Consider the following 56,189-nt stretch of genomic DNA (forward strand, 5'->3'; position numbering starts at 1 on the left):
GGCCGTACCCCCGCCCGCCGTCTCCCGGCCGCGACCAGTACGTCGGCCAGCGCCCGCGACCAGTACGTCCACAAGCGTTCGCGACCAGCACGTCCCCAAGGAGGCCGCCCATGTCTACGTCCCGTCCCGCCGGCGTGTGGCTCATCGGCGCCCGAGGCTCGGTGGCGACCACCGTCGTCGCGGGCTGCGCCGCGATGTCCGCCGGCCTGCACCCACCCACGGGCATGCTCACGGAGACCGCGTCGTTCGCCGACTGCGGCCTGCCGGGGCTGTCCTCCCTGGTCTTCGGCGGGCACGACACACTGGACTGCCCCCTGCCGAAGCGGGCCGAGGAACTCGCCGCCGGCGGCGTCCTCCCGCACGGCCTGCCCACGGCAGTGGCCGCCGAACTCACCGCCGCCGACGAGGAGATCATGCCCGGCGGCCCCCTTCCGGGCGACGGCCGTGACGAGGAGGAGCTGATCGAGGCGTTCGCGGCCGACATCCGTGACTTCACCGCGCGCCGCGCCCCGGCCGGGACCGTGGTCGTCAACGTGGCCTCCACGGAGCCCGCCCCCGCCGGCGACGCCCTTCCCCCCAGCTCGCTGTACGCGGCGGCGGCGCTGCGGGCCGGCTGCCCCTACGTCAACTTCACCCCGTCCACCGGCCTGCACCACCCGGCCCTGGCCGCCGCCTCGGCCCAAAGCGGGCTGCCGTACGCGGGCCGGGACGGCAAGACCGGCCAGACCCTCCTGCGCTCGGTGCTTGGCCCCATGTTCGCCCAGCGCGCCCTGACGGTACGGGCCTGGTCGGGAACCAACCTGCTCGGCGGCGGTGACGGTGCCGCGCTGGCCGACCCGGCCGCCGCCGCCGCGAAGAACGCGGGCAAGGAACGGGTCCTGGCCGACACCCTCGGCACCCGGGTCGAGGGCGGGGTGCACATCGACGACGTACCCGCGCTCGGCGACTGGAAGACGGCGTGGGACCACATCGCCTTCGACGGCTTCCTCGGCACCCGCATGATCCTCCAGACCATCTGGCAGGGCTGCGACTCGGCCCTGGCCGCCCCGCTGGTCCTCGACCTGGCCCGCCTGACCCTCCGCGCCCGCGCGGCGGGCCTGTCCGGACCACTGACCGACCTCGGGTTCTACTTCAAGGACCCGGTGGGCGAGGGACCGTCCTCCCTGAGCGAGCAGTACACGGCCCTGGCCGCACTGGCGGGCCGCCTCCGCGACGCCCCGGTGGAGGAGGCGCGGTGAGGGGGTCCGCTCTCCGGGGAGCGGCTGCGCCCGACGGACCCACGCACTCCGGCCGACCCGGCGGGAGCCGGTCCTCGGCCTGGGCCGAACTCCTGCGGTTGCCTGCCCTGTTCACCGTCCCCGGTGACGTCCTGGCCGGCGCCGCCACCACTCCCGGCCACCCCGGCCCGCGCACCCTGTGGGCCATCGGCTCCTCGCTCTGCCTGTACGAGGCCGGTATGGCCCTCAACGACTGGGCCGACCGCGCCGAGGACGCCGTCGAACGCCCCCACCGCCCACTGCCCTCCGGCCGCGTCCGTCCCGCCGCCGCGCTCACCGCGGCCTGCGCCCTGACCGCCACCGGCCTGGCGCTCGCCGCCCGCGCCGGCCGTCCCGCGCTCGGCGTCGCCGCACCCCTGGCCGTCGCGGTCTGGGCGTACGACCTCGGCCTCAAACGCACCCCGGCGGGTCCCGCCGCGATGGCGGCCGCCCGCGCACTGGACCTCCTGCTCGGCGCCGCAACCACGTCCGGCGGAGTGCGGCCCGCCCTCTCCTCCGCCGCCCTCCTCGGTACGCACACCCTGGCCCTCACCACGGTCTCCCGCCACGAGACCCAGGGGGGCTCCCCGCTCACCACGCTGTCGGCACTCGCCACCACCGGCGCCCTGGCACTCGCCCTGGCCGGCCGGGCCTCCAGCAGAAGTCCGCTCAGCACCGAGTGGTCGCTCCCCGCCCGACCAAGAGCCTCCGCACCGGCCCGGCCGCCGATCACCCCGGCCGGCCACCCCCTCCGCGCGGCCCTCGCCCTCGCCTACGCGGCGACCGCCGCCCGCCCCTACTTCCACGCCGCCCTCAACCCCTCACCCCCGCTCACCCAGAAGGCCGTCGGCGGCGGCATCCGCGCCACCATCCCGCTCCAGGCCGCGCTCTCCGCCCGCTCCGGAGCCCCGCTCAGCGCACTGCTCACGGCGGCTCTGTCCCCGCTGGCCACACGGTTCGCCAGGAAGGTGAGCGTGACATGACGCCCGCGCCCCGAGCCCTCCGAGCAGCCGCGCACACCGGCCCGACCTCCCTGCGTTTCGGCTACGGCACCAACGGCCTCACCGACCTCCGCCTGGACGACGCCCTCACCCTCCTCGCCGACCTCGGCTACGACGGCGTGGGCCTCACCCTCGACCACATGCACCTCGACCCGCTCGCCCCCGGCCTCGCCGCCCGCACCCGGCAGGTGGGCCGCCGCCTGGCCGCGCTCGGCCTGGAGGTCACCGTGGAGACCGGCGCCCGCTACGTCCTCGACCCGCGCCGCAAACACGGACCCTCCCTCCTGGACCCCGACCCCGCCCACCGGGCCCGCCGCGCCGACCTGCTGATCCGGGCCGTACGGGTCGCCGCCGAACTCGGCGCCCACGCCGTGCACTGCTTCAGCGGCACCCTCCCGCCCGGCACGGACGAGGACACGGCCTGGGACCGGCTTGCCGAGGCGCTCACCCCGGTCCTGGAAGCCGCCACCGCCGCGGGCGTCCCCCTCGCCGTCGAACCCGAACCCGGTCACCTCCTGGCCACCCTCGCCGACTTCCATCGCCTCCGCCACGCCCTCGGCGACCCCGCCCACCTCGGCCTCACCCTCGACCTCGGCCACTGCCAGTGCCTCGAACCCCTCCCGCCCGCCGACTGCGTCCGCGCGGCCGCGCCCTGGCTGCGGCACGTACAGATCGAGGACATGCGCCGCGGCCGACACGAACACCTGCCGCTCGGAGACGGCGAGATCGACTTCCCCGCCACCCTCGCGGCCCTGGCCGCCACCGGCTACCAGGGCCTCACCGTGGTCGAACTGCCCCGCCACTCCCACGCCGGCCCCCACTTCGCCGAGACCTCCCTGCCCTTCCTCCGGGCGGCGGCACCCGTCACCTCCACGGAAGGGAGCGGCGCATGACCCGCCCGTACGGCACCGCACCACTGGACGACAACCCCCCACCCGCACCGGCCGACCTCCGGCCCCACCTCACACCCGCCGCCCGGGACTGGCTGGACGACGCCCTCACCGAAGCCGCCACCGACCCCCAAGGCGACCACCCCACCTGGGAGTCACGCCTGTCCGAGGCCCGCCGCCACTGCGGCCCCGCACACGCCGACGCCGTCCGCCTCCTCATCCTGCGTGCCGCCCGCCCCGCCCCGGCCGGCCTCGCCCGCGTCTACCACCGGGGCACCGCCGACGAACGCCGAGCCGTACTGCACGCCCTGCCGCACCTCGTACCGGGTCCCGAAGCCCTCCCCCTCGTGGAGGACGCGCTGCGCGCCAACGACACCCGGCTCCTCGAAGCCGCCGTCGGCCCCTACGCCGCACGCCACCTGACGCCGCACCTGTGGCGCCACGCGATCCTGAAATGCCTGTTCACCGGCGTGCCCGTCGCCCGGGTCGCCCAGCTGGCCACCCGCGCCCACGGCGACACCGAACTCGCCCGCATGCTGGCCGACTTCGCCGCCGAACGCACCGCCGCAGGCCGCCCCGTCCCCGGAGACCTGCACCACGTCCTGGCCCTGACCGACCCCGCCGTCCCGCCACACGCCCCCCACGAGGGCGCCGCCCCCCACGGCAAGGAGTCCTGATGCGCCTGTTCGACCCCCACATCCACATGACCTCACGCACCACCGACGACTACGAGGCTCTGCGCGCCGCCGGTGTCCGCGCCGTGGTGGAGCCCGCCTTCTGGCTCGGCCAGCCCCGCACCTCCACCGCCTCCTTCCTCGACTACTTCGACTCCCTCCTGGGCTGGGAACCCTTCCGCGCCGCCCAGTACGGCATCGCCCACCACTGCACCATCGCCCTCAACCCCAAGGAGGCCAACGACCCTCGCTGCACCCCGGTCCTGGACGAACTGCCCCGCTATCTCGTCAAGGACCGCGTGGTCGCCGTTGGCGAGATCGGCTACGACTCGATGACCCCGGCGGAGGACACCGCGCTCGCCGCCCAGCTCCAGCTCGCCGCCGACCACGGCCTGCCCGCCCTCGTCCACACCCCTCACCGGGACAAGGCCGCCGGCCTGCGCCGCACCCTGGACGCCGTCCGGGCATCCGCGCTCGCCCCGGAACGCGTCCTGCTCGACCACCTCAACGAGACCACCGTGAAGGAGGCCAAGGACAGCGGCTGCTGGCTCGGCTTCTCCGTCTACCCCGACACCAAGATGGACGAGGAACGCATGGTCGCCGTCCTGCGCTCCTACGGCCCCGAACAGGTCCTGGTCAACTCCGCCGCCGACTGGGGCAGAAGCGACCCGCTCAAGACCCGCAAGGTGGCCGACCTGATGCTGGCGAAGGGCTTCACCGAGGACGACGTCGACCGCGTCCTGTGGCGCAACCCCGTCGCCTTCTACGGCCTCAGCGGACGCCTCGACCTGGACGTCGCCACGACCGACGCCACCCACGAGGGCAACACCATCCTCCGCGGCGCCCCCAAGGACACCGCGCCCGACGACACCCCTGCCGCCGTGCCCGCCGGAGGAGAGTGACCCGTGCGCTTCCGCCATCCCGACGGCTCCCTCGTCCACCTCGCCTACTGCACCAACGTCCACCCCGCCGAAACCCTGGACGCCGTCGTCGCCCAGCTGCGCGACCACTGCGAACCCGTCCGGCGCCGCCTGGGCCGCGACCGCCTCGGCATCGGACTCTGGCTCGCCAAGGACGCCGCCCTCGCCCTCGAGAACGACCCCTGCGCGGTCGCCGCTCTCCGCGCCGAACTCGACCGGCGCGGCCTGGAGGTCGTCACCCTCAACGGCTTCCCCTACGAGGGCTTCGGCTCCCAGCAGGTCAAGTACCGCGTCTACCAGCCCGACTGGGCCGACCCGGAGCGCCTGCGCCACACCACCGCCCTCGCCCGCATCCTCGCCGGCCTCCTCCCCGACGACATCTCCGAGGGCAGCATCTCCACCCTGCCGCTCGCCTGGCGCACCGCCGCCACGCCCGACCGTATGCAGACGGCCCGCACCGCCCTGCGCACCCTCGGCCGGCGCCTCGACGCCCTCGCGGAACTCACCGGCCGCTCGCTGCGCGTCGGCCTCGAACCCGAACCCGGCTGCGTCATCGAGACCACCACCGACGCCCTCACCCCCCTCACCGACATCGCCCACCCGCGCATCGGCATCTGTGTCGACACCTGTCACCTCGCCACCTCCTTCGAAGACCCCCGCACCGCCCTGGACGCCCTCGCCCACGCCGGTGTCCCCGTCGTCAAGTCCCAGCTCTCCGCCGCCCTGCACGCCGAACACCCCCATCGCCCCGAGGTCCGCCGAGCCCTCGCCGCGTTCGCGGAGCCCCGCTTCCTGCACCAGACCCGCACCCTGACCGCCACCGGACGGCACGGCACCGACGACCTCGGCCAAGCCCTCCAGGACGGCGCCCTGCCCGAGAACACCCCCTGGCGCACCCACGTCCACGTCCCCCTGCACGCGGCCCCCGCCGCGCCCCTCACCTCTACCCTCCCCGTCCTTGCCACCGCCCTGACCCACCTCGTCGGCGGACCACACCCCCTCACCCGCCACCTGGAGGTCGAGACCTACACCTGGCACGCCCTCCCCGCCGAGCTGAGACCTCGCACCCGCGCCCAGCTCACCGACGGCATCGCCGCCGAACTCGCCCTCGCCCGCGACCTCCTCACCGACCTCGGCCTGAAGGAGCTGCCATGACCGGCCGCCCGGCGGTCCCACCCCAGCCCGCGCCACAGCCCGCGCCGGACCACCCCACCCCCCTGCTCGTCCTGGACGTCGTCGGCCTCACCCCCCGCCTCCTCCAGCACATGCCCCGCCTGCGCGCACTCGCCGACCAGGGCTCCCACGCCCCGCTCGGCACCGTCCTGCCCGCCGTCACCTGCGCCGCCCAGTCCACCTTCCTCACCGGCACCACGCCCGCCGAACACGGCATCGTCGGCAACGGCTGGTACTTCCGCGAGCTGGGCGAGGTCCTGCTGTGGCGCCAGCACAGCGGCCTCGTCGCCGGAGACAGACTCTGGGACGCCGCCCGCCGCGCCCACCCCGGCTACACCGTGGCGAACATCTGCTGGTGGTACGCCATGGGCGCCGACACCGATTACACCGTCACCCCCCGTCCCGTCTACTACGCGGACGGCCGCAAGGAACCCGACTGCTACACCCGGCCTCCCGAGCTGCACGACGAACTCACCGCGAAGTTCGGCACCTTCCCCCTCTTCCAGTTCTGGGGTCCGGGCGCCGGCCTCGCCTCCAGCCGCTGGATCATCGACGCGACCCGCCACATCCAGCGCACCCGCCACCCCGACCTGACCCTCTGCTACCTCCCGCACCTCGACTACGATCTCCAGCGCTACGGCCCCAACGACCCCCGCTCCCTCTCCGCGGCCACCGCCCTGGACACCGCGCTCGCACCGCTTCTGGACGACGCCCACGCCGAAGGACGCACCGTCGTCGCCCTGTCCGAGTACGGCATCACCCGCGCCGACCGCCCCGTCGACATCAACCGCGCCCTGCGCCGCGCCGGGCTGCTGGAGGTGCACGAGCAGGACGGCATGGAGTACCTGGACCCGATGGCCTCACGAGCCTTCGCGGTCGCCGACCACCAGATCGCCCACGTCTACGTGCGCCGCCCCGAAGACCTCGACGCCACCCGGAACGCCCTCACCGCCCTCCCCGGCATCGCCCAACTCCTGGACGACCAGGGCAAGAAGGAATACCACCTCGACCACCCGCGCTCGGGCGAGCTGGTCGCCGTGGCGGAACCGGACGCCTGGTTCACGTACTACTACTGGCTCGACGACGCCCGCGCACCCGACTTCGCGCGGCTCGTGGAGATCCACCGCAAACCCGGCTACGACCCGGTCGAACTCTTCATGGACCCCCTCGACCCCTACGTCAAGGTCAAGGCGGCGGCCGCACTGGCCCGCAAGAAGCTCGGCCTGCGCTACCGCATGGCGGTCGTGCCCCTGGACCCGTCACCTATTCGGGGCAGCCACGGCCGCCTTCCCGCGAGCGACGACGACGGTCCGCTCCTCATCTGCTCCACCCCCCGTGCCGTCGGTGACCGTGTCGCGGCCACCGATGTGAAATCACTCCTGCTCCGACTGGCCGGCCTCACCTGACGAGCCCTCACCATGCCCGCTCTGTGTGCCTGGTCCCCAGTGAAGCACTCACCACTGACAAAGCCCTCCCACACCCCGGAGTTCCCACATGAGCCGCATGTCGCACAATGACCCCGAACTCTCCCACCGTCTGACCAGAAGGGGCATGCTGGGCGTCGCGGCGGGCGCCACGGCAGCCGCGCTGCTCGGCGCCGCCACCCCCGCCTCCGCCGCTCCGGCCGCCGCTGCCGGCCGGGGCCGTCCCGTCCTGCCCCCCGGCCGCCTGGGCATCCAGCTCTACAGCCTGCGCGACAAGGTCTCCACCCTCGGCTTCGCCCCCGTCTTCGCCGAGCTGGAGAAGTACGGCTACGACGAGATCGAGTTCGCCGGCTACACCCAGGGCTCGGCCGGTCCCATCACCCTCGCCGCCCTCCGCGGCCTGGCGAGGGACCACGGTCTGACCCCGATAGGCAGCCACGTCGGCTACTACTCCGACGACCCGAAGGCCTACACGTTCGCCCAGAACCTCGACCGGGTCCTCGACGACGCCCAGGCCCTCGGCCTCAGGCACATCGGCACCGCGTCGGCCCCGTTCCGCTACGGCTCCACCGTCGACGCCTGGAAGCGGGCGGCGGAGGAGTTCAACACCTACGGCGCGGCGGCCAAGGCGCGCGGCATCAAGTTCTACCAGCACAACCACTCCGAAGAGTTCTCCTTCGCCTCCGACGACCCCGAGGTCCGCCTCTACGACGTCCTGCTGGCGGAGACGGACCCCGACCTCGTCTACCTGGAGATGGACATCTACTGGGCCTACGTGGGCCAGTTCCGTTTCTCCGAGCGCCCCGACGGCACCCCCGCCCCCTTCGAGCCCCTCGACTACGTCCTGGCCCACCCCCACCGCTACCCCCTCTTCCACGTCAAGGACGGAGTGAGCGATCCCACGAACGAGTTCGGCTACCGCATGACGGACGTCGGCGACGGTGACATCGACTACCAGCGCTTCATCTCCACCGTGACCCACCTGCGCGGCCAACGCCTGGCCCACCACTGGCAGGCCGAACACGACAACCCGGCGGACTCCCTCAGCTTCGCCCGCCGCTCCAGCGCGTACCTGCACTCACTGCGGGAGAAGTGCTGACCAACTGCCGTCACCACACGACGACTCGCCCCGGCGGAGCCTTCCGCTTCCGCCGGGGCGAGTCCTCAGGTGTCTCCGTGCCGAGCGAGGATCAGCGGGTGTACGTGACCCGCTTCTCCTTCAGGGAGGCGCAGTTGGAGGCGGAGATCTGGACGTACACGTTCTTGATCTGGCCGCCCCAGTCGACGCAGTGTCCCTTGCCGTAGACGTAGGTGGGGCCGGCGTAGGAGGTGTAGCGGCCGTAGTCGTCGTCGCCCTGGTCGGTGTCGGTGATGTAGAGCCAGGCGGACATGTCGACTGCGGTGCCGGGGGTGTTGCGGATGGTGGTCACACAGTTCGTGCCGTTGGACGCGTTGTAGGTGAGGTAGACGGTCCCGAGCGAACCGACGGCCGCGGAGTTGACGGTGCGGTAGCTGCTTCCGCAGACCTTCTGCGGGGTGGTGCCGGGCGCGGCGGACGCGGGCGCGGCGAGCGCGGTGGTGGCGCCTAGCGTGAGTGCGGCGAGAACGCCGAGGGCGAGGGCAGGACGGTTTGATCGCATGATTCCCCCTGTTTTGTGACGGTTGGAGTTTGTTGCTCCTGTCTTGTGTGACTGGCGAAGCATGCGGATGGTTGCACTGCTCTTCCAGAAAAGCCCGACCGGCGTACGGCGAGGTGGGCGCGCGCGAGGTCGGGTGTCAGCGGATGCGGTGGGTCTCCCAGAACGCGTCGAGGTTCTGGTCGGTCATCGACTGGGCGAGCCTCTTGAAGTCGCCGGTGGTGGAGAGGCCGTACCAGTGGGCGCGGGCGTAGCGCTTGAGGAGCCGGGCCATGGTGCCGGCACCGAGGGTGCGTTCCAGGTCGGCGAGAGCGCAGGGGCCGGCGGTGTAGACGAGGTGGTACTCACCACGGTGCCGGGACCAGTAGGCCATGGAGTTGGTCAGTGCGGTGCTGTCGTCCGGCCAGTAGACATCGGACCAGCAGTTCTCCGTGCTCCAGCCGTAGAAGCGGGCGTTGTCGTACTGCGCGAAGCTCTCGTCCAGCCAGGGCGAGGCGTACTCGTCGTTGCCGACGATGCCGTACCACCACTGGTGCGCCACCTCATGGACCACGGCGCTGCCTTCCTCGGTGGTGCCGAGCAGGACGAGACCGGGGTATTCCATGCCGCCCCCGAACCCGCTGCTCATCACGAGGTCGATCTCGCCGTACGGGTAGCGGCCCCGTTCCCTGCCGAACCGGTCGATCGCTGCGGCGCCGTCGGTGCGGTTGAGGCGTACGCCCGCGGCGGGGGTGTCCGGCGTCCAGTACGACTTCACCCGGATGCCGCCGGGTGTGATGTCGGTGGCCGTGCGGAATGGGCCGGCCGCCCAGGCGAAGTCCCGTACCTGGTCGGCGACGCTGGTCGTGATGGTGCGCCCCGGGCCGCCGGGGCGGGTGCGGGTGCGGCCGGTGGCGGGGACCCGCAGCGCGGACGGGTGGTCGAGACGTACGCGGAAGTCACTCGCCAGCGAGTAGAAGCTCTCGCCGACCGCGACGTACGGGTCGAGATGCCACCCCCGCGCGTCGTGCACGGCGAGTACGGGCAGGGCGTTGCCGAGGAAACGGTAGGCGTTCTCGCGGCCGAAGCGGGCATTGCGGTAGGGCACGGAGATGGACACGCCGAAGGAGACGGACGCCCGCTTGCCCCGCCGGAGCGGATCGGTCAGCGCGACGCGTACAGCCGTGCAGTCCACGGACGGACGGGCCGGCGTACCACCGCGCACGTCGGACACGACGACGGGGGAGGGCGCTCCGGGCGCGCCGCACTTGTCCTCGCCGTTGCCCCACAGGCGCAGGTACACCTCGCGCAAGGGCTGGTCGGACGTGTTGCGGAACGACACCCGCTGCCGTCCGGTCCAGTGGCTGCCGTCGGCGTCGGAGCGCAGCCTCACTTCGTAGCGGGCGTGACCGGGCGTGGCGGTGACGCTGGGCGCCCGTGGCCCGGCGGCCGCTTCGGCATGTGCTTCACCGGTGCTGACCACCGCGAGCAGCATCGTCAGAACGAGGAACAGGCGACGGATGGAGCGGGGCGACGGATCGGTTGACTCGATTGACCGTGACATGACGGCGCATACTGCCACGCCGCGCTGCGGTTCGACCCCGGTCGGACGCTCCCTGTCCGGCCTTACCACCAGATCGTCGGGTGCCAATTCCCGTCCGCGGTGCGTGGCTGAAGGCGGGACCGGTCTTCCTCCAGGCCGGTTACGCCTTCGGGCTGGTCTTCGACATCGGCAAGTTCACCGCCATCGGCGCCCGTTGGAGCGGACGGGACCTCGACTGGCTGTCCACGCAGGTTGCTCCGCCGTTCGCGATCCTCGACGCCACCCCGGTCGCCGTCGGCTTCATCCTTCCCCGGGCCGGGCCGTTCCTGCAGAAGTGGACCCGCGACCGGACGGGTTTCCGGCGACTGCGCCCGCCGGAACGGTCTCTGCGCGAGGTCGGGCCCGCCGCCGCCCCTGCCCGTGTCCACACCTTCGCGCCGCTGGACCTGCGCCTCCTGCAGCGTCAGCAGCGCATCCAGGACGGCCTGCTGCGCCTCGCCCCGGTCCTGGACGCCGCCCTGTGGCAGCGCGCGTTCGACGCCGCCCGCGCTGCTGGCCACGCACGAGCGAGCGGCCCGGGACATCGCAGGCGCGACGGTGCGGAGGAGCACCTTGCGGCTGACCTCGTCGTCGACACCACCGGCCGGGGCTCGCGCGCAGCGGCGTGGCCTACGCCACCCGCGCCTACCGGGCCCCCGTCCCGGATTTCCCGATGGTCAACGTGCAGGCCAACCCCGCCGCGCCGCCGGGCCGGGAAGGGATCATCCTGCCCGTGGAGGACGGCCGCTGGATCGTCACTCTGTCCGGCACCCGCGGCGGCGAACCTACCGGCGACCCCGAGGCGTTCACCGACTTCGCCCTTGGCCTGGGCGACCCGGTCATAGGCGAGCTGATACGGGATGCCGAGCCCCTCACCGGCGTCGTCACCAACCGCAGCACCGCCCACCGCCGCCGCTGCTTCGAGAAGCTGCGGCACTGGCCGGACGGCTTCACCGTCATAGGTGACGCCGTCGCCGGCTGCAACCCGGTCTACGGCCATGGCATCACGGTGGCGCGCAGAGCGCACTCGCCCTGCGCGCCCACGCGGCCGGGACGGGCCTCGTCCGGCCGGGCAGTGCCCGCCGCCTGGGACCTGGCCATCGGCCAGGACATCCGCTCCGATGCGTCGGTGACGGGGTGCGGCCGTGCCGGTCCTGGAAGGTGATCGTCACGGTGAACTGGCCCTCGCGTCTGTTCGGGTTCGTGACGTCGACGGTGGCGTACGGGGCGTTCGTGCTCGCGCGGTGGAGAAGCACGGCGGTGCCGTCCTCCGGGGAGCGGGCGGTGCTGCCGGGGGACGCGGTCGGTGGGTTGGTGGTCTGGCCGGTCTGGTGTCGAGTGGTTCTGTTCTGGCTGGGGGTGGGGAGGCTGCCTATGGTGGTGTTCTTGTATGCGTGTTGTGCTGTGTGCTCTTGTGGCGTGGTTCGCGGGATGGCGTGGGGGTGGCCGGGGTGTTGTCGGGGGCTGGCGGGGCAGGGCGGTTGTTGGCGGTGAGTGATCTTCATGTGGGTTATGAGGAGAACCGCGCGCTGGTGGAGGGGATGCGTCCGGGGAGTGACGAGGACTGGCTGATCGTTGCGGGGGACGTCGCGGAGACCGTGGCCGACATCCGCTGGGCTCTGGAGACGCTGGCGGGTCGTTTCCGGCGGGTGGTGTGGGTGCCGGGTAACCACGAACTGTGGACCCATCCGCGTGATGCTCTCACGTTGCGTGGTGCCGCCCGCTATGCGCATCTGGTGCAGCTGTGCCGGGAGTTGGGTGTGGTCACGCCCGAGGACCCTTATCCGGTGTGGGAGGGGCCGGGCGGTCCGGTCGTCGTGGCGCCGCTGTTCGTGTCGTACGACTACAGTTTCCTGCCCGCCGGCTGTGCCGGGAAGGACGAGGGGCTGGCCTACGCGCACCGTACCGGTGTGGTGTGCACTGACGAGTTTCTGCTTCATCCCGACCCGTACCCGAGCCGTGAGGCCTGGTGCCGGGCCCGGGTCGCCGAGACCGAACGCAGGCTCGCTGAGCTGCCGGAGGAGCTGCCCACGGTCCTCGTCAACCACTACCCGCTGGACCGGCACCCCACCGATGTCCTGCGGTACCCGGAGTTCGCCATGTGGTGCGGGACACGGCTGACCGCCGACTGGCACCGCAGGTTCCGCGCGACCGCCGTGGTCTACGGTCATCTCCACATCCCGCGAACCACGTACCACGAGGGCGTCCGTTTCGAGGAGGTGTCCGTGGGATACCCCCGCGAGTGGCGAGGACGCCATGAGGCGCCGGGCCGGCTGCGCCGCATCCTGCCGCAGGAGACCGGGACGCGGTGACCGGGGAACCGCCCCGGGCGGTTCACGGGGCAGTGTGCGCAGCCAGCCGATCACTGATGATGAGGTGTGCTGGCGGCACAGGCGCATGAGGCTGTAGGCCAGTTCGAGCAGGCCCTGATGGAGATCGCCGCGTCGCTCGTAGCGGGTGCGGAGCCGCTGGTGTTCTGCCGCGTGGGGCGCTGGGGTTGGATGTGCTGTGCGGGGTTGAATTGGCCGTCGTTCTCCGGTGGGGTTGAGTAGGGTGCGGCGCGTGAGTCTTTCTTTAGTCATAGGTTATGGGCCTGCTGGGGCGGCTACCGCGCGGTTGCTGGCTGGGACAGGGCGTTCCGTGCGGGTGGTGAGCAGATCGGGGCGAAGTCCGGAGCCGGGTGTCGAGCATGTCGCGTTGGACGCGAGGGACCCGGAGGCGCTGGCCGGGGCGGCGCGGGGTGTGGGTGTGATCTACGTCTGCGCCGCGCCGTCTTATCACCGGTGGGCGCAGGAGTGGCCGTCGCTCGCGTCCTCGCTCTACGCGGCTGCCGAGGCGAGCGGAGCGGTCGTGGTGATGCTGGGCAATCTCTACGGATACGGCCCGGTGGACGGCCCGCTGCGCGAGGAGTTGCCGTTGGCGGCCACCGGTCCCAAGGGCCGGGTGAGAGCCGGGGTGTGGGAACAGGCGCTTGCCTTGCACGAGCAAGGCCGTATCAGGGCGGTGGAGTTACGGGCCTCGGACTTCTTCGGGCCGGGTGTCACCGATGGCGGGCATCTGGCGGCGCGGGTCGTGCCGCGGCTGTTGCGCGGCAAGTCTGTCTCGACGCTTGGTGATCCGGACACCCCGCACAGTTGGACCTATGTCCCCGATGTGGCCAGGGCTCTGGTGGAGGTCGCGGGTGAGGAGCGTGCCTGGGGGCGGGCCTGGCACATCCCGACGCAGCCGCCGGTGTCCACCCGGGACATGGCCGACCGGCTCGCCGCCGCGGCGGGCCGGAGTCCTGTGGCGGTGCGCAGGGTGCCGCCCCCGGTGCTCGGCGCCGCGTCGCTGTTCTCTCCCCTGCTGCGTGAACTGAGGGAAGTCCGCTACCAGTTCGACCGGCCCTTCGTCATCGACGCGAGTGCCTACGAAGCCGAGTTCGAGGTACGGGCCACACCCGTCGACGAGCAGGTCGAGGCGACGCTGGAGTGGTGGCGCGAGCGACTGGCGGCCACCAGGTGACCCCCGTGACCGCCAGGACTCCTCTCCCGGATGAGACCGCCACGGCCCCCCTCCAGGAGGGGATGGCCACGGACCCGCCTGTGGATGTGACCGCCAAGGCCCCCTTCGCGGATATGGCAGCCGGGTTCCGCCCGGCGGGTGTGACCGCGGGGGCTTCCGCGGTCGGGCCGGCGGGTCTGCGGCGTGATGATGTCGCGATCGTGGGGATGGCCTGTCGTTTTCCGGGTGCTCGTGATGTCAACGAGTACTGGCGGCTTCTGCTGGACCCCCGGCCTCAGTTCTCCACCGTTCCTGACGCGCGCTGGGCTTCGGCGGCGTTCGTCAGTGATGACGTGCGTGACGCGGCCTCGGCCTATACCGACACGATGGCTCTGCTGCCGGACGTGGGTCACTTCGACGCCGCGCACTACGGCATTCCGCCCCGGCGGGCGGTGGCGATGGACCCTCAGCACCGGCTGCTGATCGATCTCGCGCGTGAGGCGATCCAGGACGCGGGCTGGGAGAGCGAGGGCTTCGACCGTGAGGAGACGTCGGTGATCACCGCGCTCACCGACGGCGGCTACCGTGCGCTGAGCACCATGCCGGTCCGAGTGCGTCAGCTGGCCGGGGGCGAGTTCGGGGTGCCAGCGGTCGATCCCCGGCTGGCGGAGACGGTTCGTGCGGTCGGCGACCTGCATGGCAGCTCGGTTGCCGGGCTTCTGCTCAACATGGGTCCGAACACGATCAGTTCGGTTTTCGGGCTGCATGGTGAGAGTTATGCACTGGACTCGGCCTGCTCCGGTGGACTGATGGCCGTGGCCAACGCCGTTCACGCGCTGCGTGCGGGCCGGTGCGGTATCGCGCTGGCGGGCGGTGCCCAGTTGGTCCTCACTCCCGATCTGCTGGTGGGACTGTGCCGGATCGGTGCCATCTCCCGTACCGGCAGCAGCCTGCCGTTCGGGGCGGGGGCCGACGGCCTGGTCCTGGGGGAGGGCGCCGGGGTGCTGGTGCTGCGGCGTCTGAGTGACGCGCTGGCCGCCGGTGACCGTGTCTACGCGGTGATCCGGGGGGTGGGGACGGCCAACGACGGCACCGTCCAGGGCGGTATGCATCCTCAGGAGGCCGGCCAGTTACGCGCGCTGCGCCGGGCCTACCGTGATGCCGGCCTGCCTCCGGGCGCGGTGGGGTATCTCGAAGCGCACGGCACCGGTACCCCGGTCGGCGATCCGGTCGAGATCGGCGCCCTGCGTGTCCTGCGTGGTGATCACGGCACGCCCGCCTACCTCGGTGCGGTGAAGGCGGTGGTCGGGCACGCGCTGGGCGCCGCCGGGATCGCCGGTCTCGTCAAGGCCGCGCTGGCCGTGCACCGGGGGGTGATACCGCCCCAGCCGACGTTCGATCTGGCCGACCCTGGCGGGCTGGACGCCGCGCGCCTGACCGTTCCGACCGGACCGGTCTCCTGGCCGGCCGGCGGGCAGCCCCGCCGGGCCGGGGTGAGCGCCTTCGGGTTCGGCGGCACCGGTGTCCACCTGGTGCTGGAGGAGTCCGGTACGCCGCCCGCCGCCCCGGCACCGGACAGGGAACCGCAGCTGCTGGTGCTCAGCGCCCGTGACCGTGCCGGGCTGTCCCGTCACGCCCGGGATCTGGCCCGTGTCCTCGCCGATGAGCGGCCGCCACTGGCCCAGGTCGCGGACACGCTGGCCCGGCGGTCCTTTCTTGCCGAACGCCTCGCCCTGGTGGCCGACGACGCAGATGACGCCGTCACCAAGCTGACGAAGGCGGCCGAGGCCGTGGCGGCGGGACAGGACGGGGACCTGGGCCCAGGGCAGGCGGCCGGTACGGTGGCACCGGGCACACCGCCGCAGGCGGCACCTCCCGTACCGGGTTCGGTGTCCGCCCAGGCCCGTACCGCCGCACTGGACCAGCTCGCGCGGCGCGCGGTCACCGGCGCCGGGCTCCGCCCGGTGACGAGGCGAATGCCCCCCTCCACCCTGCCGCCCAGTCCGCTCGCCCCACGCCACCACTGGGTGGTGGACGCCTCCCGCACGGGCACAGGCACCCCCCGCCAGGCAGCACAAGCCCCGCTGACGCCAGCGCACCCCCCCGAGACCACACACCCGGCACCCGAAGCGCCAGCCATGCAGGCCGGGGGCATACCCGCCGCATCCATCGTGTTCGAGGAGGTGTCGCGTACCAGCGTCTTCCCTCTCTCCGCGCTGAGTGAGCAGGCCACGCTGACGAACGATCTGGGTTTCGACTCCCTGATGCTTCAGGAGCTGGAGACCAACATCGGCAGACGCATACCGGGCTTCCGCAGCGAGGAGATGTTCACGCCCGGCCTCACCGTCGAGCGGCTGATCGCCCTGGCCGACCCGCACCTGGTCCGGCCGACGCCCCCCGACCCGCACCTGGTCCGGCCGACGGTCCTCGATGCACCCCCACCCCAGCAGGTGGGGGCCGGTGGGCCTCAGCCCGAGCAGGCACGGGCCGCCGTGCCCCCGCCCCGGCAGGCGCCTCCCGGGGTGCCTCTCCCCGGGCCGGCGGGTGCCGGCTGGGATGTGGCGGCCGCGCGGATCGACGACTTCCCCGAGGTGCGGCGGTTCGAGGACCGTGTGCGGGTGATCTCCGGCAGCGGCGCGAGTTTCCCGTACTTCCGGGTCCATCAGGGCACCATCGGTGACACCACCGCGATCGGCGGCCGGGAGTACCTGTCCTTCGGCAGTTACAACTATCTCGGGCTCTCCGGTCACCCCGAGGTCAACCAGGCCGCGCACGAGGCGGTGGACCGGTACGGGACCTCGGTGTCCGCGAGCCGGATGCTCTCCGGTGAACGGGACCTGACCGTGCGGCTGGAGCAGGCGCTCGCGGGTTTCCTCGGGGTCGAGGACTGCCTGGCACTGGTGAGCGGCCACGCCACCAATGTCTCCGCGATCGGGCACCTCGTAGGCCCCCAGGACCTGGTGGTGCACGACGCGCTCGCCCATGACAGCATCCTCCAGGGCTGCGCGCTGTCGGGGGCGGCCCGGCGTCCGTTCGCCCACAACGACATCGGCCGGCTGGAACACGTGCTGCGGCTCAGCCGGGACCGGTTCCGGCGGGTGCTGATCGTGGTCGAGGGCGCCTACAGCATGGACGGTGACCTGGTCGACCTGCCGGGCGTGATCGAGCTGAAGAAGCGCCACGGCGCCCTGCTGATGGTCGACGAGGCGCACAGCATCGGCACGGTGGGGGAACACGGGCGCGGTGTCGGGGAGTTCTTCGGTGTCGACCGGCGGGACGTGGACGTGTGGATGGGCACCCTGTCCAAGGCCTTCGCCAGTTGCGGCGGCTATCTGGGCGGTTCCGCGCGGACGGTGCGCTGGCTGCGGCACACGCTGCCCGGTTTCGTCTACAGCGTCGGTCTGAGCCCGGCCAACGCCGCCGCGGCGCTGGCCGCCACCGGGCTGATCGCGGCGCAGCCGCACCGGGTGCGTACTCTGCGGCGCAATGCCGGGCTCTTCCGGGATCTGGCCGTCTCGGCCGGTCTGGATACGGGGTCCAGTGCGCACACGCCGATCGTGCCGTGTGTCCTGGGTGATTCGGCGAGGACGTTGCGGGTCGCGGACCGGCTGTTCGCCCGGGGTGTCGTCGCCGATCCGATCTTCCACCCCGCCGTGGAGGAGGGACTGGCGCGGCTGCGGTTCTTCCTCACCAGCGAGCACCGTGAGGAGGACATCCGGCGGGCCGTGTCGGTCCTGGCCGAGGAGGTCGCGTCCGCCGGGGAAGGAGGGACGAGCCATAGCTGACGGGCCCGCAGCTGGGGCACCTGCGGCTGAGGTGGCCGTGGCGGGGTGACTCATTTCAGATCAGGGTGCGTTCGATCCGGTTGAGCATGGCGTGCTGCGGGGACTTCGTCTCGTTCCCGGGTTCGGGGGCCGCCGGCTCACCCTGGTGTTCCCCGGTGCCGCCCACCCACCGGGCGAGGAGGTAGGCGATGACCTCCGCCTCCTGCTCCTGGACGTCGTCGTAGGTCGCGCGCAGGAGCATGTCGCGTACGAGGTCGGGGTCGAGGTTGGGGAAGAGGAGGCGGGCACCGGCCTCGTCCAGCCAGCCGGCCCCGCGGTGGCAGCAGATGATGTGGCCCAGCTCGTGCAAGATGATGTGCTCCTGATGCGCGCTGGTGGTGTTGGCGTCGTAGAAGATCAGGTCCTCGTCACGCGCGGCGACCCACATGCCACAGGGGTGGGAGGCGGGCATCTGCAGCGGGACCAGCGTGATGGGGCGGCCGCGGACCTCGCCGAGATGGCGGCAGAGTTCGGCGACGTCGGCCACTTCGGGCAGGCCGAGTCCGGCGATCCGCTGCGCGCCTTCCTTGCGGAGCCGCTTGAGCCGGCTGCGGCGGTCGTGGTCGGCCGACCACCCTCTCCAGGTCCCCTTCACCGGTACGCGCCCCTCACTCCGGGGCGGAGGGGTCGGTGACGGGCGGGAGACCCTGCAGCTGCCGGTACTGGTCCATGATGGCCGTGATGGCCTGGAGGTTCTCCTTCTTCATCCCGGCGGCCCGCATCGCCACCGCGCGCACCCCCGACTGCCGCAGCGCCTCGACGGCGGCGATCTCGCTGAGCACGGACTCGGCCACGGTGTCGTCGAAGAAGTAGGCGACCGAAACGCCGAAGAAGCGGGCCAGAGCCGCGAGCAGGTCCGGTGAGGGATTGGAGCGCTTGCCGGTGCGCAGCTGGGACAGATACACACCCCCGACCCTGAGTTCGGGGCCGGTCTTCTTGAGCTCCTCCGCGACCTCCGCGTTGGTCCAGTGCCTGCCCTTGGGCCGCACTGTCCTGAAGAGGTCGTCCAGACGCACCGCCAGCGTGGGGCGGTCGTCGGTCTCGGACATCTCGATTCTCCTTCCGGGCACCTCCTCGGTCCTGCCAGTAGCTATCCGCTAGTTTTGCAGATTAGCGGTCAGTTGACAATTGGCCGATACTGCGCCACCGTTGACCTTGCCGATAGCTGGCAGCTAACTTGGCCGGGGGGGCAAACCTAGAGTGCGGCCGATCCTGTCGCCCGCCCCCGCCCGGGGGGGGTGGGGCCGGCCCCCCACGGGGCGGGGGGGGATACACCCGCCCGGCCCGCCGAAACAACCGGGGGAGTGGCGGGGCATCAGACCTGCCCGGCCCCCTCAGCTCAGCCCGCACTGCCGAGCCTGTGGTAGGCGGACGCGACCTTCGTCAGCCACGCCACCTCCGCGCCGAAGTTGTCCGTATCCCGGTCCTCGAAGTCCGCGGCGTCCTTGTTGTCGGCCGGGATGAACCCGGCACGCTTGGCACGCAACGCCTGCCTGATCTGGGCCGCCTCGGCGAACGCCTGCCCCGGCCGCTCACCCGCCCCGGGAGCCACCGCGCCGCCGGCCGAGGACGTACGGTCGATGTAGGGACGCAGGTCCCGCCACCCGTCCCGTATCTCGACCACCCGCCGGTGCAGCAGATAGTTCAGCTCGGACACCGACGCCCCCGGCGGCTCCAGCACGATGTCCGGCGACGCCTCGTACAGGTCCCGCCACAGCGGATACAGCGCCCGGTAGGACCGGTAACTACGCGCCCATCTGGCCAACTTGGCGGCCGAGGCCCCCCACGAGGAGATCGTCAGACTGAGCGAGAGCGCGACGATGCCCACCGCGCTGAAGACGGACGGCGCGATCTGCCAGACACCGATGTCGATCCCGCTCGCCGCGGTCAGGATGTTGACCGTCCGGGCCACGCAGTACAGAAAGAGGATCACCGCGGCGACCGACAGCAGCCGCAGAGCATGCCGCAGCGACCCCTTCCCCGCCATCCGCGCGTACGGGCCGCACTGCCGGAAGATCGAGACGCACGGAACGGCCTGGGACACGATGAACACCAGCAGATAGGTGAGGATCAGCGGCCGGCCGCTGCCGGTGTTGAAGTCGGTCGCCGGCCGGCCGGGCCCGTCGGCGGCGAAGAACAGAAAGGCCAGGAACCCGTCGACGGCGACACCGCCCACCAGCCAGAACCGCGCCTTCAGCGCCGCCCTCTCGGCCGACGCCCAGTGCAGCAGGATGATCTGCGCGCTGACACAGAAGGCGACAGCCGACAGATGCATCACCAGGATGGCGAGATTACCGACCCCCAGGAGGCTGCCGCCCCCCATGGCGAGGGCCCCCATCGTGAAGGTGAGGCACTGCAGCAGCAACGTGACGACGAGTGCCCGGTAGGCGCCGTCACGCCGGTGACGACGCACCCCGGCCAGCCGGTAGACGAGCGCGGCGTACGACGACAGCGCCGCGATGACGAAGCAGAGCGTTCTGGTGGTGTTCAACCTGATCCTCGCCTGCGCCGCACTGCGCGGCGAACTGTCTAGTCGTTCTTCTCGCCCAGCCGGACCTCGAGCCCGACCGCCTCGGCCGCCACCGCGACGGCGTAGTCGAAGAACACGGCCTCGTCCCGGACGCTGTCATGGGTACGGCTGAACACCTGGAACACCAACAGCCCGACCAGGCTGCTCCACAGCACGATGCCGCGCTCGATGATGTCCGAGAACGGAGCCCCGGGGACTCCGCCGAACAGCTCCACCGCCGCCGGCAGCAGCAGCGGCGGACCCGGCACCGCCCGCCTGGGCGGGGCGAGTTCACCGCCCTCCAGCGCCGCTCGCACGATCCCTCCCAGAACCGCCGGCGTACGCGAGGCGGGCAGTACCGTCTCCGGCGGCGCGTGATAGCCGGGAACCGGCGATCCGTAGATCAGCGCGAACTCAGCCGCATGGCCCAACGACCACTCCCGCAGCGCACGGGTCACCGCCAGCAGCCGCGCCCCGGCCGGCGCCCCCGCCTCCCGGGCCTCGTGATCGGCCTGCTCCATCACCGCCGCCGACCCGTTGTAGGCGTCGACCACCAGGGCGGTCAGCAGATCGTCCCGACCTGGGAAGACAGCCTCCACCTCGGCCAGGGCAAGACCGCTCTCACCGGCGACGGCCTCCAGGGACAACCCCCCGGCCCCCACCGTCCCCAGCAGCCGGCGCGCGGCCCCCTTGACGACCTCCGCCCGTCCGGTCGGCTCATCGGTAGCACTAGTTCCGGAAAGATCCATGGCCAAACCGTACCGGCCAGCCACGACCCCACCACCGCCGTCGCCCCACCACCCCCGCGATACGACGCGATCCAGCCACCCACACCTGCGACACCGGCTGCCCGACGGCGCGCTTTGTGCCCTGGTAACCACCTAGACGCGCCGCTACGCATACGCGGGCGGCCCCTATGCGCGATGTGCCGGGCTGGTGTCGGCGGGTGAGTGCGAGTGACGGTATGTCAGGACTTGATGAGTATCCCTAGGAGGGCCGGCTTCGTTAAGACCCCGGCCGTCACCATGTGTCCGCGCGAGCTCGAACTTGCCGAGGATGCCCGCCGCATTGTTTTCCGGGCTGGGCCCACTGCCCGCGCGGGTGTGCTGCGAGTGGTTCACCGTGCTCGATCTGCCCGAGGCACCGCCGCGCCGTCCCGGCGAGTTCAACCCGGCTGCTGAAACCGCCGGCCCCCGGCCCCGGCTACCGCACGGCCGGACCCGTGGGCCGGTGTACGTCACCCACCGCCGCCTCAGTCCGGGGAAGGTCGTCACCTGCGGGATGCGTGCCCGGACACCGGGCCGACCCGCCCTCCTACGGCCAGGCCTGGACGCTGCGGGACGAGCACACCGCCGTGCGCGGACCGGGAACCGGGTGTGACCTGCACGAGCGCCATCACTCCGCGCTGACTCACCCTCCCAGCTACCGGCCCGGGGCCTGCGCCGACGCCGAGGGCAACCGACTGCGCACCGGTACGGTCCGGCACTGACGGCACCGGTGACGCGGCCCTGCCGGACCGGTGAGCGGGCAGCCCGTCGCCCGCGTCAGCCAGATCGACGCTGCGTCGGGGCGCGCTGCCGCGTCGGCCCGGTCGGAGAGTCGGATGTCGCCCAGCTGAAGCTGGGCGGAAGACGGGAGGCGGTCGCATAATGGCGTGCACCATGTCCGAGCATCCCGCGCCCCGGACGGAGTCCGTCTGGGACTACCCCAGACCTCCCGCGATCCGGTCCGACAGCCGTCGCGTCCGTGTGGAGTGCGCCGGCACGGAAGTGGCCGACACGCGGCGCGCCCTGCGTGTGCTGGAGACCTCGCACCCGCCCGTCTTCTACCTCCCACCCGAGGACGTACGCACTGACCTGCTCGTCGCGGCTCGCGGAGGCACGTGGTGCGAGTGGAAGGGACGGGCGGTGTACTGGGACCTGGCCATCGGCCCCGACATCCGCAGGCGCGCAGCCTGGAGCTACCCCCGTCCCGTGGGCGGCTACGAACGGCTCACCGACCACATCGCCTTCTACCCCTCGCGCGTCGACCTCTGCACGGTGGACGGTGAGGTCGTGCGCGCGCAGGAGGGCGACTTCTACGGCGGCTGGGTCACCACCGAGATCGCAGGCCCGTTCAAGGGCGGCCCCGGTACAGCGCTGTGGTAGAAGCACGCCCCTCCGTCTGAGCCGAAGGGCGGCACCACCGCGACATTCGGCCGGCCTCCACTCCCGCCCCAGGCTCGCCCCTGGTCCTATGAGCCCCACCCCGGCCAGGATGCCGTGGGATGCCGTGGGATGCCGTGGGATGCCGTGGGATGAGCGGGGCAAGAAGTGGGCTGCCTGGCCCGCCACGGACCCCGCTCACCTTCGGCATGGTTGCCGGGGGCGGCAGACCACCGGCCGGCGGAGTCCGACGACCTGGACGGGAAGGAGCAACTCCCGCAGAGGGCCGGTGGAACGAACTGGCCGAGGACATCGCGGCGATGGCCAACCCCCGTGTCCGCCTGATCATCTTCGGCGTGCGGGACACCACCCGCGACCTAATCGGGATCGACCCCGACGATACGAAAGTCGATCAGTGCGCCAAGCGGGCCTGTAACCACGTCCAGCCGTACTGTCGTACCTGTCGTACCAGTCCCGCCTCGCCTCGGCCGAAGCTCACGCCAGCCCTACGGCCCCCACCTCTTCCAGTGGCCCTCGGAGACCACTTCGACGGCACCGTCGGCCACCTTGATGGCGGTCTGCTCGTCAATCGCATACGCCGGGCCGGCGATCCCGGCCGCCCATCGCTCTGCCGCGGCCATGGTGTTCTCCGGACAAGCCGGATGATCCAGATGCGGGAAGATCGAAAAATCGACCAGGCCCAACGCGCTGTCGCCGCCGCCGGGCGGCTTCCAGCCGACGAAATGCTGCCCGATGCGGGGGGTCATCACCATGCTCCCGGCGCTGAGTCCCACGTAGACCGTGTCGTGCAGCGACGGCAGGAGTTCCGCCAGCCCGGACTCCCGCATCCAGTGGCCCAGGTACAGCGCGTCACCGCCGTTGACGAGCAGGACATCGGCCTCCTGGACCCAGGTGACCCAACGGGCTTTGTCGATGCTGGGCAGCGCGGTGAGTTCCAGCACGCCCACCGATTTCCACCCCAGCCCGGTCATGGGGTGGGGAGACCGTCCGCTGATGAACCGCCATGGCCCGCCAGGATCGGCGTCGGGGGACCCGTACCCCGCGGTGGGGATGCACAGGGCGCTGGACTCGGTGACCGGCTTGTTCAGGAGGCCGGCCAGCGCATCCTGGATGCTTGCGTTCTTGATACCGGAGTCCGTGAGGAGAAGTTTCATCATGTCCTTCCTGTAGCGCTGACCGTGCGCTTCAACAAACTGCCGCTCGGGCGACGCGTCACGGCGGCCACCATGTCATGGGTGCATCAGTGACAGGCACTGATCTCGTCGTTCGACGTACGGGACCAATGGCGGCCCCAGCTCGGCAGCTTGATGTGCCAGGTCGCAAGTGGTCCCAGGGGGCGGCGAACGTCTGGACCCCGCTGTTGCCGCGTGATCGAATAGGGGATGACATCGTTCTGGACTGGCAAGCGGGTACGTCTGCGCGGAATCGAGCCCGAGGACTGGACGGAGTTCATGCGCTTCGCTGTGGACGAGGAGCGGTCGCAAAGGTGGACCTGCCGGGGCGACCAGGTGGCGGCTGCCGCTCCTCGATGTGCACCGTGCTGCTGTGGTGCCGACGGATTGCTCGATCTGGGTGCTGGGCCGTGAGGTGGTGCGACGGTGTGCTGCGGGCGGTCGACGGTGGATTCGAGGCGAACGCCAGCCTGCTGCCCGGCCCCGACGCGAGCACGGGGTCCCGTCCGCGTCCGGAGCGACGCTCGGCGCGACGACCAGACGGTGGGGCTCCGCGAGGCGCCGAACTCCTCCACCGCGCCGGCGACCTCAAAAGGTCGGCCCGCACCCTGCCCGCGCCCTCACCGGAACCGCCGAACGCCGACCTCGACTGATCCCCGCCGGGTGGCGGATCGGAAAACCGACCCGCCACCCACTGAACCGGACCTGTCCGCTTTCGCCTACACAATCACCTGGGTCTCATCCTTCAGTCACGCTCGGCGCCGAAGGTCTTGGCCCCCACATCCGTGTGGCAGCTGCCCGGTCACTGGGGAGTCCCTGCGGTCGGCCGTGCCCGGCAGGGGTGTCCTACGGTGCCCAGGGCTTGAGCATGTCCTTCAGCGAGTCCGTCAGGGCGAATTGCAGCAGCGGGCCGTAGGTGACGCGGCCCACGCCGAGGCGGCGGAAACGTTCGAGGTCGTGCTTGACAGGGTGGGCCGTGGAGTTCACGGGGACGGAGACGGCACTTGTCACCGCCGTGAGAAGGTCGTCGTCGTCCTGGATGCGGACCGGGTAGACGCTGTCGGCGCCCGCCTGCTCCATGGCTCGCAGGCGCTCGATCGCCTCGTCGAGGACGGCTGCGGGGTCGTCCGCGTGCAGGAAGAGGTCGGTGCGACCGTTCACCCAGACCGCCACCCCCGCCTTGTCGGCCGCCGCGCGAAGGCCGGCGATGTAGTCGGCGTGCTCCTGCGTGTCGCGTACGCGTCCGCCGTCCGAGTGGACGGTGTCCTCAAGGTTGAGGCCGACGCCACCGACCTCGATGAGTCCGGCGATGAGGTCCGCGGGCTCCTGCCCGTACCCGGCCTCCAAGTCCACCGACACGGGGATGTCGACCGCCGCGATGATCGGCCTGACTGCGGCGAGTACCTCCTCGAAGGTCTGCCCCTCATGGTCCTCGGCCCCTCGGGAGTCGGCGAGCGGATGGCTGCCGATGGTCAGCGCGGGGAAGCCGGCGTCGGCCGCCGTCCGCGCGGACCAGACGTCCCAGACGGTCGGCAGCACGAGCGGCTTGGACTCGGCATGCAGCTTCTTCAGTAGTCGGGCGCGCTCAGCGGTGATTTTCAGGCTCATGTCGAGGACGCTACCCCCGGATCGGTGTCAGCAACGGGTCGGCCGCGCGGCGATCGTTCGGCCGGGCAGGGGGCGGGCTCAACTGACCACCGCATCCTCCGCTTGGGCAGCCGGGCCACGAGGCGCAAGCGCGTTTCACACCTCCGAAGCGGCCGCGGATCGCCCGGCCCCGAGTCCTTGTCGGGGGCTCGTCGGCTTCCGTTCGGGCAGATCGCGGCTGTTCCGTCCATGCCGGGGGCAGGCCCGTGGCGCGCTGGTGTGTGAGACCGGGTGTGCGCCGGAGTGCGCCCAAAGTGGATCGTCAGCGGGGTCGACTACCTTCGAGGTGTCCTGTGTAGACAGTGCGCTCCCGCGTCGCCTTGGCGTACGCGGAGATGCTCCCGCCGAGGACATTCCGATCCGCCTCCGTATGAAGTCGGCCCCGTGTCCGAGCGGCAAGGTGCCCCGAGCTGCTGCCGAGGACGGAGCCGGTCGCGGATGTGCGCCGTCGGCCGCCGGGACCACCTCCGCCGGCGGTTCTGGCGGGGCCCAGACACCCCGCCCCGTCGTCTCTCACCGGTCAGCCGATGTGCTGTCCGATCATGCGGCCGAGTTCCAGCGTGGCAGCGTGACAGGCGGACGAGACTTGGCTGAACTGCGGGAAGCCGTGCGTGAGGTCGGGGTGGTGAACGTAGGTGAGTTCGTTGCCGGCGGCCGCCAGCTTGCGGGCATAGGCGTGGCCGACGTCGCGGAGCGGGTCGAAGCCGTTGGTGACCAGGATCGTCGGCGGCAGGTCGGCGTGGGACTCGGCGTTGAGCGGGGTGACGTAGGGCTGGCGCACGTCGTCGGTGTTCTTCACGAGGTTGCGGACCATCTGGAAGATCCCGTTGGACTCCAGGTAGAGCCCCGAGCGGTTCTCGCTGGCCGCGAGCGTGTCGGCGGGGAACGCCGCCTCGGGGAAGAGAGGGACCTGCAGGGCGAGGCGGGGGCCGTTCTCGTCGCGCAGTCTCAGCGCGACGACACAGGTCATGTTCCCGCCGGCGGAGTCCCCGCCCAGAGCGATCTTGGCCGGGTCCACTCCCTGCTCGTCGGCGTGGTCGAACAGCCAGCGCACCACATGCTCGTTCTCGTCGATCTGGGTGGGGAACTTGAACTCGGGTGCGCGCCGGTAGTCCACGGCGTACGTCTTGACACCGGCGGTCTCGGCGAGAAGGCGCATCGGGAGTTCGAACTCGTCCAGGGTCCCCACGGTGAACCCGCCGCCGTGGATGTACACCAGCGCGCCACAGGGTGAGCCGGCCGGCTCGCTCGGAATGTGGACGCGCACGGGCAGTGAGCCGTGGGGTCCGTCCAGCACCAGATGCTCGACCGAACCGATAACGGGCAGCGGGAACTCGCCCAGCACATGGTGGGAGCGCCGGGCCTCGGCGACACTCTCGTCGGCCCCCAGCACCGGCCCCGTGGGCAGCCACGCCGCCAGTTCCGGGTCCAGAGTGCCCCGCCCCACACGCTCCGGGACGCTGTCACGGTCGTAAACAGGCATGACGGCTTCTCCTTGTCTGTCCAGGCGGGTGACGCACCCGGTGCGTCACCCGGTGAGTCACCCGAGCCGGACGCCACCGGGGCACGACGCGGCCCCGCGCTCACCGCACCAGGGTGCGATCGACCCAGTCGAAGGCTCGCTGATGCCACAGCGCCAGCGCGCCCTCATGGCAGTGCTCGCCGCCGCCCTCACTCTCGGGGAAGGAGATGAGGTCCTTGGGGCAGGTCAACGCTTCGTAGATTCTCTCCGGCTGCCCGGTGAAGAACATGTCGTTCTCGGCTTCCAGAACGAGGGTCGGGCAGTCGATCCGCTCGGCCACGTCGTCCATCGTGTACGGCTTCGTCGCCTCGATCAGCTCCGGCACCCCGTCCACGCCGAAGGTCCACCGGCCGTTGTCCACGACCCATCGCGTCTTGGCGTCGATACCGTCCGTACCGTCCGGCGCGGCCTCGGGGAGCTTCGCCAACACGCTGTGGCCGGCGAAGTCGTCGAAGTCCGCGACACCGTCCCGCCCGTAGGAGGGCAGGAGGGCAGGAGGGCAGGAGGGCAGGAGGGCAGGAGGGCGACGGGCGGGCCAGCTCCCTGGACGAGCACCTCTATCCGGGACTGCTCGTTCGTGACGATCTCCGTGCGTTGCTGCTTGGCCATGACACCGTCCTCAAAGCGGTGGCCCCCGCGTCCGAGTCGGTCTGATCAGGGCAGCTCCGCGAGGTCGACGGGATTCTGGAGGGTGATGCCGTCGGTCTTGACGTGGGGCAGGCGCCCCAGATCGGCGAAGGCGTTCTGGTCGTGGGCGGGGACGACGACCAGCTCCGGTACCGCCGCCATGACCTGCGCCATCTTGATGATGTTGGTGCGGGTGCCGTTGGCGTCGAAGTCGGCCCACAGCTGCGACGCGACTGGCCGTTCCTCGCGCCTGATCAGCCCTTCCCGCTGCCAGACGAGGTCTCCCACGAAGGCGTACTTGAGTCCGGCCGCCGTCGTCACGAAGATGACGATGCTGCCCGGTGTGTGCCCGGGTGAGGGCACGCACACGATGGAGCCGTCGCCGTAGACGTCGAGACTGCGGGGGAACCCCAGGTAGGGGCCGCCGTCGAAGTCGAAGGGGTCCCACTCGAAGTGGGTCTCACTGAAGGGAGGACCGAACCTCCCGTGCATGTGGGGGTTCAGATAGCTTTCGAGGTCCCGGCGGGTCACCATGACGCGCACCCCGGGAAAGTCGGGAAGCCCGCTCAGGTGGTCCCAGTGCGCGTGCGTGAGGAGGATCGCGCCTAGCCGTGACATGTCGTAGCCGGCCGCGGCCAGTTGGTCCACCGCCGGTCGCCACACGCTGTACTTCGTCATCCTCTGGAACAGCAGGGGCATCGTCGCGAACTGCTGGTCGATGCCGCGCCCGAACCCGATGTCCAGGAGAAGGTCCCCGTGCGGGTGCTTGACCAGTGCCGCACCGATGTAGAAGTCACGGCGGTCGAAGTACGACCCGCCGCGGTAGGCGTAGAGCGCGTTGCGATGGTTGACCCCGGTCGGTACGGCGATGACGTCCATGCCGTCGGGCGGGTCGGCCCCGGGCAGCGGGAACGCGTCCGGCCCGAGCTGCGGGACCGGCACCGGCTTCGGCCTGAATCCCGACCTGACAGCGCCGGCGGCGAGTCCCGCGCCGGTGAGCGCGGCCATGGCGAATCGCGAAGGCATGACGTCCTCCCTGGCGAGTGCGTGCGGTCCGGCCCCGGTTCACCCGGGGACGGGCACCTCGACCGCGTTGAGGATTCCGCACACGGTCTGGTAGGCGCCGATGAGGAACAGCATGTCGATGACGCCCTCGGACCCCAGCAGGTCATGGGCCTGGGCCCAGCACTCGTCGGAGACCGCGCGGTCGCTCGTCAGCTGCCGGGTGAAGTCGAAGGCCGCGTACCCGGTGTCGCTCAGCCCCTTCGGTGCGCGGCCGTCTGTCAGGTCGCCGATCTGACGCTCGGACAGACCTGCTCCGCGGCCCACGGCGGTATACGCGTACATCTCGTAGGCGGCCCTCCATGTGGAGCCGACGGTCAGGATCACGATCTGGCGCACGCGGTCCTGGAGGGAGGTGTGCCCGTCCTCGCTGCCCTGGAAGGCGAGGAAGCTCCGCGCGAGGTCCGGGCTGTACAGGACGGGGTTGAACGGGCCTACCGGATGCCCCTGCCGGTCCATCGCCACGAAGCCCGAACGTTCGGCCCACACCACCTCCTTCTCCTTCAGAGCGCGGAACACGCTGCGCTGGGCGGCCGTCATCTCCTCCTCCGAGAGCAGAGGCAGCCGGCCCCCGAGTCCGTAGGGCGCGTCGGCTTCGCCGTGTCGCTGGTCACCGGTCATCAGATCTCTCCTCCCGCCCGGTGGATGTGCTCGTCTACTGGTCGAGTCCTGTCGCGTCCGCGGGGACGTCGTAGGCGGCCAGGGTCATGGAGACGGCGGTGAACCAGCCGATGAGGACGGTCACATCGACGATGCCCGCGTCGCCGATGAGACTCCTGGCGCGCCGGTAGAGGCCCACGGGGACGATCCTGGGAGCGATCAGCGTGGTGGCGAGTTCGTAGACGAGCTGCTGGCGGTCGTCGTCGAAAGACGTGGGCAGCCCGCCGATGAGTGCCTCCACCTTGCGGCCGTCGAGTCCACCGGCGTCCTTCGCGATGCCCTCGTGCTCGTAAGTGGAGTACGCGGCATGCCACTTGGCGTTGGTGAGGTTGGTGACGATCTCGATCTCCGCCTTGGTGAGCGTCGATTCCGTCTGGTAGTACGCCCCGGTGGGGACGATCGTCCTGGACAGCGTGGGGTTGGAGACCCAGATCTTGTGCGGGCCGGGCACGAGCCCGCGCAGGCCGAGGGTGAACTCGTAGGCGTCCCGCATGTCGTCCGTCATCTTGGCCACCGGCGTCTCGACGTACCGGCCGAAGGTGCCGAAGTCGTCGGATTCACTCATCATCGCTCCCCGCGTGAGCGGCCGCGTCCGTACGGGGGCGCGACCGGGACGGGCAATCGGCGCACGTCCTTGCCCTCAAGGCAGCCACCACCCGGCAGCCCGCACCACCCCGGGACGCGCACACCCGTCTCCACGGCTACGACATCCCGCCCAGGCCCCACCGCGGCAGGGGACAGGGCGCTCAAGGGCCCGCGAACCGGGACAGGACGCGCTCGGCGTTTCCCCGCCGCAGGGCGCTCCGCTGGTCCGAGTCGAGGGGATAGGCGTCCAGCATGTCGGCGAACTCCCGCGCCGGTGCGAACGGATAGTCGCTGCCGTAGACCAGATGCGTGGGGTCCGCGTAGGTGAGCAGGGAGGGCATGGACGTCGGGGACGAGGACAGGGCGAGATCGAGGTAGAACCTCTTCATACCCGCTCGCATGCCGTCCTCGGTGACGGGAGGGTTGAAGCGCGCCGCGATGGCGAAACGCTCGGACGCGAAGGGGATGAATCCTCCCGCGTGCGCGAGGATGACCGTGACATCCGTGTACCGCTCCATCACGCCGTGGGCGACCATGTGCACCGCTGTACGCGTGGTGTCGAAGGGAAAGTCGAGCAGGGGGCTGGGAAGTTCTTCGAGCATGCGCATCGGGGGCGCTTCCGGGTGGATGAAGACCACCGCGCCATGCCTGTCCAGTTCCTGCCACAGCGGCTCGAACTCCGGGTCGCCGAGGTAGCGTCCGTCGATGTTGGACAGAATCCCCACGCCGTCGCTGCCGAGTTCGTCCAGCGCGAAGGCCACCTCTTCGAGGGTGCCGTCCATGTCGGGCAGGGGGAGCACCGCGAAGAATCCGTAGCGGTCGGGCTTGTCCTTGACCATTTCGGCGGCGTACTCGTTTATCCGCCGGGCCATGGAGCGGGATTCCGCCCTGTCCCCGAAGTTGACACCGGGCGCGCTCGCGGACAGCACAGCCGTTTCGATCGCGAGCTCATCCATGATCGCGAGGCTCGACTCGCGGCTCCAATCGGGCGTGGGCCACCCGCCGGCGCTCTTGCCGTGCCGCTCGAACGCCTCCCGGTACCAGGAAGGTATGAGGTGATGGTGGATGTCGATGCGTCCAGACGGCATGAGTCCTCTTTCCGCAGATTCCCCGGTTTGCCGCCCCGGTAGCGGCGTCGCGTGGCTCCCCCCGCCGTCCCCCACCGGAATGCGACGTCGAACGCCCTCCCCTCAGCCAGTGCAACACAGCGGGATGACCGCAGCCACTGGTCGAGCCACTGTCCGCCGTCGCCGGCCCGGCCGTCGTCCGGCCCGTGCACGAGATCAACGAGACAGCGGGTGATCACAACGATAATCTATGAACACGTTTATGGTCCGGGAGCACGGTCCGAAAAAGGCTTCACCTCCGCACGGAAAGCACGGCACGCCGCGATGAAGGAAATGCATCTCAGGCCGGAAAGCCGGGACGAAGCCCTCGAATACGTCCAGAGCCCCGAACGCGAACACGGCCGCGCGGCCGGCACCTCGCGGTCACCATGCCGGCGCCGGCCTCCCGGGGCCGCAAGCGGGCCCCCCGGGGCCACTCCGCTGGAATACACGCGCCCCGCTCCGCCGCCTGGCGGCGTGCGGTGGGCGTCAACTGGGCCAAGGCGCGTCCATGACCCGATCGACCATGCTCGTACGCTGGAATCCTTCGACGAAATGCTCCAGGACATCCGCGTTGATGGTCCCGTACGTGGTGTCCGGGCGATTCTTCAGGCCTTCGAGGAATGTCTGCAGGAAATCCTTCTTGAATTCCCCGCGCGGATGAGCGGCGAGGACTTCATCGGCCTGCCCGTCGGCCAGCTCGTCCATGCCCCAGCCGATCGCGTCGGTCAGTACCCCGTAGTTCGTCGCCGCGGTCTCAGGGCCCATTCGGCCGGGAATGCCCGGCGTCGAGTGCAGGGCGATCGCCGTCCAGACCACCTCGGCGGCGTCCTCCGGGAACCCGCGGCCGAGCAGGAAGCCGCGGGCATGGTCGGCGCCGTCGAGCTCGAACCGCTGCTCCTTTCCGGAGAACGGCGACAGCAGCCCGAGGTCATGGAACATGGCAGACACGTACAACAGCTCGGGATCGGGCTGGAGACCGAGCCTCAGCGCGTGCACGGAACCGAACAGAAAGACGCGCCGGGAGTGATGGAAAATGAGGTCACTCGTCGTATCCCGGATGAATCGGGTGGCGGCTGCGGCTGCCGCCGTATCGGGGATATCGACTCCGGAAATAGTTTCGGTCATGTATGTTCACGCCTTTTCGTGCGGGAGATCGGGGCAGACGCCCGATACGGATGACAAGCCCTGTGTGCGGTCACTCAGGCCAGGCGGAGTTCTTGATGACGTCGACGAAGTCACCGCGTCGGAAACCGGGCACGAAGTGTTCGAGAACGTCCGCGTTCATCGTGCCGAAGGTGGTGTCGGGACGGTGCCTGAAACCGTCGGTGAACGCCTGGAGGATCTGCCGCTTGAAGTCCGGCCTGGGATGGGCCGCGGTGACGGCGTCGATCCGCGCCCGAGTGATGTCGGTCAGGTGCAGACCCAGCACATCCGTCTCGACACCCGCGGTCGTCGCCGCGATCTCGGGCGCCATCCGGTAAGGCACCTCGGGGGTGGTGTGCAGGGCGATGGCCGTCCAGACGGTGTCCGCGTCGCCTTCGGACAGGCCATGGGCCAGCAGGAAGGCGCGTGCCTGGTCGGCGCCGTCCAGCTCGAAGCGCTGACCGTCGCTTCGGTAGGGCGGCACGAGGCCCGTGTCGTGGAACAGTGCCGCCACATACAGCAGTTCCGGGTCGGGGCTCACCCCCCGGGCGGCCGCCTGGAGACTGCCGAACAGGTACACCCGGCGGGAGTGGTGGAAGATCACAGGCGGCGTCGTCTCACGGATGAGCTCGGTGGCGTCCTGTGCGAGTCTGCTGTCGGGAATCTCGACATCGGCGATGTACTCGGTCACGGCTGCCTTCCCTGGGGGGTGGGGGTTGGGGTCCTGCCCCCAGCCTCCGCCCCGCGGGGCTGCCGTGTCCGCGCCCGGATGGCCGAGAAGCCCTCGGAAACGGTCAGGATTCCGGCGGTCGACTCAGCCGGCGGTGCGCGCGTGGGAAGCCGGCGTCGTGGTGGCGAAGCGGTGCTGGTACTGGATGGGGGAGACCCCGAGATGACGTGCGAAGGCCCGCCGCAGGCTCTCGTAGCTGGGAAAGCCCGAGAGCGCGGCCGCCTCCGTCGCGTTCCGGCCGGCGTCGAGCAGAGCCTTCGCCATGTCGAACCGGATCAGTTCCACGTATCTCATGGGCGTGGTGTCGAGTTCCGCACGGAACATCCGGGTCAGATGGCGAGGGCTCACCCGGACCCGCGCCGCGAGGGACTTCAGGCCGTGGTCGGCAGCCGGATCGGCCTGGACCGCGTCCTGGATCTGCCGCAGCACAGGGGTGCGGGGCGCCGGGCCCTGGAGCGAGGCGGAGAACTGCGACTGTCCGCCGGCCCGCTGCATGTGCACCACCAGCGAACGGGCCACCGTACGGGACAGGTCCGGACCGTGATCCTGCTCCACCAGAGCGAGGGCCAGGTCGATACCCGCTGTGACACCGGCCGAGGTGTAGGTGGTGCCGTCCCTGACGAAGATCGCGTCCCCGTCCACCCGCGTCGCCGGACAGATACGGGCCAGCGCGTCGGTGTGCTGCCAGTGCGTGGTCGCCCGCTTGCCCTCCAGCAATCCCGCGGCACCTAGCACGAAGGCCCCGGTGCAGACCGAGGCGACCCGGCCGGCTCGGTGGGCCAGCGCCTTGGCCGTGGCGCTCAGGGCCGGGTCGACCGGACCGGCCGGAAGAAGGTCACCACCCACCACGAGCAGGGTGTCGTAGGGTTCCGCGCCCGCGGCATCGGCGTCCACCTGCACGCTCATGCCGATGGAGGTCCGCACGGAGGCTCCGCCCACCGAGACGATGCTCAGCCGGTACCGACCGCCGAAGCGGTTCGCCTCGCTGAAGACCTCCGCCGGCCCCGACAGATCCAGCATCTTCATGCCATCGAACACAAGAACACCCACACTGTGCGCTCGCGCCGCCATCGCTCCTCGTCTCCTCGCTGCTCCGCCCCGTACCGGTCACGTCTACCAGGAAAGGCCCTGCGGCGGAAAAGCAGCACCGACCGGGCGCTCGTAATGGCCCACCGGCAGTAGACGCGATTGGCCCAGAGGTGGGGGCTTCGCCGTTCGTACGCTTGGAATGCGACGGGGCTGGTCAGTGGTCGTTCATCGGCTGCGCGACGCCGGGCAGCGGCGACTCGGCCCTGGAACGGCCCGGCGGGGCCGCGTTCGACCGGTCCGCTGCCCGCGCCCGCAGACCAGATGCCCGCTCTCTCCCGAACTCCTCATACTCAGAGGTGGAACCTCCCATGCGAGCCATCACCGTCCAGGACCGCGATGCCGGCGTCAGCGGCCTGGCCCTCTCCGAGCTGCCCCACCCGCACGCCGCCGAGAACGACGTGATCGTGAAGGTCCACGCCGCCGGGTTCACCCCGGGCGAGCTGGCCTGGCCCGGTACCTGGACCGACCGGGCCGGCCGCGACCGGACCCCGAGCGTGCCCGGCCACGAACTGTCCGGCGTGGTCGCCGAACTCGGTTACGGCACCACGGGCCTGACGGTCGGACAGCGTGTGTTCGGCCTGACCGACTGGACCCGCGACGGCTCACTGGCCCAGTACACGGCAGTCGAGGCCCGCAACCTCGCCCCGCTCCCGGCCGACGTCGACCACATGACGGCCGCCGCGCTGCCGATCTCCGGGCTGACCGCCTACCAGGCCCTGTTCGACCACGCCCACCTGCTCACGGGTCAGAGCGTGCTCATTCACGGTGCCGCCGGCGGCGTCGGCTCCCTCGCCGTGCAGTTGGCCCGCGAGGCCGGCGCCCGAGTGATCGGCACGGGCCGGACCGGCGACCGCGACACCGCCCTCGGCCTGGGTGCGCACGCGTTCCTCGACCTCCAGGCCGACAGGCTGGAGGACGTCGGCGAGGTGGACGTCGTCTTCGACGTGATCGGTGGGGACGTCCTCGAACGCTCCGCCGCACTGGTACGTCCCGGCGGCTCCCTGGTCACCATCGCCGAACCAGTCACCGTCCGTCCCCGCGACGGGCGCGCCGTCTTCTTCGTCGTCGAACCCGACCGGGTCCGCCTGGCCGACCTGGCCCAGCGGTCGCGGGACGGGCGCCTGAAGCCGGTCATCGGTGCCGTCCGGTCACTCGCCGACGCGGTCTCCGCCTTCTCACCGGGCAAGCGCACTCCCGGGAGGACGATCATCCGCGTCACCGAGGAGTGAGCTGCAGGGACAAACGCTGCGGACAACAGGCACCCGGCCAAGCCCGGCAAAGACGGCCCCGTGTGCGCCGAACGGGCTGGAGGCGCGATGAGTGCGTGTCCTGCCGTATCGGCGTGCCCGCCCGGAGAGGTCAGGGCTGCACCAGGCGGTGCAGCGCGAGGCGGGCGAGGGGGGCGTAGGCGAGGAGGACGAGTTTCGGGCCGTACATGGTCAGACTGGTGATGGTGCCGGGTTCCCCTGGCCGCACCTCGTGGCGCAGCCTGATCCGGATGCGTCCCAGGCGCACCTGCCACACCCACGTGCGGCGGCCTTCGTCGACGGCTTCCACGACGAACGCGGCACGGATACCGGCGACTGATTCGACCGTGCCGCTCATACCGGGCCGCAGGCGGCGGCCATCGCAGTGGACTGCCTTGATCTGCGGGGACCACGACGCCCACCGGCCTACGCTCGCGTAGCGCTCCCAGACCGTCTCGGGCCGGGCCGCGCCGCCGGCGCTCAGGGTCACGCGCGCCATGACAGTGCCGGGAGCCGTCGTGGCGGTGGGCTGGTACGAGCGGAGGTCATCGGTCCGGTCCTGACGCTGGGCGAGGGCTGCGGACGCGGTCTCGTCCCAGCATTGCGGCGAAGGGTGCGGCCGCATCGTTCGTGCCGGCCGTGGTGTCCGGCGGCGGTCCTCGACCACGCTCACACGGCTCTCGGGCGGGTGCAACGGCAGCGGGCGACACCGGGGATCGCGCGGGCGGCAAGATGGGCTGCGACCATGCGGTCGTGCAGGGGGGCGACAGCGGCCATCCGGTTGAGGGCCGGGCCGTGCCGGACGGCCCGCTCGCCCGCGACGTCCAGCCGTACCTGCCTCACGGTCAGCGGTAGCTTGTCAACTCGTCGTGGGCGAGTTGCGTGGCGACGGCCTGCTCGTCCCCCCAGAAGCCTGGGCTCTCGGCGGGCGTGGCCGCGTGCGGTGAGTCCTCCTGTAGAGCATGGCCGCTGTGGCGACACCTGCCGCGCTGACGGCCAGTGCGGGCGCGCCGAGGGTGAGGGCGTGCTGGAGGGAGGCGGTGGCCGCGTATCCGGTGGCGGCTTCGGCGCCGGCCCACAGGGGTGCGGCTGCGAGGCTGTAGGGGGCGATGCGGCGGTAGGGCACTCGGGCAGCGCCGGCGAGGTGCGGGGCGAGGGTGCGGATGACGGGGAGGAAACGGGCCACGAAGACGGCTTGGCCGCCGCGGCGGGCCGTCAGTGTTCCGGCGCGCCGCCAGGCGGTGGCGGGGAGGCGGCTGCCGAGGACTCCGGTGCGCAGGCGCTCGCCGAGCACACGCCCGGTGCGGTGGGCGAGAAGGTCGCCCGCTACGACGGCGCACGAGGCGACCGCGATGACCACGAAAAGGTGCAGTTGCCCGGTGCGTGCCAGCGCGCCCGCCGTGAGCAGGAGGGTAAGAGTGGGAATGAACGCGCCGATCAGCAGGACGGATTCGGCGAGGACCGCCGCGGCCACGAGGGCGTAGGCGCCCAGGGGCGGCACGTGCGCCAGGGCATGGGTCAGTATGTTCACCGCGTGACGCCGGTCGTCGCGTGCGCAGGGCGGGACACCGCGTGGGCGGGGTGGGTGAGCTGCCAGACCTTGGCCGGGGGGAGGTTGCCCCACACGGTCCGGCAGCCGGTGGCGTAGTGGCGCTGGTAGCCGGCGAGCAGCTTTTCGACGGCCCGGTGCCGGCGTGCCCGGGTGCGGGCGGCCAACAGGGTGCGGGCGTGGCGGGTACCGAGGTAGGCGAAGTAGGTGAGGGTGCCGCCCGGGTGGAGCAGGTCCAGGTACCGGTCCATGATCGTTTTTACCTGGTGGGGGGTGAAGTTGGCGAACGGCAGACCGGAGACGATCACGTCGTAGCGGCGGCCGGTGTCCAGTTCCTCGACGCGCTGAGGATGGATGTGAACCTGCTTCTCGCGCCCGGCCGGCAGCAGGCCAGTGGCTGCGAGGCGGTGCAGCCGGGCGGCGAAGCGCGGGTTGGCCTCGGCGACGTCGAGGTGACTGCCTGCCGAGAGGTGGGGGATCAGGGCGCGGGTGACCGCACCGGTTCCGGCTCCGGCCTCCAGGATGTTCAGTGGCCGTCCGGCCCCGGCGCGCACCGGTTCGGTCAGCGCGCGGGCCAGAGCGGTGCTGCTGGGGGCGATGGCGCCGGTGGTGCGGAGGTCGCGGGCGGCTTCGATGAGGAACATCCAGCCCTCGGCATGGCGCTGCGCGAGGGCTCGATCGTGCGAGGTGGTCCAGTCGTCCATGGCTTCGACGCTAGAAACGAGACGGCGCCGCGGTATCCACCCTTGTGCGACCCTCTCCTCCTACTTTCGTAGGGGGAGAGGCGCGAAGATGGTCGGAGGCAGGGCCAGGTGCGCGCTGCCTAGGATCTGGGGGTGAGCTGGAAAGAGACCTTCCCGTGGCCCCGGTACGGGCGCTGGGGACTGGTGCTGCTGCTGACCGCCGGCGCCGTCCAGAACGGTGCCGCCACCGCGGGCGGGCAGTACCTCACCGTACGCACCGCCGTGGCAGTGCTGTGCGGTGCGATGCTGCTCGTGCGCCGGCTCCCCTGGTTCCTCGCGCCCGCCCTGGCCACGGTGGCGACCGGGATCTGGGGGTGGCCGCTGCTGCCGCTGCTGCTGATCGCCCTGTTCGACCTGTCCGCCCGGCGCCGGACGGCGGTGGCCGCGGGCTGCTCCATCGCCGTCCTGGCCGCCAACTCGGTGGCGCCCTCCGCTGTCTCGCTGTGGCGCCCACAGCAGTACGGGGCCAGCCTGTTCCTGCTGCTGGCCATCGTGGGCGGGCTGTGGATGGGCAACCGCCGGCGCCTGGTCAAGGCCCTGGGCACCGAGGTCGAACACCTGCGCGTCGAGCGGGAACTGCGCGAGGCAGGCGCCCGCGTGGCCGAGCGTGCCCGTATCGCCGCTGAGATGCACGACGTGCTGGCCCACCGCCTCAGCCTCATCGCCCTGCACACCGGAGTCCTGGCCACCAGGACGGACACGCTGCCCGCCGCCGTCACCGAACGCCTCTCCCTGCTGCGCACCGCCTCCACCGAAGCCCTGACCGACCTGCGCGACATCCTTGGCGCCCTCCACGACCCCCACACCGACACCGACCGCCCGCCCGCCCCCGTCCTGCGCGACGTACGCGAGCTGGTCGAGCAGGCACGCGCGGCCGGTCAGCAGGTCGACCTGCACACCCGCGGCCGCGTCGAGCAGGCGCCGGCCGCGCACCGCCTGGCCCTCTACCGCCTCGTCCAAGAAGGACTGACCAACGCCCGCAAGCACGCCGCCGGCGCACCGGTCACCATCCGCGTCGACTACGGCCCGCCCGCCACCGTCGTCGAGGTCACCAACACTCCCGGCACCCCGGCAGCGCACGCCGCGCCCTCCGGCTACGGACTGGTGGGCCTGCGCGAACGCGTCCGTGCCCTGGGCGGACACCTGAACACCGGCCCCCACGGCGCCGGCAGCTGGCGCCTCGCGGCCCGCATCCCCCACCCCGCACACACCGAGCAGAACGGCCAACGCCCATGATCCGCGCCATGATCGTCGACGACGACGCCCTCGTCCGACTGGGCCTCGCCGACCTCCTCGACACGGACGGCGGTATCGAGGTCGTCGCCCAGGCGGCCGACGGCCTCCAGGCCATCGAACTGGCCACCGCCCACCACCTCGACGTCGCCCTCGTCGACGTCCGCATGCCCCGCATGGACGGCATCGCCGCCACCGCCCGGCTCCGCGCCCTGCCCCACCCGCCGAGAGTCATCACGCTGACGACGTTCGACCTCGACGAGTACGTCTACAACGCCCTTGCGGCCGGAGCCGACGGCTTCCTCCTCAAGGACACCGACCCCGCCGAGATCCTGCGCGCCGTCCACCTCGTCCACGCCGGCTCCGCCATGCTCCACCCCACCGCGGCACGCCGCCTCATCGACCGCTACCACCAGGCAGGCCGGCCCCAGGCCACGGCCGCCCGCGCCCGGCTCGAACACCTCACCCCCCGAGAGCGCGACGTCCTCACCCTTCTCTCCCGAGGCGACACCAACGCCGACATCGCCGCTGCCCTGGGCATGCGCGAAAGCACCGTCAAAGCCCACGTCAGCCGCATCCTCACCGCCCTGGACGTCAGCAACCGCGTCCAGGCAGCCCTCCTCGCCCGCACCGCCACCCTGACCTGAAGCCGCGCCCGGGACCTGCCATGTCCCGTCGCTCGAACGCGGTCCCGGACGGTGGTGACCCGCCGATCCGGCCACCCACCACCGGACCCCACCTTGATCAAGAGGTACGCGTGGCCTCGGAGCAGACGGTGAAGAACCGGTCCCCGGACGACGCTGACGCGCAGGCTACGGCCCTGACCGCGCCGCAGGGTCGCTCCCTGGTCGACGCGATGCGCTCGGCGGGCTCCAGTCCGGTGGTGCGGAGGCAGTCCGCGGCCTTGCCCGGCATGCCGAGGAGTGACTGAACTCCGGGGCGGGCGCGTCGTCCTCGCTGACGGTGCGGCCGGGCAGGAGGTCGGCGACGCTGGTACGGATCGCGGCGCGGCTGACGGTGTGGTCGCGGGCAAGGGCGGCGATTGACCGGCATTCCAGACGCGCGGTGCGTACGTCGTCGGTCTTCGCGGCCACAACGGCGGGGCGACGCCCGCCCTCGCGCCCTTGGCCTCGGCGGCGCGCAGTCCGTCGCAGGTCAGCTTGCGCTCCGTCCCTACGCCGCTCACCCCTAAGAGTGAAGATGGCCTGGGATTTCGGCCGGGCTGCGCCCGGCCGCGCCCTCGGACGGATTCAGCAGGAAAAGCTGGACGCACCGTGACCCGCAACAGGTGGATCTGCGGCGCTACCGAGGGAGACAGGATGAGCAGCTGGCAGGAATACGTGGACGAGCAGCTCGTGGGCACCGGGCACGTCCGGTCCGGGGCGATCATCGGCGTCACTGACGGTGGCACGTGGGCCGCGAGCCGCGACGTGATCAAGGCTAACGAGGGCCCAGTCATCGTCCAGCTGTTCAAGAACCCGGGCGAGGCGTTCGCCAGAGGGATCACCGTCGGCGGTGTGAAGTACATGGCCATCAAGGCCGACGACAGCTCGATCTACGGCAAGAAGGGCGCCACCGGTGTCGCCCTGGCCAAGACCGGCAAGACCATCGTGATCGGCTACTACGACGAGAAGCAGCAGTCCGGCAACGCCGCGAGGGAGGTCGAGAAGCTCGCCGAACACCTGCGGGACAACAGCTACTAGACCACGCACCCCGGGCCGCCCGGTGCACGCGCCGGGCGGTACTCCTCCCCGCCGGGGAGTCCCTCCGCCAAGGCGCGATTAACCTGCGCGGCATGTTCTGCGGCTGCCAGCCAGCAAGTCGGGAGCAGGGTCACCGTGCGCCCGTGGCCGATACGCGGGTCATCACCCGCGTACACCCGGGCTCGCCAGCCGTGGCCGCCGGGCAACTCCCCGGGGTCGTAACAGGTGGAGAACCACTTGGCGCCCTGCCCCTCGACGCGTTCGCGCACGGGCCTGCCCTCCTCAAGCGTGGCCGCTACGAGGTGCTCCAGCATGAGGCGGCTGCCCGGTGCGGACAGTGGGTGAGGCCGGCGGGGAGCGCCTCTCCCGCCGTATCGGTCGGATACATCAGCAGGCCCTCGACCAGCCGGATCGTCCGCTGCGAACCAGTGGGTCCCGGCCAGAAGGTCCAACCGCGCAATGCGGCCGTCCACCCCCGCTGCCAGCGTGACGGCCTGGCACATCCCGGCGCCGACCTAGGCAAGGACCGTCGCTGAGGAACCTCGTACGTACCGCGAAGTACGCCGAGAAACCGGCCGCGCTGTCATGGGTCTGCCTGATCACCTCGGCCACTTTCGCCAGCACCGAGGCGTCGCCGAAATTGCTGGCTATTTCCTGGCGAGGAGGCGGAACGCACCTGCCGTTCCCCGCGCTACCTTCAACTTTGTTCCACTGAGTGGGCCTCACTGAAGGATGTGTGCATGCTGGACGATCTGGACCGCGCTCTGATCCACGCGCTGCACATCGACGGCCGCGCACCCTTCAGTAAGATCGCCGCCGCCCTCGACGTCTCACCGCAGACCGTCGCCCGTCGCTATCGCCGCCTGCGCACAGAGGCGTCTTTACGGGTCGTGGGGCTGCCGGACCCCCATCAGGCCGGTCAGACCCAGTGGCTCGTGCGGCTCACGGCAGCGCCGAGTTCCGCTCAGGACCTTGCCTACGCACTGGTGCGGAGGCAAGACACCTCGTGGGTGAAACTCACCTCCGGCGGCACCGAGATCGTCGCGATCATCCACACCGCGACCGACGCCGGTGCGGGCACCGGCAACTCCCTGTTGCTGCGCGACATTCCGCGCACCACGCACATCACCGCGGTGTCCGCACACTGCATCCTGCACACCTACCTGGGCGGTTCGACGAACTGGCGCCGCAGCGCCGACACGCTCGACGAGAAGCAGCAGCGGCTCCTGCGCGAGCACGTGGCGGCCGACGCGTCGTATGTGCCCGTGCCACGCCAACTCGGCGACAATGAATCCGACTTGCTGGTCGCCTTGCAGAAGGACGGCCGGGCCACCCACGCGGAGCTGGCCCAGGCGACCGGCTGGTCCCCGGTCACCGTGGCGCGTCGGCTCGCGGACCTGCGGGCGGGTGGCGCCATCTTCTTCGATGTCGAGGTCGACACAGGTCACTTCGGCGTCAACACCAGGGCATTGCTGTGGATGTCGGTGAGCCCGGCACGCCTGGAGACCGTGGCCACGGCACTGGCCGGCCACGACGAACTGGCCTACGTCGCCGCGACCACAGGCCCCACCAACCTGGTAGCCCAGGCCCTGTGCCGCGACCCCGCCGACCTGCACCACTACCTGACCCGGCGGCTGGGTTCCCTGGACGCCATCCGCACCCTGGAGACCAGCCCGGTGCTGCAGAACCTCAAGGCGGCGAGCCCCATCGTCGCGGATCTGGCCCGTACCAGACTGCCCCCCACCTCGACCCGTACCTGGATCTGACGGCCCGTGGCCCGCACGGTCACGGGACCGCCGAGGCGGCGGCTCGGAGACCGTCCAACTTGCGGGTTCGGGCTTGGGCTAGTGGCCCCCTGCTCCCCTGGCCGGCGCGTTCTCGTCGGCCATCATCCGGCTGGTCGCGAAGCTGACCACGACCAGCGCCACGGCGACCCAGAAGGCGAGCTGCACGGCATGCAGGGCGGCGGGCGCGCCGCCGGACCCGGCGCTGCTCAGGTAGACACTGCCGAGAACCGCCACTCCGAGTGTGCCACCCAGTTGTTGGACGGCGTTCAGCAGACCGGCGGCCGAGCCGATCTCCTGCGGCTGCAGCGGCTTGAGGGCGATGGTGAAGAACGCCGGACTGAACAGGCCGACCCCGAGTCCGACGCCCCCGAGCGCGAACAGCAGCGGCGTCGGGTACTTGTGCGGGTCCGCCGCGTGGTAGACGGCAATGGCGGCGAGCGCACCGACCAGCAGAACGCACAGCCCCAGGGACATCATGCGGTGGCCGTAGCGCTTGACCAGATGTGCACCGGCCACCCAGGAGGCGACGGCCAGGCCCACCGACCACGGAGCGAGGGTCAGACCCGCCTTCAACACGTCTGTGCCCAATCCGAGTTGGAGCTGTAACACGATGACCATCATCAGACCGTTGGTGACGGCGAAGAAGGACATCGACGTCACCAGGGCAGCCGGGAAGCCGCGGTGGGCGAACAGGCTCGGCTCCACCAGCGGGCTGTGCCCGGTCGTGGCCAACGCACGTTGATGCGCCGCGAAGACCGCCATCAGGCACAACCCGGCCGCGATGGCCGCCCAGCTCCACCCCGACAGGGCGGTCAGGTCGGCGCCGATCAGCGGGTAGACGACGAGACCGATACCGGCCATGGCCAGCAACGTGCCGGTCACGTCGAGGGTGGGCCGCTTGGGGGCGCGGTTCTCCATCAGCCTGGGCGAAATCGCCAGGACGACCAGCGACACGGGGACGTTCACCAGGAAGGCCGCTCGCCAGGAGGAGCCGAACAGGTCGGCATGGGTGAGCACACCGCCGAGCACCGGTCCGCATACGGCAGCCAGTCCCATCACCGGACCGATGCTGCCCAGGGCCTTGGACATCTCGGACCCGGAGAACATCGCCTTGATCAGCCCGATGGTCTGAGGGATGATCACGGCCGCCGCGGCTCCCTGCACGACCCGGAAGGCGATCAGGAGCCCCACCGATGGAGCCACGGCGCAGGCGGCGGAAGCGACCATGAATCCGGTGACACCGATCACGAACAGCCGCTTGCGGCCCGCGATGTCACCCAACCGGCCGCCGGTGATCAGCAGCACCGCGAACGGCAGGGTGTAAGCAGTGGTGAACCACTGGATGTCGGACACGGACCCGCCCAGCTCGGCGTGGATCTTCGGCGCCGCGACCTGCACGATGGTCGCGTCCAGCAGGTTCATCGCCTCACCGAGCAGCAGGGCGGTGAGCGCCGGCCATCGCCATCGGTACGCCGTGGGAGTCGGCGTCAGCACTCGCTCAGCAGTCATCGGGGGTTCCTCTCCACCGTTGTCGACACGCCGGCCCGGCCCCGGCGAGCGAGGCGTCGGAGCCGACCACGACTCAGCGTGGGGGCAGCGAACGGGGCGCTCCAGCCAGCGCCGGGAGATTGCGGATTCCTTCCATCGGTGTCACTCCCGGTGTCGATTTCTCACACCCCGTCGGGTGGTTGCCCGTCGTCGCCGACACCGTCATCCGCATGCGGGGCCGGGCGCGTGGTATCAGGTTGCTTCGGCGGGGCGCCCTTGATGGAAGAGATGCTCCAGTCCGCCGTCGGGACCGGAGCGGTCAGGTGTGATCACTTCACGCGGGGGTCCCTCGGGTCCCCATCAGCGCTCCGGGGATTGATCCGTCACGTTCAGGAGCATGCACGGCAGTTCTGCCCGCCACTCGAAAAGAAGCTGTCTCCTCAACCAAGCCCACCGGGCTTCCCAGACGCCGGAGCGATGCGGCGTGGCCGAGACCCCCGTCGTACGGCTTGCGGAGGGTGAGGTACTGATACGCAACCTCTCCGTCAACGTCTTCGTCACCCTGCGCATCCTCATCGTCCGCCGACCGTCGACTTGACGACGTGCATCCGTTCCACCCCCTGGTGGCTCCCCTCGGAGGGAAGCGATCACGACTGGGCGTCCGGGAGTTCGTCCCCGCAAGGAGGGTGGTCGAGTTCCGGTGGCTCGGCGGCGAAGACGGCGGCCGACACGGTGACGTACTCGGCCGCCGCGCCGTCCCGCAGGAACGGAATCAGTCCGTATACGTCATCCCGCGAGCCGAACTCACTGACGGTCGGGCCGACGTCGATGACGACACCACCGACACTTCCAGTGACTGCATGATGGGCACCCGAGGAGTACCGGACTCGTCGAACTGGTCGGTCCGGTGGCCGGCCAGTCCAGTTCGCCGGGGCGGTGATGGAGGCGGCGCGGACGCGTAGCAGGACTTCGCTGTCGCCGGGGCCCGGGGCGGGGTGCTTCCTCGCACACGAGGTGGTCTGATCCTCCGCGGGTGTGGCCACGAACAGCACGCATGGTGATAACCAAGGCCGCTGACAACATGTCGGACGAATGCGTTCGGCCTGAGGGCCATGTCTACTCTTGGCCACGGGGACGCCGGTCGGGCCGCCCGTGGTGAGGTTGACAGGGAAGACCCACAGGATTGCCGTAAATCAGCCAGCCACATCCGGCCGGCTCACACGCGGAGGCCGCTTCACAGCATGCCGCCGCTCCACCATCGGCCCGCCCACGTTTAGGCCGTAGGCGTCGAACTGCGCGAGGCCATCACCATGTCGACCGTCGCCTCACCCGCTGTCACGTACCACCTCGCACCGATCGCCGGAGGCGGGCGGCAGGGGAGCGGGCGTCGCTGCCTGCGCCCCCAGGACGGGCGCGGAGCGCGAGTCGGGAGCCCGCCCGGTTCTCTCGGTCGTGGTCGTACGGGACGCTCGCCGAGGACGCGGCAGAGAGACGGCGGCCAGCCCGCCCAGCAGCAGGGCGCAGCCGGCCAGGGCGATGGCCGACAGGTGTTCGCCGAGCACCAGCACACCGAGCAGGGCGGCGGCCAGCGGTTCGGCGAGGCTCAGCGTGCCGACCGTGGCCGCACTCAGGCGGGCCAGGCCGGTGGAGAACAACCAGTAGGCGGCGGCGGTGGTGGCGAGGCCCAACCAGGCGATGAGACCGAGGGACCGGGCATCGGACAGTCCGGCGGTATCTGTGGCCATCCAGGGCACGAGCATCAGCCCGCCGGCGGTCAGGGAGACGGCGGCGACGGTCGGCAGATGCACCGCCGGGTTGTCGGAGGCCAGCCGCTTGGCGAAGACCGTGTACAGGCCGTAGCAGATCCCCGCCACCACCCCGAGCAGCAGGCCGGGGACATCAACCGCGTCGCTGCCTGGGGCCAGCAGCAAGGCACAGCCGACCAGGGCGGCGCCCGTGCTCACCAGCCAGCCGGTGCCCACTCGCTCACCCGTGGCCCAGCGGGCGCACAGACCGGTGGCGGCCGGTGCGGTGCCCAGGGCGACCACGGTGGCCAGTGCCGCCCCGGTACGCGACACCGAGTAGAGGAAGGCCACCTGGTACAGGCCGGTGGACAGCGTGCACACCAGCAAGGGCCACCAGGCCGAACGCGGGGTGAGGGCACGCAGGCCGACCGGATTCCGGGCGGCGAAGACCCCCAGCGCCATGCCTCCCACCAGCAGCCGCCATCCACCCAGGGCCGCCGGGCCCAGTGATGTGTCGGCCAGAACCTGGGCGGGGCCGACCGTGCCCCACAGCACCACCGCGCCGAGCACCAGCCCGGCGGCGACGGTCGTTCCGTTCTTCTGTGCATCCATGGCCCGATACGCTAGATAAACATCCGGGTAAGTTCATCGGCTGCCGAACTTCGTGTGGAAGATAGGAAAAATCGTGGAACTAGATTCAGTGGACAGGGCCATTTTGCGGGAACTGCAGCACGATGCACGGCAGACCAACCGTGATCTGGCCGCCAAGGCCGGAGTCTCTCCCTCCACCTCCCTGGAGCGTGTGAGACTGCTGCGCGAGCAAGGCATCATCACCGGCTATCACGCGGCCCTGGATCTCGAAGCTGCCGGGCGTCCTGTCCAGGCGCTCATCTCTGTCCGCATCCGGCCACCAGCCCGCGCGATAATCGAGGGATTCCATGAATGGGTGGCACAACTACCCGAAACGATCGGCTTGTTCGTCACATCCGGCGCTTATGACTTCCTCATCCACATCGCGGTCCCGGACGTCAACGGGGTGTACGCCTTCGTCATCGACCGTCTCACGGACCGCCGCGAGGTCGCGGACGTGCAAACCACCCTTGTCTACGCGCACGTCCGGTCCCACCGCATCGAACCCGCCGGCACCGGCCGCTCCCGCACCGTGCGCAACACCCGCTGATCGCAGCAGCGCAGCAGCGCGCCCTGCCGCGCCAACGGACCGGTAGCGCTCCCGCAAGACCTCACACGGCGAAGTTCAGGTGCGCGGTTCGACAGCCCTGAACTCGATTTCCTGCCGAGACACCTGGCTGCCGCACTTCTCGCACGTCTGAATGATCTTCAAGTCATGTCCGCACGAGTGACGAACCGCGACCTTGGGCGAGGTGTCTGCCCATCGCTCACCCCATTGAAAGAGGCCCAGCAGCGTCGGCTGCAGGGCTTCCCCGGCCTCGGTGAGGTGGTACTCGTAACGAGGCGGATGCTCGCTGTACTGGCGTCGCTCTACGACTCCGGCGCTCTCGAGCTTGCGCAGCCGGTCGGCAAGGATGTCCCGCGAGGCTCCCGTATAGCCGGCGATCTGCCCGAAACGGTGCACCCCGTAGGTCATTTCACGGATGGCCAGCAGGGTCCAGCGCTCGCCCAGGATGTCCAGTGATGCGGCCAACGGGCATGCCCTGACAGCTGTCGGGCGGTCTTTCATGCGGGACCTGTCGTCAGGTGTCTCGACTGTCTCCATAGGTTCACCATAGTCGGTTGGATTTTCCAACTAAGTCGTGTACGGTCTGCTCCGAGTAAGTCGTATTTCACAACTCACTAGGAGCGGTACGCAGTGACCGATACAGAACGCGCGCCCGCCCCAGCGCCGCAGCCAGCGACTGCCGGCCCGTCTCAGGTCGAGACGCCCGCGGACAACCGCCGTGCCGGTTGGGTACTCGCTCTCGGCAGCCTCGGAGCCTTCGTGGTGTTCCTGGACACCACGATCGTCAATATCGCTTTCCAGACCATCAGCGAGAGCTTCGACACCACGGCCGGACACCTGGCGTGGGTCCTCAACGCCTACAGCCTCGTGTTCGCCGCCATGCTCATCCCCGCCGGCCGCATCGCCGACCGATACGGGCGCAAGAAGATCTTCGTGGTGGGCATCGCTGGATTCGCCGTGATGAGCGCCCTGTGCGGACTCGCTCCGAGCGTGGGTGTGCTGATCGCGGGCCGTGCCTTGCAAGCCGTCTTCGCTGCCTTCGTTGTGCCGTCCTCACTGGCCCTCGTCCTGCACGAGTACCACCACGAACGCCGACACGTGGCGATAGGCGTCTGGGGAGCCATGGCGGCTGCCGCAGCCGCTGTCGGCCCCACCCTCGGCGCACTCCTCACCGAATACGCGTCCTGGCGCTGGATCTTCCTGGTCAACGTCCCGATCGCAGCCGTCATCATCGGCCTCGGCAGGCGACTGCTCCACGAATCCCGCGATCCGCACGCCTCCGGAGTCCCCGACGTCCTTGGAACACTCCTGATCGCGGTCTTCCCCGCTCTCCTCAGCTACTCCGTCATCGAGGGCCCCTCCCGGGGCTGGAGCGACACCTGGGTGGTCGCGGGATTCGTCCTCGCTGCGCTTTCCCTGCCGACATTCCTGTGGCGGACGTCCAAGGCTGCCCGCCCGGTCATGGACCTCGCTCTGTTCAGGGAACGCCAGTTCCGCGACATCAACATCGCCACGCTCCTGTTCGCCACCTCGTTCTTCGGCCTCTTGCTCGCCAACCTGATCTTCCTTCAGACCGAGTGGCACTACTCGGTGCTCCGTGCGGCACTCGCCAGCGCTGCCGGCCCGGTCGTCGTGACGATCGTCGCCCGGTCGACGACGAAGTTCGCCACCGTCATCGGCCACCGGAAGGTCCTTCTTGCGGGCGGTGTCATCTGGGCCATCGGCTGCGTCGGCTTCGCTCTCTCCGTTCACTCCTCCCCGCACTGGCTGACCCACTGGCTGCCCTGGACCCTTCTCACCGGTCTGGGCATCGGTTTCACACTGCCCGTTCAGTCCGGGGCCGCGGTAGCCAAGCTGGTCCCAGCCCAGTTCGCCGTCGGGTCCGCGATCAACTCCAGCTTCAGGCAGCTCGGGGCCGTACTGGGTATCAGCCTCTTCGTGGCCATGCTGGGAACCCCCACTCCCGCGACGATGGTCAACACGTTCCATCACATCTGGTGGGTGTTCGCCATCCTCGGACTCGCAGCCGGCATCGTGCCGGTACTTCCCGCGAAGAAGACCGAAGTCAGCGGTTCCTAGAAGCGACAGCACCGCTGCCCGCACCTGACACTGTTCAAGTGCGGGCCGGTCGGTTCCGGTTGGGGGTCGTGGCGTGGCCAGCTGTTCGTGCCGCCCTGATCGAAGAGGGGCGAGGCTCGTGCCGAGCAGTTCATCTGAGGTCAAATACGTCTGTCGCGATGCAAGTTACGCCAGTCGCGTGGAGTCATTCCGTAGGCAGATCGGAAAGACCTGCTGAATTTGGACATGTCGACGATACCCCAGCGCCGGGCGACGGTTTCGATGGTGTCGAACGCCTGCCCTTCCCCCACTCGCCAAGCTGGACTCCTTCGGCCGCCAGGATTTTGTACAGGTATCGGATTCAGATGTGGTGCTCTGCGACGACGAGGGCTGCTCCAAGCTCTGGATCGGTGAGGTTGGAACGGTTGACTCCGTAATTCTTGTCGGGAGTGAGTCATGAAGGATTTCTAGTTGTGCTCCCCTCGCTGTCGCAGTGTGTCGTAATGGCAACTCTCAGAAGATCACTGCTCGGCTGGCCGACTGCATTCGTGGTGTGCCCTTCAACGAACCGTTCGGCGCTTGAAAATTCACCGATATCCGATGGAAGCCCGTCCCGGCGTGGGCCCGGCCCCCTCCACCGCCGGTGTGATTGAGGATGATGCCGGGCGAGGAGTTTGCGCCGGCTGTACGCATAACCGTGCTCGCTGCCCGTGCTAGCTGTCGTCGCTGGCGAGCCGGGCCGGCGTCGATCCTCCCTGAAGCCGTCCATCGGCCGACCTGGGTTTTGGCGCACCAGTTTGATTCTCAAACCCGAGCGATCAAAGTATCTGTGAGTGGTTTGGATCGCAAACCAAGACTTGTTAGTCTGAATCATGACTCGAACCTCGGAGCTTCCAGGACGGCCCTGCTCCGTCGCGGCCACGCTGAATCTCGTCGGCGACCGTTGGTCGCTCTTGGCCGTACGTGAAGTTCTCTTCGGGAACCGGCGCTTCAGTCAAATTGCCCGCAACACGGGAGCGCCTCGAGACCGGCTTGCTGCTCGGCTCAAGTCCCTTGTCGAGGACGGTCTGATGGAGCGTCGCCCGTATCAGGCATCCCGTTTCGAGTATTACCTCACGGATGCCGGTATGGAGCTGTCCAGCGTGCTTGTCGCGCTCTTGGCGTGGGGTGACCGGTGGGCTCAGGACGAGCCCCCTATGGTCCTCCAGCACCAAGGGCACCGCATCCAGCCGGTGATCGTCTGTGAAACGTGCGGACAGCAAGTCGGTATGGATGATCTCCAACTCGTGTCGAACGCGCCAGGCTGGACTCTCGGCGGGCCCCAGGGGGAGCCGGCGCGAAAAGCTCAGTAGCTGTCGTCTTTCCGAGTGTGGGGGTCGTGACAGAGGTCGCGAACGCCGTCGGCGTTGGGGCTGTTGGCGGAACGTGAGCGTGCTGCGCGGGAAACGGCGGCTGCGGTCCTTCTGCCAGCAGGAGACCGAGGGCGGCGAGGACGATGTGCCCCTCGCGGTCGTTGATCTCCTTCTCGCCGTCGAAGCCCCGGCTGGCCGCCACCGAAGCTCCGCCTGGCCGCCGGCACCGACGCGGCCCCCCTCACCGACTCCGCGTCGATGACACCGGCACTCGGCTCCGTGTCCCGGCCGCCTCGCGGACCCGGTCGTGCAGCCGGTCGTGGAACTCGGTGGGCAGACGGTGTCACGCCAGCGGCGCGGAAGAACGTATAGACGCGGTCCCAGGCGGGGAAGTCCGCAGGCAGCGCCCGCCAGGTGATCCCGTCCGTGACGATGCAGCGCACCGAGTCGAGCATCTTCCGATGGCAGAACCCCTTCGGCCGCCAGCCGCAGCCTTCGAGTCGGGGCGGGAGCGGCATCGCATCCCGGACCACACCCACTCGGCATCCGACATGTCCGAGGGGTGACCCGGCCGCCTGTACGGGCGGTCCGCGGCGTTCCCGAACCGGTGAGGGAGACAGTCACACGCCACAGGCGCCGAGTTGGACTCAATCGGCAACGGCACGGAGAACCGCAGCACGAAGGGCCTCCTGTCGCTCTATGTGGATTCGACACCCATGAGCTGTGCAGGAGGCCCCTCCCGTGCGCGGCCGACCCGAAGATCACCCGACCGAGCCGACACCCTCGAACTCACGCCCATCACGAGCGATACAGGAACGGCCAGTCAGATGATCGGGCTACCGACGAGAGCTCAGCAGACGTCGACTATGTCGATCATGTTGTCCCAGGGGGTGTTCGCGAGGCTGTCCTCCGCGTGGTACGCGGTGCTGCCGAACTTGTAGACCTTCCGGCCTTCCCAGTTGTAGAACCGAGCCACCGTGCCGGTGGTCTGATTGTTCTTGTACGAGGTGAGGGTGTCGTTGTTGAAGCTGTAGTCGTTAAGGTCGTAGTCCTGACACTTGGCGAACGACACCTTGCTGCCGGTCCAGTTGGCACCGGTCCACAGGCACAGGTACTCGTAGGAACAGCTGGTGTCGGTCACGCCGGGCACGGACAGCGTGACGATCGCGCTGCCGTCCTTCGCCTGGATCTCGTTGTACCCCACCTGTTCCGCCGGAACCTTGATGTCCGCCAGCCTGGCGTCCACCCGGTCCTGCAGCCGGGCTGCCTGCCGGCTCGAAAGGCCTACCGCCTTCGCCTCCGCCGCGTACTTCGACTCGGCCGACTGTGTGGTCCGGTCCGCTGCGGACGCGGCCGCGTTGCCGGCTCCGACTGCCAGGGCCATCACACACAGCAGGGCTGAGACGCGCTTCGTGATCCGGGATCGGAACTTCATGGGGTTTCCTCCGTCGGTTGGTTTCGCTTCTTGAGCAGCTCCGGGCGCCGGCAGACAGCCTCCGGCGACTGATGCGGCCGGCCCTGACTCCCCTGTGCCGAACGGCGAGACAGCAGAGTCCGCAAGGCCGCGCGGGGTGCGATCAGGGCCGGATCTGCTGTTCCGCTGTGGAACCGTGGGCATGACCGCCTCCACAGCAGCAGCCCCATCCCTCGGTACCGCTCACACCGATCTCAGCGGCCGGCCTATTGGTTGGCAGGGCTGATCCGGCGGCCAATCAATGGCCGCGTGCGACGTTTCGGGCCGGGTCGGGGGGTGCAGAGCTGAGGTGTCCGGCGTGGCTGGGTGGCGAGGGGACGGGTATGGCGGGGCGTCGTGAGGTGCCGGTTGATCCGGGGGCGGGTCCGGTGCAGCGGTTCGCGTACGAGTTGCGCAAGCTGCGGACGGAGGTGGGCGGGATGACGTATCGGGCGATGGCCGAGCGGGCCGGCTACTCGAGCACGACCCTGTCGCAGGCGGCGGCGGGCGGGCAGCTGCCCACGCTGGCGGTGACCTTGGCCTACGTGGCGGCGTGCGGGGGCGACGCGGTCGAGTGGGAAGCCCGGTGGAAACAGGTCGTGGACGACGCCGCCGCGGTCGGCGCGGAGGAGGAGGGCGATGAGGGTGCGGATGCGCCGTATCGGGGGCTGGCCCGGTTCGAGCCGGGCGACAGCGGACTTTTCTTCGGCCGGGACCGGCTCACTACCGACCTGCTGGAGCTGCTGCGGCGCCGGCGGTTCGCCGCGGTGTTCGGCCCGTCCGGCGGCGGCAAGTCCTCCCTGCTGCGTGCGGGCCTGATCCCCACCCTCCAGCACTCCCACGAGCCCGGCTTGCGGCTGGCCGCGATCCAGATCCTGACGCCCGGCGACCACCCCGCACGCACCCACGTCTCTCTCCTCGACGCGAGCAGAACCGGCGACGGCGGCACGGATACGTTGGTGATCGTCGACCAGTTCGAGGAGGTCTACACCCTCTGCCAGGACCCGGCGGAACGTACCCGCTTCATCGACCTCCTGCTCGCCGCCCTCCAACCGGCGAGCGGACTGAAGGTGCTGATCGCGGTCCGTGCCGACTTCTACGGCCGCTGCGCCGAACACCACGCCCTGGCCGGCGCACTGCGCGACGCCAACCTGCTGGTCACCGCGATGAACCGGGACGAACTGCGCGACGCCATCGTCAAACCGGCAGCAGCCACCGGAGTGACCCTGGAACGCGCCCTGACCGCCCGCATCATCGCGGACGTCGCCGATGAGTCCGGCGGCCTGCCTCTGATGTCGCACGCGCTGCTGGAGACCTGGCGAAGACGCAGAGGAAGAGTACTCACCGAGTCCGCGTACGATGCCGTCGGCGGGGTGAGCGGTGCCATCGCCCGAACCGCGGAGCGTCTCTACACTCAACTTTCTCCTGAACAGGCCGCTGCCGCCCGCGACCTGCTGCTGCGGCTCATCACCCCCGGTGAAGGAGCCCAGGACACCCGTCGCCCGGCTCTCCGCGCCGAACTGGCCGCAAGCGCCCGCGGGGACGCTTCGCTGGTTCTGGAACGACTGGCCCGCGCCCGCCTGGTCACCCTGAACGACGACACCGTTGACCTCGCCCACGAAGCCCTGATCACCGCATGGCCGCGACTGCGTATGTGGATCGAGACCGGCCGCGAACAATTGCGCGCACACCGGCGTCTGACCCATACGGCCGGGGAGTGGGCGGAGCACGGCAGGGACGACGGGGTGCTCTACCGCGGAGTACGGCTGGCCGAGTGGGACGACCGGGACACCGGCCGGCTCAATGATCTCGAACAGGAGTTCCTGGCGGCGAGCCGAGACCGCGCGAGGGCCGAGCGGGCGGCGGTGAGGCGCCGCGTGCGGCTGACCGTGAGCGGGCTCATGGCGGCGGTGGTCGCACTGGCCGTCCTCGCGGGCGTCGCGTTCGTACAGGCCCGGCGGGCGGAGGCCGGGCAGGCGCTCGCGTTGTCGCGGCAACTCGTGGCGAGCGCGCGTGGCCAGGCCGAACTCGACCCTGAGCTGGGCCTGTTGCTGGCTGCCAGCGCCTACCGGACCACTGCGACCGACGAGACCGAAGCGGCACTGCGCCAAGCCGTGTTCGAGTCACGGGTGAGGGCTGTGCTGGCCAGCCACGACGGGCAGGTTCTCGGAGCCTCGTTCAGTCCGGACGGCCGGTACCTCGCCACCAGCGGCGGCGACGGCGCGATACGGGTGTGGCGGTACGGCACGACGCTGCGAGACCCGGTGGTGCTGCGCGGCCGCGACGGCGAGGTGTGGACGCCGGTGTTCAGCCCGGACGGCACCCGGATCACGGCAGCCGGCGAGGACGGCACGGTCTCGGTGTGGAAGTGGGCGAGCGGCGCCGAGCCGGTGATCCTGCGAGGGCACACGGCACAGGTGTGGAGCGCCACGTTCAGCCCGGACGGCCGCAGCGTCGCCAGCGCCGGTGACGATGGGACCGTACGGATCTGGAACGCCACGGGGAGAGGCGAACCGGTCGTGCTGCGCGGCCACGAGGGGCGGGCGCTCGGCGTCTCGTTCAGCCCCGACGGACGCCGCCTCGCCAGCGGCGGCGGAGACGGAACGGTACGCGTCTGGGACGTCGGGAGGCGGCGGACGACCGTGGTACTGCGCGGGCACGGCAATTCCGTGGAGGCGGTCGCCTTCAGCCCCGACGGACAGCGCATAGCCACCGCGAGCACCGACGGGACCGCGCGCCTGTGGGACCCCGACGCCCCCGCCGAGTCGGTCGTGCTCGGCAGCCACGACGGCACGGCAGAGGGCATCGGCTTCAGCCGGGACGGCGCCCGGGTCGCCAGCACGGGCAACGACGGCACCGTACGGATCTGGAACGTGCGTCACCGCGCCGCACCGCTGATCCTGCGCGGGCATCGAGGTACCGTGACCGCGGTCGCGTTCGCCGCTGACGGACGGCGCCTGGTGAGCGCCAGCGAGGACGGCACCATACGCATCTGGGACGCGGCCCCGACAGGCAGCGACAGCGTCCTGACCGGTCACGACGGGCCGGTGTGGGCGACGGTACCCAGCCGGGACGGCCGTCGGCTCGCCAGCGCCGGCGCCGACGGGACCGTACGCGTCTGGCGGACCGGGAGCACCGCCCCGCCGACCGTGCTGCGCGGGCACGCAGGCGAGGTCCTCGGGGTGGCGTTCAGCCCGGACGGCCGCCGGGTGGCCGGAACCGGCGACGACGGGACCACACGGGTATGGCCGGTGGACAACGCGACGAAACCCGTCGTACTGCGCGGCCACGACGGGCCGGTGTGGACCGCGGAGTTCAGCCCCGACGGACGCCGGCTGGTCACCGGCGGCAGCGACGGCACCGTACGGATCTGGCACACCACTCCGGGCGCGGAACCCCTGGTGGTCGACACCGGCCAGGACAAAGTGCGGTACGTCGCCTACAGCCCCGACGGGCGACGCGTGGCCGCGGCCGGCCTGGACGGCACCATCCACGTCCTGGACCCCGCCACCGGCAAGGATCTGAAGATCCTCCGTGGTCACAAAGGACTGGTATGGGCGGTGGCGTTCAGCCCCGACGGACGGCACCTCGTCAGCGCCGGCAACGACGGATCGGCCAGGCTGTGGGATCTCACCAAGCCCGGCAGACCGCGGGTACTGAACGGACATCAGGGAGTCGTGTGGAGTGTGTCGTTCGGTTCCGACGGCCGTCGGGTGGTGACCAGCGGCAACGACGCGACCGCCCGGATCTGGAGCACCACTGACAACAGCCCGCCCGTGGTCCTGCACGGATTCGGTGCCTCGGTGGAGAACGCGAACGTCCTGTCCGGCAATCGGTTCGTCAGCTCGCACGACGACGGCACCGTACGCGTCTGGACATGCCTGCCCTGCGAACCGATGGACGAGGTCCTGCGGCGTTCCCGGGACGGCATCACCCGTGAACTGACCCAGGAGGAACGGGCCGGCTACCTCAACGAGTCAGCCGGATGAGTCGCCTCCGGCGGGCCGTGGCCGACGCCGAGTGAGCCGTGCGCCTCGCACTCCTCACCCGCTGCCGGCCCCCGACGGCGGTCACGGCGTTCCCGCGGTCCGGCCCAGCGCAAGGCGCGCCGCACATACGAGGACCCGTTCAACACGCTCGCGCCGATCGGACATGTCCACGGACCCCGGCCGGGGGTGCTGCGCCTCTCCGTGGGGAGCGGCGCCCAAGACAACGTGCTGCTGACACAGGCCGGGCTTGGGCACACCCTCCCCGGGAGGATGTGCACCGCCCGGCTGCGGAAGCTGGTGGCCTCAGCGCCTGTCCGGGCCTGTCTTTGCCCTCCATTCACCGACCTGCGCACGTTGGCGGGCGGCCCGGACGGCTGCGGAGAGGCTGCCGACGTCGTACGCGCCGTGGTGGCGGAGCCCGTTGACGAAGAAGGTGGGCGTCCCGGCGACGCCGCTGATGTCCGCCGACTCGACATCCTCCGCCACGCGTGCGGCGCCTGCCCTGGCCCGCACGTCGTGTTCGAAGCGTCCGGTGTCCAGGCCGATCTCCTCCGCGTAGCGGCGCAGATCGGCCAGCCGAAGGGCGCCCTGGTGAGTGAGGAGCAGGTCGTGCATCGGCCAGTAGCCCCCTTGCAGGGCCGCGGCCTCCGCCGCCTCGGCGGCGAGCTGGGCGTGCTCGTGCACGTCCGTGAGCGGGAGGTGGCGCCAGACGTAGCGGACGTCGGCGAAGCTGCCCAGGAGGTCCCGGATCACAGGCTCGGCCCGACCGCAGTACGTGCAC

53 protein-coding genes and 2 pseudogenes (1 of these 55 running past the window's edge) are annotated in these 56,189 nt (G+C 70.5%); 23 read left to right on the forward strand and 32 right to left on the reverse strand.

Annotated elements, in window-relative coordinates; all coding sequences use genetic code 11:
• The first annotated feature begins 110 nt into the window (after positions 1-110).
• From ACFWN1_RS03185 to ACFWN1_RS03220, 8 genes are all read left to right on the forward strand, one after another.
• Positions 111-1,238, forward strand: coding sequence for an inositol-3-phosphate synthase (locus ACFWN1_RS03185; RefSeq protein WP_384357608.1), 1,128 nt, complete (start codon positions 111-113; stop codon positions 1,236-1,238).
• Positions 1,235-2,239, forward strand: coding sequence for an SCO3242 family prenyltransferase (locus ACFWN1_RS03190; protein WP_384357610.1), 1,005 nt, complete (start codon positions 1,235-1,237; stop codon positions 2,237-2,239). The genes ACFWN1_RS03185 and ACFWN1_RS03190 overlap by 4 nt, the downstream gene beginning before the upstream one ends.
• Complete coding sequence (locus tag ACFWN1_RS03195; RefSeq protein ID WP_384357612.1) at positions 2,236-3,150, forward strand: sugar phosphate isomerase/epimerase family protein; 915 nt, start codon at positions 2,236-2,238, stop codon at positions 3,148-3,150. The genes ACFWN1_RS03190 and ACFWN1_RS03195 overlap by 4 nt, the downstream gene beginning before the upstream one ends.
• Positions 3,147-3,824, forward strand: coding sequence for an EboA domain-containing protein (locus ACFWN1_RS03200; protein WP_384357614.1), 678 nt, complete (start codon positions 3,147-3,149; stop codon positions 3,822-3,824). Before ACFWN1_RS03195 ends, ACFWN1_RS03200 begins: the two co-directional genes overlap by 4 nt.
• A complete protein-coding gene (locus tag ACFWN1_RS03205) occupies positions 3,824-4,723 on the forward strand; it encodes a TatD family hydrolase (protein ID WP_384357616.1) in 900 nt (299 codons plus the stop codon). Before ACFWN1_RS03200 ends, ACFWN1_RS03205 begins: the two co-directional genes overlap by 1 nt.
• A 3-nt stretch (positions 4,724-4,726) precedes the next feature.
• Complete coding sequence (gene eboE, locus ACFWN1_RS03210; RefSeq protein WP_384357618.1) at positions 4,727-5,896, forward strand: metabolite traffic protein EboE; 1,170 nt, start codon at positions 4,727-4,729, stop codon at positions 5,894-5,896.
• Positions 5,893-7,320: an alkaline phosphatase family protein gene (locus ACFWN1_RS03215; RefSeq protein ID WP_384357620.1), complete on the forward strand. Its 1,428-nt coding sequence runs from the start codon at positions 5,893-5,895 to the stop codon at positions 7,318-7,320. Before eboE ends, ACFWN1_RS03215 begins: the two co-directional genes overlap by 4 nt.
• Positions 7,321-7,408: 88 nt before the next feature.
• Positions 7,409-8,437, forward strand: coding sequence for a sugar phosphate isomerase/epimerase family protein (locus ACFWN1_RS03220; protein ID WP_384357622.1), 1,029 nt, complete (start codon positions 7,409-7,411; stop codon positions 8,435-8,437).
• A gap of 91 nt (positions 8,438-8,528) precedes the next feature.
• On the opposite strand, the gene ACFWN1_RS03225 is transcribed toward ACFWN1_RS03220, so the two are convergent.
• The 3 genes from ACFWN1_RS03225 to ACFWN1_RS03235 form a co-directional block, all read right to left on the reverse strand.
• Complete coding sequence (locus ACFWN1_RS03225; RefSeq protein ID WP_384357624.1) at positions 8,529-8,978, reverse strand: spore-associated protein; 450 nt, start codon at positions 8,976-8,978, stop codon at positions 8,529-8,531.
• A 136-nt stretch (positions 8,979-9,114) separates the two neighbouring features.
• Positions 9,115-10,518, reverse strand: a complete 1,404-nt coding sequence (locus ACFWN1_RS03230; RefSeq protein WP_384357626.1) for a M1 family metallopeptidase — start codon at positions 10,516-10,518, stop codon at positions 9,115-9,117.
• Between the two features lie 62 nt (positions 10,519-10,580).
• Entirely contained in the window at positions 10,581-11,057 is a 477-nt protein-coding gene (locus tag ACFWN1_RS03235; protein ID WP_384357628.1) for a hypothetical protein, read from the reverse strand.
• 104 nt (positions 11,058-11,161) lie between these two features.
• Here ACFWN1_RS03235 and ACFWN1_RS03240 point away from each other — a divergent pair, with 104 nt between their 5' ends.
• Both ACFWN1_RS03240 and ACFWN1_RS03245 read left to right on the forward strand, forming a co-directional pair.
• Positions 11,162-11,701, forward strand: a complete 540-nt coding sequence (locus tag ACFWN1_RS03240; protein ID WP_384357630.1) for a hypothetical protein — start codon at positions 11,162-11,164, stop codon at positions 11,699-11,701.
• Between the two features lie 286 nt (positions 11,702-11,987).
• Complete coding sequence (locus ACFWN1_RS03245) at positions 11,988-12,848, forward strand: metallophosphoesterase family protein (RefSeq protein ID WP_384357632.1); 861 nt, start codon at positions 11,988-11,990, stop codon at positions 12,846-12,848.
• A gap of 72 nt (positions 12,849-12,920) precedes the next feature.
• On the opposite strand, the pseudogene ACFWN1_RS03250 reads toward ACFWN1_RS03245, so the two are convergent.
• Positions 12,921-13,013, reverse strand: a pseudogene (locus ACFWN1_RS03250) (IS5/IS1182 family transposase); the annotation flags it as partial.
• Positions 13,014-13,098: 85 nt separating this feature from the next.
• Here ACFWN1_RS03250 and ACFWN1_RS03255 point away from each other — a divergent pair.
• Entirely contained in the window at positions 13,099-14,040 is a 942-nt protein-coding gene (locus ACFWN1_RS03255; RefSeq protein WP_384357634.1) for an NAD-dependent epimerase/dehydratase family protein, read from the forward strand.
• Positions 14,041-14,153: 113 nt separating this feature from the next.
• Positions 14,154-17,804: an aminotransferase class I/II-fold pyridoxal phosphate-dependent enzyme gene (locus ACFWN1_RS03260; protein ID WP_384357720.1), complete on the forward strand. Its 3,651-nt coding sequence runs from the start codon at positions 14,154-14,156 to the stop codon at positions 17,802-17,804.
• 55 nt (positions 17,805-17,859) lie between these two features.
• On the opposite strand, the gene ACFWN1_RS03265 is transcribed toward ACFWN1_RS03260, so the two are convergent.
• The 4 genes from ACFWN1_RS03265 to ACFWN1_RS03280 all read right to left on the reverse strand — a co-directional run bounded on the left by ACFWN1_RS03265 (position 17,860) and on the right by ACFWN1_RS03280 (position 21,101).
• Positions 17,860-18,438: a toxin gene (locus ACFWN1_RS03265; RefSeq protein ID WP_384357636.1), complete on the reverse strand. Its 579-nt coding sequence runs from the start codon at positions 18,436-18,438 to the stop codon at positions 17,860-17,862.
• Positions 18,439-18,451: 13 nt separating this feature from the next.
• Positions 18,452-18,892, reverse strand: coding sequence for a helix-turn-helix domain-containing protein (locus ACFWN1_RS03270; protein WP_384357638.1), 441 nt, complete (start codon positions 18,890-18,892; stop codon positions 18,452-18,454).
• 290 nt (positions 18,893-19,182) lie between these two features.
• Positions 19,183-20,334, reverse strand: coding sequence for an MAB_1171c family putative transporter (locus ACFWN1_RS03275; protein WP_384357640.1), 1,152 nt, complete (start codon positions 20,332-20,334; stop codon positions 19,183-19,185).
• A gap of 38 nt (positions 20,335-20,372) precedes the next feature.
• On the reverse strand, positions 20,373-21,101 hold the full coding sequence (locus tag ACFWN1_RS03280) for a TetR/AcrR family transcriptional regulator (RefSeq protein WP_384357642.1): 729 nt from the start codon (positions 21,099-21,101) through the stop codon (positions 20,373-20,375).
• Between the two features lie 427 nt (positions 21,102-21,528).
• On the opposite strand from ACFWN1_RS03280, the pseudogene ACFWN1_RS03285 reads away from it, so the two are divergent.
• Both ACFWN1_RS03285 and ACFWN1_RS03290 read left to right on the forward strand, forming a co-directional pair.
• A pseudogene (locus tag ACFWN1_RS03285) lies at positions 21,529-21,763 on the forward strand (site-specific integrase); the annotation flags it as partial.
• Between the two features lie 250 nt (positions 21,764-22,013).
• Entirely contained in the window at positions 22,014-22,499 is a 486-nt protein-coding gene (locus tag ACFWN1_RS03290; protein ID WP_384357644.1) for a DUF427 domain-containing protein, read from the forward strand.
• A 503-nt stretch (positions 22,500-23,002) separates the two neighbouring features.
• On the opposite strand, the gene ACFWN1_RS03295 is transcribed toward ACFWN1_RS03290, so the two are convergent.
• The 11 genes from ACFWN1_RS03295 to ACFWN1_RS03345 form a co-directional block, all read right to left on the reverse strand.
• Complete coding sequence (locus tag ACFWN1_RS03295; RefSeq protein ID WP_384357646.1) at positions 23,003-23,671, reverse strand: Type 1 glutamine amidotransferase-like domain-containing protein; 669 nt, start codon at positions 23,669-23,671, stop codon at positions 23,003-23,005.
• A gap of 864 nt (positions 23,672-24,535) precedes the next feature.
• Positions 24,536-25,297: an isocitrate lyase/phosphoenolpyruvate mutase family protein gene (locus ACFWN1_RS03300; RefSeq protein ID WP_384357648.1), complete on the reverse strand. Its 762-nt coding sequence runs from the start codon at positions 25,295-25,297 to the stop codon at positions 24,536-24,538.
• A gap of 559 nt (positions 25,298-25,856) precedes the next feature.
• A complete protein-coding gene (locus ACFWN1_RS03305) occupies positions 25,857-26,819 on the reverse strand; it encodes an alpha/beta hydrolase (RefSeq protein WP_384357650.1) in 963 nt (320 codons plus the stop codon).
• Positions 26,820-26,919: 100 nt separating this feature from the next.
• Positions 26,920-27,285: an alpha/beta hydrolase family protein gene (locus tag ACFWN1_RS03310; protein ID WP_384357652.1), complete on the reverse strand. Its 366-nt coding sequence runs from the start codon at positions 27,283-27,285 to the stop codon at positions 26,920-26,922.
• A gap of 227 nt (positions 27,286-27,512) precedes the next feature.
• Complete coding sequence (locus tag ACFWN1_RS03315) at positions 27,513-28,511, reverse strand: MBL fold metallo-hydrolase (protein ID WP_384357654.1); 999 nt, start codon at positions 28,509-28,511, stop codon at positions 27,513-27,515.
• A 39-nt stretch (positions 28,512-28,550) separates the two neighbouring features.
• Positions 28,551-29,168 carry a carboxymuconolactone decarboxylase family protein gene (locus ACFWN1_RS03320; protein WP_384357656.1) on the reverse strand — a complete coding sequence of 206 codons (618 nt, stop codon included), beginning with the start codon at positions 29,166-29,168 and terminating at the stop codon, positions 28,551-28,553.
• A gap of 34 nt (positions 29,169-29,202) precedes the next feature.
• Positions 29,203-29,772, reverse strand: coding sequence for a carboxymuconolactone decarboxylase family protein (locus tag ACFWN1_RS03325; protein ID WP_384357658.1), 570 nt, complete (start codon positions 29,770-29,772; stop codon positions 29,203-29,205).
• A gap of 181 nt (positions 29,773-29,953) precedes the next feature.
• Complete coding sequence (locus tag ACFWN1_RS03330; RefSeq protein ID WP_384357660.1) at positions 29,954-30,880, reverse strand: amidohydrolase family protein; 927 nt, start codon at positions 30,878-30,880, stop codon at positions 29,954-29,956.
• Positions 30,881-31,387: 507 nt separating this feature from the next.
• Positions 31,388-32,026 carry an HD domain-containing protein gene (locus ACFWN1_RS03335; protein WP_384357662.1) on the reverse strand — a complete coding sequence of 213 codons (639 nt, stop codon included), beginning with the start codon at positions 32,024-32,026 and terminating at the stop codon, positions 31,388-31,390.
• A gap of 70 nt (positions 32,027-32,096) precedes the next feature.
• Entirely contained in the window at positions 32,097-32,735 is a 639-nt protein-coding gene (locus ACFWN1_RS03340) for an HD domain-containing protein (protein ID WP_384357664.1), read from the reverse strand.
• Between the two features lie 123 nt (positions 32,736-32,858).
• Positions 32,859-33,845: a GlxA family transcriptional regulator gene (locus tag ACFWN1_RS03345; protein ID WP_384357666.1), complete on the reverse strand. Its 987-nt coding sequence runs from the start codon at positions 33,843-33,845 to the stop codon at positions 32,859-32,861.
• 326 nt (positions 33,846-34,171) lie between these two features.
• Here ACFWN1_RS03345 and ACFWN1_RS03350 point away from each other — a divergent pair, with 326 nt between their 5' ends.
• Complete coding sequence (locus tag ACFWN1_RS03350) at positions 34,172-35,092, forward strand: NADP-dependent oxidoreductase (protein ID WP_384357668.1); 921 nt, start codon at positions 34,172-34,174, stop codon at positions 35,090-35,092.
• Positions 35,093-35,222: 130 nt separating this feature from the next.
• On the opposite strand, the gene ACFWN1_RS03355 is transcribed toward ACFWN1_RS03350, so the two are convergent.
• From ACFWN1_RS03355 to ACFWN1_RS03370, 4 genes are all read right to left on the reverse strand, one after another.
• A complete protein-coding gene (locus tag ACFWN1_RS03355) occupies positions 35,223-35,609 on the reverse strand; it encodes an SRPBCC family protein (RefSeq protein ID WP_384357670.1) in 387 nt (128 codons plus the stop codon).
• A 170-nt stretch (positions 35,610-35,779) separates the two neighbouring features.
• Positions 35,780-35,953 (reverse strand): hypothetical protein, encoded by a 174-nt coding sequence (locus tag ACFWN1_RS03360; protein WP_384357672.1) that lies wholly within the window; start codon positions 35,951-35,953, stop codon positions 35,780-35,782.
• Positions 35,954-35,969: 16 nt separating this feature from the next.
• Complete coding sequence (locus ACFWN1_RS03365) at positions 35,970-36,641, reverse strand: DedA family protein (protein WP_384357674.1); 672 nt, start codon at positions 36,639-36,641, stop codon at positions 35,970-35,972.
• Positions 36,638-37,363 (reverse strand): class I SAM-dependent methyltransferase, encoded by a 726-nt coding sequence (locus tag ACFWN1_RS03370; protein WP_384357676.1) that lies wholly within the window; start codon positions 37,361-37,363, stop codon positions 36,638-36,640. The genes ACFWN1_RS03365 and ACFWN1_RS03370 overlap by 4 nt, the downstream gene beginning before the upstream one ends.
• Positions 37,364-37,495: 132 nt before the next feature.
• Here ACFWN1_RS03370 and ACFWN1_RS03375 point away from each other — a divergent pair, with 132 nt between their 5' ends.
• The 3 genes from ACFWN1_RS03375 to ACFWN1_RS03385 all read left to right on the forward strand — a co-directional run bounded on the left by ACFWN1_RS03375 (position 37,496) and on the right by ACFWN1_RS03385 (position 40,338).
• Positions 37,496-38,638, forward strand: a complete 1,143-nt coding sequence (locus tag ACFWN1_RS03375; protein ID WP_384357678.1) for a sensor histidine kinase — start codon at positions 37,496-37,498, stop codon at positions 38,636-38,638.
• A complete protein-coding gene (locus ACFWN1_RS03380) occupies positions 38,635-39,282 on the forward strand; it encodes a response regulator (RefSeq protein ID WP_384357680.1) in 648 nt (215 codons plus the stop codon). The genes ACFWN1_RS03375 and ACFWN1_RS03380 overlap by 4 nt, the downstream gene beginning before the upstream one ends.
• A 672-nt stretch (positions 39,283-39,954) precedes the next feature.
• Entirely contained in the window at positions 39,955-40,338 is a 384-nt protein-coding gene (locus ACFWN1_RS03385) for a profilin (protein WP_384357682.1), read from the forward strand.
• Here the strand turns inward: ACFWN1_RS03385 and ACFWN1_RS03390 are convergent.
• Positions 40,335-40,841: a hypothetical protein gene (locus ACFWN1_RS03390; RefSeq protein ID WP_384357684.1), complete on the reverse strand. Its 507-nt coding sequence runs from the start codon at positions 40,839-40,841 to the stop codon at positions 40,335-40,337. The two genes, ACFWN1_RS03385 and ACFWN1_RS03390, sit on opposite strands and share 4 nt — an antisense overlap.
• 237 nt (positions 40,842-41,078) lie before the next feature.
• Here ACFWN1_RS03390 and ACFWN1_RS03395 point away from each other — a divergent pair, with 237 nt between their 5' ends.
• Positions 41,079-42,104, forward strand: coding sequence for an Lrp/AsnC family transcriptional regulator (locus tag ACFWN1_RS03395; RefSeq protein WP_384357686.1), 1,026 nt, complete (start codon positions 41,079-41,081; stop codon positions 42,102-42,104).
• 78 nt (positions 42,105-42,182) lie between these two features.
• Here ACFWN1_RS03395 and ACFWN1_RS03400 read toward each other — a convergent pair whose 3' ends face one another.
• From ACFWN1_RS03400 to ACFWN1_RS03410, 3 genes are all read right to left on the reverse strand, one after another.
• Positions 42,183-43,634, reverse strand: a complete 1,452-nt coding sequence (locus ACFWN1_RS03400) for an MFS transporter (RefSeq protein WP_384357688.1) — start codon at positions 43,632-43,634, stop codon at positions 42,183-42,185.
• 626 nt (positions 43,635-44,260) lie between these two features.
• The gene (locus ACFWN1_RS03405) at positions 44,261-44,656 is read right to left on the reverse strand and encodes a hypothetical protein (protein WP_384357690.1); all 396 of its coding nucleotides are present in this window, start codon (positions 44,654-44,656) and stop codon (positions 44,261-44,263) included.
• A 282-nt stretch (positions 44,657-44,938) separates the two neighbouring features.
• Positions 44,939-45,970: a DMT family transporter gene (locus ACFWN1_RS03410; protein ID WP_384357694.1), complete on the reverse strand. Its 1,032-nt coding sequence runs from the start codon at positions 45,968-45,970 to the stop codon at positions 44,939-44,941.
• Between the two features lie 88 nt (positions 45,971-46,058).
• On the opposite strand from ACFWN1_RS03410, the gene ACFWN1_RS03415 reads away from it, so the two are divergent.
• Complete coding sequence (locus ACFWN1_RS03415) at positions 46,059-46,538, forward strand: Lrp/AsnC family transcriptional regulator (RefSeq protein ID WP_384357696.1); 480 nt, start codon at positions 46,059-46,061, stop codon at positions 46,536-46,538.
• A gap of 75 nt (positions 46,539-46,613) precedes the next feature.
• On the opposite strand, the gene ACFWN1_RS03420 is transcribed toward ACFWN1_RS03415, so the two are convergent.
• Positions 46,614-47,093 carry a winged helix-turn-helix transcriptional regulator gene (locus ACFWN1_RS03420; RefSeq protein ID WP_384357698.1) on the reverse strand — a complete coding sequence of 160 codons (480 nt, stop codon included), beginning with the start codon at positions 47,091-47,093 and terminating at the stop codon, positions 46,614-46,616.
• A 93-nt stretch (positions 47,094-47,186) separates the two neighbouring features.
• Here ACFWN1_RS03420 and ACFWN1_RS03425 point away from each other — a divergent pair, with 93 nt between their 5' ends.
• The gene (locus ACFWN1_RS03425) at positions 47,187-48,635 is read left to right on the forward strand and encodes an MFS transporter (RefSeq protein ID WP_384357700.1); all 1,449 of its coding nucleotides are present in this window, start codon (positions 47,187-47,189) and stop codon (positions 48,633-48,635) included.
• Positions 48,636-48,775: 140 nt separating this feature from the next.
• Here the strand turns inward: ACFWN1_RS03425 and ACFWN1_RS03430 are convergent, their stop codons facing one another.
• On the reverse strand, positions 48,776-49,072 hold the full coding sequence (locus ACFWN1_RS03430) for an AraC family transcriptional regulator (RefSeq protein ID WP_384357702.1): 297 nt from the start codon (positions 49,070-49,072) through the stop codon (positions 48,776-48,778).
• Positions 49,073-49,486: 414 nt separating this feature from the next.
• On the opposite strand from ACFWN1_RS03430, the gene ACFWN1_RS03435 reads away from it, so the two are divergent.
• Entirely contained in the window at positions 49,487-49,966 is a 480-nt protein-coding gene (locus tag ACFWN1_RS03435) for a winged helix-turn-helix transcriptional regulator (protein WP_384357704.1), read from the forward strand.
• Here ACFWN1_RS03435 and ACFWN1_RS03440 read toward each other — a convergent pair.
• A complete protein-coding gene (locus ACFWN1_RS03440) occupies positions 49,960-50,484 on the reverse strand; it encodes a transposase (protein ID WP_384357706.1) in 525 nt (174 codons plus the stop codon). The two genes, ACFWN1_RS03435 and ACFWN1_RS03440, sit on opposite strands and share 7 nt — an antisense overlap.
• Positions 50,485-50,816: 332 nt before the next feature.
• Positions 50,817-51,401 carry a peptidase inhibitor family I36 protein gene (locus ACFWN1_RS03445; protein ID WP_384357708.1) on the reverse strand — a complete coding sequence of 195 codons (585 nt, stop codon included), beginning with the start codon at positions 51,399-51,401 and terminating at the stop codon, positions 50,817-50,819.
• A gap of 362 nt (positions 51,402-51,763) precedes the next feature.
• Between ACFWN1_RS03445 and ACFWN1_RS03450 the strand changes: the two genes are divergently transcribed.
• The gene (locus ACFWN1_RS03450) at positions 51,764-55,408 is read left to right on the forward strand and encodes a hypothetical protein (RefSeq protein WP_384357710.1); all 3,645 of its coding nucleotides are present in this window, start codon (positions 51,764-51,766) and stop codon (positions 55,406-55,408) included.
• A 303-nt stretch (positions 55,409-55,711) separates the two neighbouring features.
• On the opposite strand, the gene ACFWN1_RS03455 is transcribed toward ACFWN1_RS03450, so the two are convergent.
• Positions 55,712-56,189: the 3' portion of a Na+/H+ antiporter NhaA gene (locus tag ACFWN1_RS03455; RefSeq protein WP_384357712.1), read on the reverse strand. The gene runs 1,436 nt beyond the window's last position; only the last 478 of its 1,914 coding nucleotides appear in the window; its start codon lies off the right edge, out of view; the stop codon is at positions 55,712-55,714.

The sequence above is a fragment of the Streptomyces sp. NPDC058459 genome, from assembly GCF_042721685.1.
Classification (GTDB): Bacteria; Actinomycetota; Actinomycetes; order Streptomycetales; family Streptomycetaceae; genus Streptomyces.

Excerpts from the sequence above, each read along its gene's own strand:
- ACFWN1_RS03185 (WP_384357608.1), top strand. The coding sequence starts at position 111 with ATGTCTACGTCCCGTCCCGCCGGCGTGTGGCTCATCGGCGCCCGAGGC.
- ACFWN1_RS03195 (WP_384357612.1), top strand. The coding sequence starts at position 2,236 with ATGACGCCCGCGCCCCGAGCCCTCCGAGCAGCCGCGCACACCGGCCCG.
- ACFWN1_RS03200 (WP_384357614.1), top strand. The coding sequence starts at position 3,147 with ATGACCCGCCCGTACGGCACCGCACCACTGGACGACAACCCCCCACCC.
- ACFWN1_RS03205 (WP_384357616.1), top strand. The coding sequence starts at position 3,824 with ATGCGCCTGTTCGACCCCCACATCCACATGACCTCACGCACCACCGAC.
- ACFWN1_RS03215 (WP_384357620.1), top strand. The coding sequence starts at position 5,893 with ATGACCGGCCGCCCGGCGGTCCCACCCCAGCCCGCGCCACAGCCCGCG.
- ACFWN1_RS03220 (WP_384357622.1), top strand. The coding sequence starts at position 7,409 with ATGAGCCGCATGTCGCACAATGACCCCGAACTCTCCCACCGTCTGACC.
- ACFWN1_RS03225 (WP_384357624.1), bottom strand. The coding sequence starts at position 8,978 with ATGCGATCAAACCGTCCTGCCCTCGCCCTCGGCGTTCTCGCCGCACTC.
- ACFWN1_RS03230 (WP_384357626.1), bottom strand. The coding sequence starts at position 10,518 with ATGTCACGGTCAATCGAGTCAACCGATCCGTCGCCCCGCTCCATCCGT.
- ACFWN1_RS03260 (WP_384357720.1), top strand. The coding sequence starts at position 14,154 with ATGGCAGCCGGGTTCCGCCCGGCGGGTGTGACCGCGGGGGCTTCCGCG.
- ACFWN1_RS03270 (WP_384357638.1), bottom strand. The coding sequence starts at position 18,892 with ATGTCCGAGACCGACGACCGCCCCACGCTGGCGGTGCGTCTGGACGAC.
- ACFWN1_RS03280 (WP_384357642.1), bottom strand. The coding sequence starts at position 21,101 with ATGGATCTTTCCGGAACTAGTGCTACCGATGAGCCGACCGGACGGGCG.
- ACFWN1_RS03290 (WP_384357644.1), top strand. The coding sequence starts at position 22,014 with ATGTCCGAGCATCCCGCGCCCCGGACGGAGTCCGTCTGGGACTACCCC.
- ACFWN1_RS03295 (WP_384357646.1), bottom strand. The coding sequence starts at position 23,671 with ATGAAACTTCTCCTCACGGACTCCGGTATCAAGAACGCAAGCATCCAG.
- ACFWN1_RS03300 (WP_384357648.1), bottom strand. The coding sequence starts at position 25,297 with ATGAGCCTGAAAATCACCGCTGAGCGCGCCCGACTACTGAAGAAGCTG.
- ACFWN1_RS03305 (WP_384357650.1), bottom strand. The coding sequence starts at position 26,819 with ATGCCTGTTTACGACCGTGACAGCGTCCCGGAGCGTGTGGGGCGGGGC.
- ACFWN1_RS03315 (WP_384357654.1), bottom strand. The coding sequence starts at position 28,511 with ATGCCTTCGCGATTCGCCATGGCCGCGCTCACCGGCGCGGGACTCGCC.
- ACFWN1_RS03320 (WP_384357656.1), bottom strand. The coding sequence starts at position 29,168 with ATGACCGGTGACCAGCGACACGGCGAAGCCGACGCGCCCTACGGACTC.
- ACFWN1_RS03325 (WP_384357658.1), bottom strand. The coding sequence starts at position 29,772 with ATGAGTGAATCCGACGACTTCGGCACCTTCGGCCGGTACGTCGAGACG.
- ACFWN1_RS03330 (WP_384357660.1), bottom strand. The coding sequence starts at position 30,880 with ATGCCGTCTGGACGCATCGACATCCACCATCACCTCATACCTTCCTGG.
- ACFWN1_RS03335 (WP_384357662.1), bottom strand. The coding sequence starts at position 32,026 with ATGACCGAAACTATTTCCGGAGTCGATATCCCCGATACGGCGGCAGCC.
- ACFWN1_RS03345 (WP_384357666.1), bottom strand. The coding sequence starts at position 33,845 with ATGGCGGCGCGAGCGCACAGTGTGGGTGTTCTTGTGTTCGATGGCATG.
- ACFWN1_RS03350 (WP_384357668.1), top strand. The coding sequence starts at position 34,172 with ATGCGAGCCATCACCGTCCAGGACCGCGATGCCGGCGTCAGCGGCCTG.
- ACFWN1_RS03355 (WP_384357670.1), bottom strand. The coding sequence starts at position 35,609 with ATGGCGCGCGTGACCCTGAGCGCCGGCGGCGCGGCCCGGCCCGAGACG.
- ACFWN1_RS03370 (WP_384357676.1), bottom strand. The coding sequence starts at position 37,363 with ATGGACGACTGGACCACCTCGCACGATCGAGCCCTCGCGCAGCGCCAT.
- ACFWN1_RS03380 (WP_384357680.1), top strand. The coding sequence starts at position 38,635 with ATGATCCGCGCCATGATCGTCGACGACGACGCCCTCGTCCGACTGGGC.
- ACFWN1_RS03385 (WP_384357682.1), top strand. The coding sequence starts at position 39,955 with ATGAGCAGCTGGCAGGAATACGTGGACGAGCAGCTCGTGGGCACCGGG.
- ACFWN1_RS03390 (WP_384357684.1), bottom strand. The coding sequence starts at position 40,841 with ATGTGCCAGGCCGTCACGCTGGCAGCGGGGGTGGACGGCCGCATTGCG.
- ACFWN1_RS03395 (WP_384357686.1), top strand. The coding sequence starts at position 41,079 with ATGCTGGACGATCTGGACCGCGCTCTGATCCACGCGCTGCACATCGAC.
- ACFWN1_RS03400 (WP_384357688.1), bottom strand. The coding sequence starts at position 43,634 with ATGACTGCTGAGCGAGTGCTGACGCCGACTCCCACGGCGTACCGATGG.
- ACFWN1_RS03410 (WP_384357694.1), bottom strand. The coding sequence starts at position 45,970 with ATGGATGCACAGAAGAACGGAACGACCGTCGCCGCCGGGCTGGTGCTC.
- ACFWN1_RS03420 (WP_384357698.1), bottom strand. The coding sequence starts at position 47,093 with ATGGAGACAGTCGAGACACCTGACGACAGGTCCCGCATGAAAGACCGC.
- ACFWN1_RS03430 (WP_384357702.1), bottom strand. The coding sequence starts at position 49,072 with ATGACTCACTCCCGACAAGAATTACGGAGTCAACCGTTCCAACCTCAC.
- ACFWN1_RS03435 (WP_384357704.1), top strand. The coding sequence starts at position 49,487 with ATGACTCGAACCTCGGAGCTTCCAGGACGGCCCTGCTCCGTCGCGGCC.
- ACFWN1_RS03440 (WP_384357706.1), bottom strand. The coding sequence starts at position 50,484 with ATGCCGCTCCCGCCCCGACTCGAAGGCTGCGGCTGGCGGCCGAAGGGG.
- ACFWN1_RS03445 (WP_384357708.1), bottom strand. The coding sequence starts at position 51,401 with ATGAAGTTCCGATCCCGGATCACGAAGCGCGTCTCAGCCCTGCTGTGT.
- ACFWN1_RS03450 (WP_384357710.1), top strand. The coding sequence starts at position 51,764 with ATGGCGGGGCGTCGTGAGGTGCCGGTTGATCCGGGGGCGGGTCCGGTG.